The organism is Mediterraneibacter sp. 210702-DFI.3.120 (genome assembly GCF_020561005.1).
GTDB lineage: Bacteria > Bacillota > Clostridia > Lachnospirales > Lachnospiraceae > Mediterraneibacter > Mediterraneibacter faecis.
The window spans coordinates 173,015-230,086 of sequence record NZ_JAJCNG010000001.1 but is presented as its reverse complement, the minus strand read 5'-3'; the positions used below and the strand labels follow the sequence as shown (position 1 = coordinate 230,086).

Annotated in this window: 66 protein-coding genes and 1 tRNA gene (1 of these 67 running past the window's edge); 66 read left to right on the top strand and 1 reads right to left on the bottom strand. The window is 41.9% G+C overall.

Annotation, left to right across the window (positions count from 1 at the left end):
* Positions 1 to 321: 321 nt before the first annotated feature.
* The 14 genes from LI162_RS01180 to LI162_RS01115 all read left to right on the top strand — a co-directional run bounded on the left by LI162_RS01180 (position 322) and on the right by LI162_RS01115 (position 15,523).
* A complete protein-coding gene (locus LI162_RS01180; RefSeq protein ID WP_227155518.1) occupies positions 322 to 1,056 on the top strand; it encodes an NAD-dependent protein deacylase in 735 nt (244 codons plus the stop codon).
* Positions 1,057 to 1,115: 59 nt separating this feature from the next.
* Positions 1,116 to 1,340 (top strand): small, acid-soluble spore protein, alpha/beta type, encoded by a 225-nt coding sequence (locus LI162_RS01175; protein WP_055157607.1) that lies wholly within the window; start codon positions 1,116 to 1,118, stop codon positions 1,338 to 1,340.
* Between the two features lie 133 nt (positions 1,341 to 1,473).
* On the top strand, positions 1,474 to 2,157 hold the full coding sequence (locus LI162_RS01170; protein WP_020436407.1) for a WecB/TagA/CpsF family glycosyltransferase: 684 nt from the start codon (positions 1,474 to 1,476) through the stop codon (positions 2,155 to 2,157).
* Positions 2,158 to 2,392: 235 nt separating this feature from the next.
* Positions 2,393 to 3,484: a PucR family transcriptional regulator gene (locus tag LI162_RS01165; RefSeq protein ID WP_015528338.1), complete on the top strand. Its 1,092-nt coding sequence runs from the start codon at positions 2,393 to 2,395 to the stop codon at positions 3,482 to 3,484.
* Positions 3,485 to 3,520: 36 nt separating this feature from the next.
* The gene (gene ftsE / locus LI162_RS01160; protein WP_055146204.1) at positions 3,521 to 4,207 is read left to right on the top strand and encodes a cell division ATP-binding protein FtsE; all 687 of its coding nucleotides are present in this window, start codon (positions 3,521 to 3,523) and stop codon (positions 4,205 to 4,207) included.
* A complete protein-coding gene (gene ftsX / locus LI162_RS01155) occupies positions 4,197 to 5,150 on the top strand; it encodes a permease-like cell division protein FtsX (RefSeq protein WP_055146201.1) in 954 nt (317 codons plus the stop codon). The genes ftsE and ftsX overlap by 11 nt, the downstream gene beginning before the upstream one ends.
* A 12-nt stretch (positions 5,151 to 5,162) precedes the next feature.
* A complete protein-coding gene (locus tag LI162_RS01150; RefSeq protein ID WP_227155516.1) occupies positions 5,163 to 6,326 on the top strand; it encodes a murein hydrolase activator EnvC family protein in 1,164 nt (387 codons plus the stop codon).
* A 121-nt stretch (positions 6,327 to 6,447) separates the two neighbouring features.
* Positions 6,448 to 7,668 carry a S41 family peptidase gene (locus LI162_RS01145; RefSeq protein ID WP_227155514.1) on the top strand — a complete coding sequence of 407 codons (1,221 nt, stop codon included), beginning with the start codon at positions 6,448 to 6,450 and terminating at the stop codon, positions 7,666 to 7,668.
* A gap of 460 nt (positions 7,669 to 8,128) precedes the next feature.
* Positions 8,129 to 9,460 (top strand): aspartate--tRNA(Asn) ligase, encoded by a 1,332-nt coding sequence (gene aspS, locus LI162_RS01140; protein WP_020436411.1) that lies wholly within the window; start codon positions 8,129 to 8,131, stop codon positions 9,458 to 9,460.
* Between the two features lie 140 nt (positions 9,461 to 9,600).
* Positions 9,601 to 10,827, top strand: a complete 1,227-nt coding sequence (locus LI162_RS01135; RefSeq protein ID WP_227155512.1) for a hypothetical protein — start codon at positions 9,601 to 9,603, stop codon at positions 10,825 to 10,827.
* 76 nt (positions 10,828 to 10,903) lie between these two features.
* A complete protein-coding gene (gene gatC / locus LI162_RS01130; protein WP_055157609.1) occupies positions 10,904 to 11,197 on the top strand; it encodes an Asp-tRNA(Asn)/Glu-tRNA(Gln) amidotransferase subunit GatC in 294 nt (97 codons plus the stop codon).
* A 14-nt stretch (positions 11,198 to 11,211) separates the two neighbouring features.
* Positions 11,212 to 12,702 (top strand): Asp-tRNA(Asn)/Glu-tRNA(Gln) amidotransferase subunit GatA, encoded by a 1,491-nt coding sequence (gene gatA / locus LI162_RS01125; protein ID WP_020436414.1) that lies wholly within the window; start codon positions 11,212 to 11,214, stop codon positions 12,700 to 12,702.
* Positions 12,703 to 12,704: 2 nt separating this feature from the next.
* Positions 12,705 to 14,138 carry an Asp-tRNA(Asn)/Glu-tRNA(Gln) amidotransferase subunit GatB gene (gene gatB / locus LI162_RS01120; protein ID WP_227155505.1) on the top strand — a complete coding sequence of 478 codons (1,434 nt, stop codon included), beginning with the start codon at positions 12,705 to 12,707 and terminating at the stop codon, positions 14,136 to 14,138.
* 344 nt (positions 14,139 to 14,482) lie between these two features.
* Entirely contained in the window at positions 14,483 to 15,523 is a 1,041-nt protein-coding gene (locus tag LI162_RS01115) for a DnaJ C-terminal domain-containing protein (RefSeq protein ID WP_227155503.1), read from the top strand.
* Between the two features lie 188 nt (positions 15,524 to 15,711).
* On the opposite strand, the gene LI162_RS01110 is transcribed toward LI162_RS01115, so the two are convergent.
* Entirely contained in the window at positions 15,712 to 16,572 is an 861-nt protein-coding gene (locus tag LI162_RS01110; protein WP_227155501.1) for a class I SAM-dependent methyltransferase, read from the bottom strand.
* Between the two features lie 391 nt (positions 16,573 to 16,963).
* Here LI162_RS01110 and LI162_RS01105 point away from each other — a divergent pair, with 391 nt between their 5' ends.
* The 52 genes from LI162_RS01105 to LI162_RS00850 all read left to right on the top strand — a co-directional run.
* A complete protein-coding gene (locus tag LI162_RS01105) occupies positions 16,964 to 17,989 on the top strand; it encodes a methionine ABC transporter ATP-binding protein (RefSeq protein WP_227155499.1) in 1,026 nt (341 codons plus the stop codon).
* Positions 17,989 to 18,657: a methionine ABC transporter permease gene (locus LI162_RS01100; RefSeq protein WP_020436418.1), complete on the top strand. Its 669-nt coding sequence runs from the start codon at positions 17,989 to 17,991 to the stop codon at positions 18,655 to 18,657. Before LI162_RS01105 ends, LI162_RS01100 begins: the two co-directional genes overlap by 1 nt.
* A gap of 31 nt (positions 18,658 to 18,688) precedes the next feature.
* Positions 18,689 to 19,537: a MetQ/NlpA family ABC transporter substrate-binding protein gene (locus LI162_RS01095; RefSeq protein WP_227155497.1), complete on the top strand. Its 849-nt coding sequence runs from the start codon at positions 18,689 to 18,691 to the stop codon at positions 19,535 to 19,537.
* Between the two features lie 21 nt (positions 19,538 to 19,558).
* Positions 19,559 to 20,875: an amidohydrolase gene (locus tag LI162_RS01090; RefSeq protein WP_055146410.1), complete on the top strand. Its 1,317-nt coding sequence runs from the start codon at positions 19,559 to 19,561 to the stop codon at positions 20,873 to 20,875.
* A 116-nt stretch (positions 20,876 to 20,991) separates the two neighbouring features.
* The gene (locus LI162_RS01085) at positions 20,992 to 22,389 is read left to right on the top strand and encodes an alanine/glycine:cation symporter family protein (protein WP_015528322.1); all 1,398 of its coding nucleotides are present in this window, start codon (positions 20,992 to 20,994) and stop codon (positions 22,387 to 22,389) included.
* A gap of 172 nt (positions 22,390 to 22,561) precedes the next feature.
* Positions 22,562 to 24,136 (top strand): ABC transporter substrate-binding protein, encoded by a 1,575-nt coding sequence (locus LI162_RS01080; RefSeq protein WP_227155495.1) that lies wholly within the window; start codon positions 22,562 to 22,564, stop codon positions 24,134 to 24,136.
* On the top strand, positions 24,133 to 25,821 hold the full coding sequence (locus LI162_RS01075) for a dipeptide ABC transporter ATP-binding protein (protein ID WP_227155493.1): 1,689 nt from the start codon (positions 24,133 to 24,135) through the stop codon (positions 25,819 to 25,821). The genes LI162_RS01080 and LI162_RS01075 overlap by 4 nt, the downstream gene beginning before the upstream one ends.
* Entirely contained in the window at positions 25,802 to 26,788 is a 987-nt protein-coding gene (locus tag LI162_RS01070) for an ABC transporter permease (protein WP_227155575.1), read from the top strand. The genes LI162_RS01075 and LI162_RS01070 overlap by 20 nt, the downstream gene beginning before the upstream one ends.
* Before the next feature lie 67 nt (positions 26,789 to 26,855).
* Positions 26,856 to 27,683, top strand: coding sequence for an ABC transporter permease (locus LI162_RS01065; RefSeq protein ID WP_227155492.1), 828 nt, complete (start codon positions 26,856 to 26,858; stop codon positions 27,681 to 27,683).
* A gap of 107 nt (positions 27,684 to 27,790) precedes the next feature.
* Complete coding sequence (gene yedF, locus LI162_RS01060; RefSeq protein WP_155204149.1) at positions 27,791 to 28,402, top strand: sulfurtransferase-like selenium metabolism protein YedF; 612 nt, start codon at positions 27,791 to 27,793, stop codon at positions 28,400 to 28,402.
* 113 nt (positions 28,403 to 28,515) lie between these two features.
* Positions 28,516 to 29,586 carry a selenide, water dikinase SelD gene (selD, locus tag LI162_RS01055; protein ID WP_081019605.1) on the top strand — a complete coding sequence of 357 codons (1,071 nt, stop codon included), beginning with the start codon at positions 28,516 to 28,518 and terminating at the stop codon, positions 29,584 to 29,586.
* 93 nt (positions 29,587 to 29,679) lie between these two features.
* Positions 29,680 to 31,227, top strand: coding sequence for an L-seryl-tRNA(Sec) selenium transferase (gene selA / locus LI162_RS01050; RefSeq protein ID WP_227155490.1), 1,548 nt, complete (start codon positions 29,680 to 29,682; stop codon positions 31,225 to 31,227).
* Positions 31,228 to 31,263: 36 nt separating this feature from the next.
* A complete protein-coding gene (gene selB, locus LI162_RS01045; protein ID WP_227155488.1) occupies positions 31,264 to 33,210 on the top strand; it encodes a selenocysteine-specific translation elongation factor in 1,947 nt (648 codons plus the stop codon).
* Positions 33,211 to 33,221: 11 nt separating this feature from the next.
* Positions 33,222 to 34,157, top strand: coding sequence for a selenium metabolism-associated LysR family transcriptional regulator (locus LI162_RS01040; protein ID WP_054751530.1), 936 nt, complete (start codon positions 33,222 to 33,224; stop codon positions 34,155 to 34,157).
* 151 nt (positions 34,158 to 34,308) lie between these two features.
* Positions 34,309 to 35,436 carry an aminotransferase class V-fold PLP-dependent enzyme gene (locus tag LI162_RS01035; RefSeq protein ID WP_227155486.1) on the top strand — a complete coding sequence of 376 codons (1,128 nt, stop codon included), beginning with the start codon at positions 34,309 to 34,311 and terminating at the stop codon, positions 35,434 to 35,436.
* Between the two features lie 19 nt (positions 35,437 to 35,455).
* Positions 35,456 to 36,553 carry a YedE family putative selenium transporter gene (gene yedE / locus LI162_RS01030; protein ID WP_227155484.1) on the top strand — a complete coding sequence of 366 codons (1,098 nt, stop codon included), beginning with the start codon at positions 35,456 to 35,458 and terminating at the stop codon, positions 36,551 to 36,553.
* A 13-nt stretch (positions 36,554 to 36,566) separates the two neighbouring features.
* Positions 36,567 to 36,770 carry a sulfurtransferase TusA family protein gene (locus LI162_RS01025; RefSeq protein WP_117497832.1) on the top strand — a complete coding sequence of 68 codons (204 nt, stop codon included), beginning with the start codon at positions 36,567 to 36,569 and terminating at the stop codon, positions 36,768 to 36,770.
* Between the two features lie 143 nt (positions 36,771 to 36,913).
* Entirely contained in the window at positions 36,914 to 37,675 is a 762-nt protein-coding gene (locus LI162_RS01020) for a threonine/serine exporter family protein (RefSeq protein ID WP_227155482.1), read from the top strand.
* Positions 37,675 to 38,121, top strand: a complete 447-nt coding sequence (locus tag LI162_RS01015) for a threonine/serine exporter family protein (protein ID WP_020436431.1) — start codon at positions 37,675 to 37,677, stop codon at positions 38,119 to 38,121. Before LI162_RS01020 ends, LI162_RS01015 begins: the two co-directional genes overlap by 1 nt.
* Positions 38,122 to 38,358: a DUF3343 domain-containing protein gene (locus LI162_RS01010; RefSeq protein ID WP_015528306.1), complete on the top strand. Its 237-nt coding sequence runs from the start codon at positions 38,122 to 38,124 to the stop codon at positions 38,356 to 38,358.
* Between the two features lie 273 nt (positions 38,359 to 38,631).
* Positions 38,632 to 39,789 carry an FprA family A-type flavoprotein gene (locus tag LI162_RS01005; protein ID WP_227155480.1) on the top strand — a complete coding sequence of 386 codons (1,158 nt, stop codon included), beginning with the start codon at positions 38,632 to 38,634 and terminating at the stop codon, positions 39,787 to 39,789.
* A 254-nt stretch (positions 39,790 to 40,043) separates the two neighbouring features.
* A tRNA-Sec gene (locus LI162_RS01000) sits at positions 40,044 to 40,139 on the top strand.
* 18 nt (positions 40,140 to 40,157) lie between these two features.
* The gene (gene hydF / locus LI162_RS00995; protein ID WP_055157590.1) at positions 40,158 to 41,399 is read left to right on the top strand and encodes a [FeFe] hydrogenase H-cluster maturation GTPase HydF; all 1,242 of its coding nucleotides are present in this window, start codon (positions 40,158 to 40,160) and stop codon (positions 41,397 to 41,399) included.
* Between the two features lie 918 nt (positions 41,400 to 42,317).
* The gene (gene rpsJ / locus LI162_RS00990; protein ID WP_005612986.1) at positions 42,318 to 42,635 is read left to right on the top strand and encodes a 30S ribosomal protein S10; all 318 of its coding nucleotides are present in this window, start codon (positions 42,318 to 42,320) and stop codon (positions 42,633 to 42,635) included.
* Between the two features lie 86 nt (positions 42,636 to 42,721).
* Positions 42,722 to 43,405, top strand: coding sequence for a 50S ribosomal protein L3 (rplC, locus tag LI162_RS00985; protein ID WP_015528301.1), 684 nt, complete (start codon positions 42,722 to 42,724; stop codon positions 43,403 to 43,405).
* Positions 43,406 to 43,435: 30 nt separating this feature from the next.
* Entirely contained in the window at positions 43,436 to 44,056 is a 621-nt protein-coding gene (rplD, locus tag LI162_RS00980) for a 50S ribosomal protein L4 (protein ID WP_015528300.1), read from the top strand.
* A complete protein-coding gene (gene rplW / locus LI162_RS00975; RefSeq protein WP_005612991.1) occupies positions 44,056 to 44,355 on the top strand; it encodes a 50S ribosomal protein L23 in 300 nt (99 codons plus the stop codon). The genes rplD and rplW overlap by 1 nt, the downstream gene beginning before the upstream one ends.
* 68 nt (positions 44,356 to 44,423) lie before the next feature.
* Positions 44,424 to 45,266, top strand: a complete 843-nt coding sequence (rplB, locus tag LI162_RS00970) for a 50S ribosomal protein L2 (RefSeq protein ID WP_117824826.1) — start codon at positions 44,424 to 44,426, stop codon at positions 45,264 to 45,266.
* Positions 45,267 to 45,292: 26 nt separating this feature from the next.
* A complete protein-coding gene (gene rpsS / locus LI162_RS00965; RefSeq protein WP_015528298.1) occupies positions 45,293 to 45,574 on the top strand; it encodes a 30S ribosomal protein S19 in 282 nt (93 codons plus the stop codon).
* A gap of 31 nt (positions 45,575 to 45,605) precedes the next feature.
* Positions 45,606 to 45,992: a 50S ribosomal protein L22 gene (gene rplV / locus LI162_RS00960; protein WP_015528297.1), complete on the top strand. Its 387-nt coding sequence runs from the start codon at positions 45,606 to 45,608 to the stop codon at positions 45,990 to 45,992.
* A 9-nt stretch (positions 45,993 to 46,001) separates the two neighbouring features.
* A complete protein-coding gene (rpsC, locus tag LI162_RS00955) occupies positions 46,002 to 46,658 on the top strand; it encodes a 30S ribosomal protein S3 (protein WP_015528296.1) in 657 nt (218 codons plus the stop codon).
* Positions 46,658 to 47,095, top strand: a complete 438-nt coding sequence (rplP, locus tag LI162_RS00950; RefSeq protein ID WP_005612996.1) for a 50S ribosomal protein L16 — start codon at positions 46,658 to 46,660, stop codon at positions 47,093 to 47,095. The genes rpsC and rplP overlap by 1 nt, the downstream gene beginning before the upstream one ends.
* On the top strand, positions 47,085 to 47,288 hold the full coding sequence (rpmC, locus tag LI162_RS00945; RefSeq protein ID WP_054751544.1) for a 50S ribosomal protein L29: 204 nt from the start codon (positions 47,085 to 47,087) through the stop codon (positions 47,286 to 47,288). Before rplP ends, rpmC begins: the two co-directional genes overlap by 11 nt.
* Positions 47,289 to 47,305: 17 nt before the next feature.
* Complete coding sequence (gene rpsQ / locus LI162_RS00940; RefSeq protein WP_054751807.1) at positions 47,306 to 47,563, top strand: 30S ribosomal protein S17; 258 nt, start codon at positions 47,306 to 47,308, stop codon at positions 47,561 to 47,563.
* 23 nt (positions 47,564 to 47,586) lie between these two features.
* On the top strand, positions 47,587 to 47,955 hold the full coding sequence (rplN, locus tag LI162_RS00935) for a 50S ribosomal protein L14 (RefSeq protein WP_015528295.1): 369 nt from the start codon (positions 47,587 to 47,589) through the stop codon (positions 47,953 to 47,955).
* Positions 47,956 to 47,969: 14 nt separating this feature from the next.
* On the top strand, positions 47,970 to 48,281 hold the full coding sequence (rplX, locus tag LI162_RS00930; RefSeq protein WP_015528294.1) for a 50S ribosomal protein L24: 312 nt from the start codon (positions 47,970 to 47,972) through the stop codon (positions 48,279 to 48,281).
* A gap of 23 nt (positions 48,282 to 48,304) precedes the next feature.
* Positions 48,305 to 48,844: a 50S ribosomal protein L5 gene (gene rplE / locus LI162_RS00925; RefSeq protein WP_020435987.1), complete on the top strand. Its 540-nt coding sequence runs from the start codon at positions 48,305 to 48,307 to the stop codon at positions 48,842 to 48,844.
* Between the two features lie 15 nt (positions 48,845 to 48,859).
* On the top strand, positions 48,860 to 49,045 hold the full coding sequence (locus LI162_RS00920; RefSeq protein WP_005613006.1) for a type Z 30S ribosomal protein S14: 186 nt from the start codon (positions 48,860 to 48,862) through the stop codon (positions 49,043 to 49,045).
* 48 nt (positions 49,046 to 49,093) lie between these two features.
* Entirely contained in the window at positions 49,094 to 49,495 is a 402-nt protein-coding gene (gene rpsH / locus LI162_RS00915) for a 30S ribosomal protein S8 (RefSeq protein WP_015528293.1), read from the top strand.
* 274 nt (positions 49,496 to 49,769) lie between these two features.
* Positions 49,770 to 50,312 (top strand): 50S ribosomal protein L6, encoded by a 543-nt coding sequence (gene rplF / locus LI162_RS00910; RefSeq protein WP_054751546.1) that lies wholly within the window; start codon positions 49,770 to 49,772, stop codon positions 50,310 to 50,312.
* Between the two features lie 17 nt (positions 50,313 to 50,329).
* Complete coding sequence (gene rplR / locus LI162_RS00905; RefSeq protein ID WP_015528291.1) at positions 50,330 to 50,698, top strand: 50S ribosomal protein L18; 369 nt, start codon at positions 50,330 to 50,332, stop codon at positions 50,696 to 50,698.
* A 16-nt stretch (positions 50,699 to 50,714) separates the two neighbouring features.
* Positions 50,715 to 51,224, top strand: a complete 510-nt coding sequence (gene rpsE / locus LI162_RS00900; protein ID WP_015528290.1) for a 30S ribosomal protein S5 — start codon at positions 50,715 to 50,717, stop codon at positions 51,222 to 51,224.
* Positions 51,225 to 51,267: 43 nt separating this feature from the next.
* Positions 51,268 to 51,450: a 50S ribosomal protein L30 gene (gene rpmD, locus LI162_RS00895; protein WP_015528289.1), complete on the top strand. Its 183-nt coding sequence runs from the start codon at positions 51,268 to 51,270 to the stop codon at positions 51,448 to 51,450.
* A gap of 21 nt (positions 51,451 to 51,471) precedes the next feature.
* Positions 51,472 to 51,912: a 50S ribosomal protein L15 gene (gene rplO, locus LI162_RS00890; RefSeq protein ID WP_015528288.1), complete on the top strand. Its 441-nt coding sequence runs from the start codon at positions 51,472 to 51,474 to the stop codon at positions 51,910 to 51,912.
* The gene (gene secY / locus LI162_RS00885) at positions 51,912 to 53,234 is read left to right on the top strand and encodes a preprotein translocase subunit SecY (RefSeq protein WP_226866016.1); all 1,323 of its coding nucleotides are present in this window, start codon (positions 51,912 to 51,914) and stop codon (positions 53,232 to 53,234) included. The genes rplO and secY overlap by 1 nt, the downstream gene beginning before the upstream one ends.
* 106 nt (positions 53,235 to 53,340) lie before the next feature.
* On the top strand, positions 53,341 to 53,985 hold the full coding sequence (locus LI162_RS00880; RefSeq protein WP_015528286.1) for an adenylate kinase: 645 nt from the start codon (positions 53,341 to 53,343) through the stop codon (positions 53,983 to 53,985).
* Positions 53,986 to 54,016: 31 nt separating this feature from the next.
* Positions 54,017 to 54,235 (top strand): translation initiation factor IF-1, encoded by a 219-nt coding sequence (gene infA / locus LI162_RS00875; RefSeq protein WP_005613024.1) that lies wholly within the window; start codon positions 54,017 to 54,019, stop codon positions 54,233 to 54,235.
* A gap of 232 nt (positions 54,236 to 54,467) precedes the next feature.
* Positions 54,468 to 54,581, top strand: coding sequence for a 50S ribosomal protein L36 (gene rpmJ / locus LI162_RS00870; protein WP_020436478.1), 114 nt, complete (start codon positions 54,468 to 54,470; stop codon positions 54,579 to 54,581).
* A gap of 468 nt (positions 54,582 to 55,049) precedes the next feature.
* Positions 55,050 to 55,418, top strand: coding sequence for a 30S ribosomal protein S13 (gene rpsM, locus LI162_RS00865; RefSeq protein WP_015528285.1), 369 nt, complete (start codon positions 55,050 to 55,052; stop codon positions 55,416 to 55,418).
* 34 nt (positions 55,419 to 55,452) lie between these two features.
* A complete protein-coding gene (gene rpsK / locus LI162_RS00860; RefSeq protein ID WP_015528284.1) occupies positions 55,453 to 55,848 on the top strand; it encodes a 30S ribosomal protein S11 in 396 nt (131 codons plus the stop codon).
* 96 nt (positions 55,849 to 55,944) lie between these two features.
* Positions 55,945 to 56,538: a 30S ribosomal protein S4 gene (rpsD, locus tag LI162_RS00855; RefSeq protein ID WP_015528283.1), complete on the top strand. Its 594-nt coding sequence runs from the start codon at positions 55,945 to 55,947 to the stop codon at positions 56,536 to 56,538.
* A 126-nt stretch (positions 56,539 to 56,664) separates the two neighbouring features.
* Positions 56,665 to 57,072: the 5' end (the start) of a DNA-directed RNA polymerase subunit alpha gene (locus LI162_RS00850; RefSeq protein WP_054751551.1), read on the top strand. 552 nt of this gene lie beyond the right edge of the window; only the first 408 of its 960 coding nucleotides appear in the window; its start codon is at positions 56,665 to 56,667; its stop codon lies off the right edge, out of view.

Sequence of the window (57,072 nt, the reverse complement as noted above, 5' to 3'; positions counted from 1 at the left end):
TTTCCGGACGTACCGGGAACAGGTTTACTTAAGAAAAGACAGGGAGTCAGACACAGCTGAATGCAGGTGAAGGACGGACCTGTCTTTTTAATATATTAGGAAAGTGCTTTCCTAATATATTAAAAACGCTCCGCTAAGGATGCGCACTGCGGCGTACAAGGTAGGTGTCGCAAGCGACCGCCGCAGGCGCAAGAATGTGCCTTTGCACATTCTTTGTTCTATATTAGGAAAGTCCTTGTAAACATTTCACCGGTGCAGAAGGCAGTGTGCCTTAAGGTGACAGGAATCTGGCAAGTGTGGTTTGAGAAAGGAGTATGCAAGATGTACGAGAAAGAGATTGAGCAGCTGCAGGCAATGATTGATGAGAGTAACCGGATCGTGTTTTTCGGAGGAGCCGGTGTATCAACAGAAAGTAATATTCCGGATTTTCGAAGTGCAACAGGAATTTATCATCAGAAATATAAGTATTCACCGGAACAGGTGGTCAGTCATAGCTTTTTTATGAAATATCCGGAAGCATTCTATGAGTTTTATAAAGAGAAGATGATGATTTTGGATGCGAAGCCAAATGCTGCCCATCTGAAACTGGCAGAATTGGAGCAGGCCGGAAAATTGCAGGCTGTTGTGACACAGAATATTGATGGACTGCATCAGGCGGCAGGAAGCAGAAAAGTCTATGAACTTCATGGAAGCATCCACAGAAATTACTGTATGAAATGTGGGAAGTTCTATGATGCGGAATATGTGAAGAATTCAGAAGGAATTCCGAGATGCAGCTGCGGCGGGATGATTAAGCCGGACGTAGTACTTTATGAAGAGGGACTTGACCAGAAGACGATCCAAGGGGCAGTCGAAGCAATTTCATCAGCCGACATGCTGATCATCGGAGGTACTTCCCTTGTTGTTTATCCGGCAGCCGGTTTTATTGATTATTTTCACGGAAAACACATTGTTGTGATTAATAAATCAGAAACAGCCAGAACTGTCCGGGCAGAGCTTGTAATATCGGCTCCGATCGGAGAGGTTCTTGGTGCGATTCATGTAAGTGGCGAATAAAATTTCTTTTCCTGTAAATACTTCTGAAAAGGAGGATGCTGTATGCAGCAATAAGAAGTATGGGAAGAAAAAAGGAAAAGACAATCAATCTTACAGAACTTGAACCGGAAGAAAAACTGAAGTATGAGATAGCAGAAGAATTAGGCCTTTTAGATCGCGTGATGCAGGATGGGTGGAAGTCATTAACATCAAAAGAGACAGGACGAATTGGCGGAATGGTCACCGGAAGAAGACGAGAGATAAAAAAACAGACAAAAATTGCGGATAAAAATGATGAAAGATAAACAAAAGTAAAATTTTGAATGACACAGCTTTTGACAAATCAGGATAAATTTGGTAAAATAGACAGAATTGGGAGAAATTATTTTGCGTTAGAATTCGCAGAGCTTTTGGAAAGTGATAACTTTGGTGGCATAAATGACAGAAAAAATTTCAATATTTGATGTGGAGATTTCCTGCATCAAGGCAAAAGAAGCAATGATGCAGGCAATCGGATTCATGAAAGGCGATTCCGTCAATACCATTGAACTTGTATCGATGGAATCTCTGATGAAAGAACATGAAAATCCGGAGTGGAAAAAAAAGGTTTCAATGCAGGATCTTGTCCTTCCGGGAAGTGTAGAGATTCTTGAGGCAGCGAAAACGGATGATGCAAGATTGCTGCGTGAGACGGATAATAAATTATTCTTAAGAATGTTTTTGAAATATTTACAGAAGAACCATCATAAGATCTATCTTCTGGCAGCCAGTCAGGAGGAACTGGTAAAAGCAGAGGAAGCTCTTGCAAGGTATAATCAGGGAATCCGTGTGGTAGGAGATGCCGTGATCCATCTGGAAGACGGAGAGTTGACAGATGCAGACAGGATCCATGGAATAGTGAATGCAGTCAATGGCTCAGAGGCAGATTGTATTTTATCAGTCCTTCCATCGCCGGCGCAGGAAGATTTTATTGAACAGAACCGGGCATTGATCGACACAAGAGTCTGGATTGGCTGTGGATCAGTTCTGATGCGCAGCTTTGACGACAGAAAGATGACAAGCCGGATAAAGAGAATGTTAGTAAAGAAAGTATTTCGCTATAAAGTAGAGAAGCAGAATTAGTCTTTGTGAAGAATGCTAAAAGATAAAAATGTGAATATTTCATAGATTCGACTAAGAAATGCATAAAAAAGATGGATTTCCTCTTTCTTTTTTTGCTGTTTTGCCTTAATATAATATAAGGGTATGTGTACGGATAAATAATGCATACAAAAAAATTGTGGAATATGCACATGCGTGTTACTACTTACAGTTTGCTGTAATCAGCAATACATCGTACAGAGTGGAGGAAAAAAGGATGATTTCGAATCAGATACTTCAAAACACTATTGAAGGATTAAAGGGAATATCAAGGGTTGATTTCTGTGTACTCGACACAGAAGGCAAGGAACTTGCAGCAACATTTGATATGGCAAAAGATTGTGGGGAAGCGGTTCTTTCTTTTGTTGAATCCCCGGCAGACAGCCAGGTGATCCAGGGATGCCAGTTCTTTAAGATCTTTGACGAACAGCGTTTGGAATATGTTTTGCTTGCAGATGGCGAGACAGAAGATGTGTATATGCTCGGTAAGATTGCGGCATTTCAGATCCAGAGTCTGCTTGTAGCCTATAAGGAGCGTTTTGACAAAGATAACTTTATCAAAAATCTTCTTTTAGACAACCTTCTTTTGGTTGATATTTACAATCGTGCAAAGAAATTACATATTGACACAGAAGTAAAACGTGTTATCTTTATTATTGAAACATCGCACGAGAAAGACAGTGCTGCACTTGATAATGTGAGAAATCTTCTGGGAGGAAAGTCAAGAGACTTTATCACAGCTGTTGATGAGAAGAATATTATTGTTGTGAAAGAACTCTCAGATAAGGACGGCAATAAGGAACTTGAGAAGATGGCGAAAGAGATGCTGGATACGCTCCAGGCAGAGGGAGGCGACGAGCAGATCCATATTGCATACGGAACCATCGTAAGTGATATCAAGGAAGTATCCAAGTCATACAAAGAGGCGAAGCTTGCACTTGATGTAGGTAAGATTTTCTTTGATGAGAAGGATATCGTTGCTTATACAACACTTGGAATCGGTCGTCTGATCTATCAGCTGCCGCTGCCACTTTGTAAGATGTTTATCAAAGAGATTTTCGAAGCAAAATCTCCGGATGACTTTGATGAAGAGACATTGACAACGATCAATAAGTTCTTTGAGAACAGTCTTAATGTATCAGAGACATCCAGACAGCTCTATATCCACAGAAATACACTGGTATACAGACTGGATAAGCTTCAGAAGAGTACCGGTCTGGATCTGCGTGTGTTTGAGGATGCCATTACTTTCAAGATTGCCTTAATGGTAGTAAAGTATATGAAGTATATGGAGACATTAGAGTACTAGAACCGTAGGAGTATAGATAAGTTTTAGGAGGAACATATGATTGAATTAAGGAATGTGACGAAGGAGTATTCCAAAGGTCACGCAGCCTTGAATGGTGTTTCCGTGAAGATTGAACGCGGAGAGTTCGTATTCATCGTTGGTGACAGTGGATCAGGTAAGTCTACATTGATCAAATTGATCATGAAAGAGTTGAATCCGACCGAGGGTACAATTATCGTCAACGGCCAGAATTTGAACCGTATGAAACACAGAAACATTGCTAAATACAGAAGAGGACTTGGAGTTGTATTCCAGGATTTCCGTCTTCTGAAGGATCGTAATATTTATGAGAATATTGCATTCGCTTTGCGTGTGACTGAGACACCGACCCGTGTGATCAAGAAGAAGGTACCGGCAGCTCTGTCACTGGTAGGACTTGCACAGAAGTATAAGTCATTCCCAAAGGAACTCTCAGGTGGAGAGCAGCAGCGAGTAGCGATTGCAAGAGCAATTGTAAATGAACCTGCCATTCTGCTGGCGGACGAGCCGACAGGAAACCTTGACCCGACAAACTCATGGGAGATCATGAGTCTGTTAAAAGAGGCGAATGAGCGTGGAACAACAGTACTTGTTGTTACACATAACCAGGAGATCGTAAACGAGATGAACGAACGCGTCATTACTATGAAGCAGGGCGTAATCGTCAGTGATGAGAAAAAAGGTGGGTATATAGATGAGGATTAGTACATTTGGATACGTTGGAAAGCAGGGCGTTAAGAATATCTGGAGAAACAAGATGTTTTCACTCGCATCCATAGCGACGATGTCAGCATGTATTTTCCTGTTTGGATTGTTTTTCTCGATACTTGTTAACTTCCAGTATATTATTAAAAGTGCAGAAGAAGGTGTTGCAATCACCGTACTCTTTAATGATGACGCAACAGAGGAACAGAAGAAAGAGATCGGTGAGCAGCTTGAATCCCGTGATGATGTTTCGGAAGTGAAGTATGTGTCAGCAGATGATGCATGGGCAGAATTCCAGAAAGATTATTTTGGAGACAACCCGGAACTTGCAGAAGGTTTTAAGGATGATAACCCGCTGGCACATTCTGATAACTATGAAGTCTACATGAAGACGGTAAAAGGTAATAATAAGGATCTGATTGCGAAGAGTAAGTCTCTTTCAGCTACGCAGCAGGATCTGGTTAAATTTGCACAGAGTCTGGACGGAGTTAGACAGGTCAATAAGTCAGATGTTGTAGCGAACACACTTTCCAGTGTGAATATGCTTGTTGCATATGTTTCAATTGCGATTATCGCAATTCTTCTCGGAGTATCGATCTTCCTGATCAGTAATACGGTAACAACAGGTATTACAGTCAGAAAAGAAGAGATTGCAATCATGAAATATATCGGAGCGAAGGACTTTGTAGTAAGATCACCATTCGTAATCGAAGGTCTGATCATCGGATTATTCGGTGCAGTTATTCCGCTTGCTCTGTTATATTTCCTTTATGACAAGGCTGTAGTATATATTATGGAGAAGTTTAGCATTCTGAAGAATATCATTACATTCCTTCCGGTTGGAAATGTATATATCTATTTGTTGCCAATCGGGCTTGCAATGGGAATTGGAATTGGATTCCTCGGAAGTTACTTCACTGTTCGTAAGCACTTAAGAGTGTAATAGGAGATACCTATGAAAAGACGGATGAGAAAGGTGACAGCACTGGTTCTGTCAGTCGGAATGATGCTGTCAATGACAATTACTTCCGGTGCTGTGACAATTGATGAAGCGCAGAAAAAAGCAGATGAGCTGCAATCACAGAAGAGTGCAGCTCAGGCTGAAAAAGATACACTTGCTGCGAAACTTAATTCCATAATTGACCAGATGAACAAGACACAGGAAGAATTAAGTGCCAAGGAAACTGAAATTTCAACAGCTGAGGAAGAGCTTGTACAGGCGAAGGTTGATGAGGATGATCAGTATAACAGCATGAAGAAGAGAATCAAATTCATGTATGAGGGTGGTAATACCAAGTTCCTTGAGATACTGATGTCCAGCAGCAATATTGGTGATCTGCTCAATAAAGCGGAGTATGTATCAAAGCTTTCTTCCTATGACAGAGATATGCTTGTTGCTTTTCAGGAAACGGTGAAAGCTGTAGAAGAAAAGGAAGCAAAGCTTAAAGATGAGTATGAGAAACTGAATACATTACAGACAAGCTTGGTAAGTCAGCAGACGGAAGCACAGAATCTGATCAGCAGTAAGGAAGCACAGATTGCGGAGATTCAGAATCAGATTACAGATAATGCGAACCTTCTTGCAGACCTCAAGGCGAAAGCAGAAGCAGCAAAACGTCTTCAGGAAGAGCAGGCAGCGGCGGCTGCTGCTGCTGCGGCAAAGAAGAACAATAGCGGAAGCAGTAGTAACGGAAGCAGTAGTTCCAGACCGGCTTCCAGCGGAAACGTGGTGAGCGGAAGTGGATATTTTACACATCCATGTCCGGGAATGACGTACCAGTCCAGTTATTTTGGAGAGGTTCGATCTTTCGATTCAAGACCACATAAAGGAAATGATTATGCCGCACCGACAGGAACACCTACATATGCAGCAGCAGCCGGAACAGTCATTACGGCAGGCTGGAGCAACAGTGCAGGAAACTGGGTTGTTATAAGCCATGGAAATGGATTGGTGACAAAGTATATGCATCACAGCTCAATTTGTGTGAGTGCCGGTCAGAGAGTAGCAAAAGGACAACAGATTGGATATGTTGGTTCTACAGGATATTCAACCGGAGCACATCTACATTTCCAGGTGGAGCTTAACGGAACACCAGTGAATCCAAATAATTATATGTAAGACAAAGGGATTCAAAATCTTCCTTTCATGTTTACATGAAAGTGATTCAAAGAATAAAGGGGGACAAAGTGGAAGATTCTGCTTTGTCCTTTTCTTTAAATAACAGCGAAAGGGACAGACAATGGAACAGAAAAAGAAAAAGGGATATGGAGCCGGGATTGTTACCGGAATTCTTGCAACAGTTCTTGTCAGCCTGCTTCTCCTTGGGGGATTCAGGGTCATTACGAACACAGCCGGCAGTTATGCATCTGGTAAAGTGACAGAAAAAGAGGTATCAAAAAAACTGAATAAGCTGAATGCTTTGATTGATAAATATTATCTGTATGAAGATGAAATTGATACAGATAAGCTGGCAGAAGGAATTTATTCCGGATATACGAGTGCACTGGGAGATAAGTACACTGTTTATTATGATGAAGATGAGACGAAAGCTCTGATGGAATCAACAAGCGGAACATTTTCAGGTGTGGGTGCAACGCTGACAAAAGATGCGGATACGGGCTATGCCACAATTGTAAATGTCTATGAAGACTCTCCGGCAGAGAAAGCAGGACTGAAAGCAGGAGATATTCTGGAGAAAATCGATGACCACGAGGTTGGTGATGAGCAGCTTGACACGGTGGTGTCCTGGATTAAAGGAGAAAAGGGAACAGAGGTAAAGATTACAGTTCTCAGAGACGGAGAAGAGCTGGAACTGACTGCCACACGAGATACGATCGAAGTGAAGACAGTTTCGTATGAGATGAAGGAGAACCAGATTGGCTATATCAGAGTGTCTGAGTTTGATACAGTAACTTATGACCAGTTTAAAGAAGCGTTGGACGATCTTGAAAAGCAGGGAATGCAGGGTCTTATTGTTGACCTGAGAAACAACCCGGGCGGAAGTCTTGATACAGTTACAAATATGCTGCGTCTGCTTCTTCCGGAAGGTACAATTGTATCAACAAAGGACAAGAATGGAAAGACAGACGAAATCACTTGTGACGGAACTCATGAATTTAAGAAACCAATGGCAGTTCTTGTAAACCAGTACAGTGCCAGCGCATCTGAAATCTTCAGCGGTGCAGTACAGGATTATGGAACAGCGAAGATTGTCGGAGTTACAACGTATGGAAAAGGTGTTGTGCAGCAATTGATGGATCTGGGAGATGGAACCTGTCTGAAAGTGACGATTGCAGAGTATTATACTCCAAATGGAAGAAGCATCAATGGGAAAGGTGTTGAGCCGGATGTCGAGGTGGAGTATCAGTATGACGAAGAGAATCCCAAAGCGGATAACCAGCTGGATCAGGCATTAAGCACAGTACAGGAAGAAATTGTTGAAAGTACACAAAACCGATAGGTTGAAAAAGCCTCATTCTGATAAAATGTTAAAATGTGTGACAATTCAGATAAAAACTCTTGAAAATCAAAAAATGATGTGCTAATATTGGAAACAAGTTTTAGCAGACTAAAGTGCTGAACCAGAAAAAGGCTAAGAACAAGACTCTGATTCACAGAAACTGACAGGAAGTTGGCGTCACCGACTGAGAGCGCCGGACAGCGGAGCGGATTAAGGGAACACTTGGGAGCTGGCTGTCTGAACAGATGAAGTAGGGCAGCACGTGGAGCATACGTTACATGCAAAGAGTGGAATCTGGCTTACACAGGGATAAGATTTGAAATGTGAAGACTGAGATTCAATGCGGGTGGTACCGCGGATATTATGATTGTAATTTCCGTCCCGGGATACTGATGTATCCCGGGACTTTTTGTATAGAAAAGTTCTTCTCGGGATGCTGGAATCTGAAAGGAGAAGAATTATGGAATTTGTAACAGGTGTAAAAAAGAAGGAAACATTGGAACTGAGTGAACTTCTCGAAGAGGGAAGAATTGGAACTGAAGTGAAAGTAAATGGTGCGATCCATACGATCCGTGATATGGGAACAATTGCATTCATTATTCTCAGAAAAAGAGAAGGACTTGTTCAGTGTGTATATGAAGAAGATATTTCCAAATTTGACTTGAAAGATGTGAAGGAAGCAGATACAGTAGAGGTAACAGGTGTGCTTGTAGAGTCTGCGAAAGCTCCGAATGGGATTGAGATTCGCCTTGGTGAATTGAAGATCTTAAGTGAGCCGGCAGAGCCAATGCCGCTTCCGATTGCAAAGTGGAAGCTGAACACATCTCTGGAAGCAAAATTAAACTACAGACCGATTTCTCTGAGAAATATCAGAGAGCGTGCGAAGTTCAGAATTCAGGAAGGAATCGTAAGAGGGTTCCGTGATTTCCTTTATAAAGAAGGATTTACAGAGATCCATACTCCGAAAATCGGTGCCAAGAGTGCAGAGGGCGGTGCGAACCTTTTCCGTCTGGAGTATTTCCACAGACCGGCGATCCTTCAGCAAAGCCCACAGTTCTATAAGCAGATGATGGTCGGAGTATTCGACAGAGTCTTTGAGACAGCGCCAGTATTCCGTGCAGAGAAACACAACACAAAGCGTCATCTGAATGAGTACACAAGCCTTGATTTCGAGATGGGATATATTGATGGATTTGAAGATATCATGGCAATGGAAACGGGATTTCTTCAGTATACGATGGAGCTGTTGAAGAAAGAGTATGCAAGAGAACTTCAGATTCTGAATATCGAAGTACCGAAGACAGATAATATTCCGGCAGTAAGATTCGACGAGATCAAACGACTGGTATCCGAGAAGTATGACAGAAAGATCAAGAACCCATTTGACCTGGAACCAGAGGAAGAGACATTGATCAGCCGTTATGCGAAGGAAGAATGGGATGCAGATTTTGTATTCGTTACTCATTATCCATCAAAGAAACGTCCATTCTATGCAATGGATGATCCGGAGGATCCGACTTACACGCTCAGTTTTGACCTGCTTTTCAGAGGAATGGAGATCACAACCGGCGGACAGCGTATTCATGATTATCATGAACTTCTTGCGAAGATGGAGAAGCGAGGTATGACAGATGAAGGCATGGAGCAGTATTTAAGTGCATTTAAGCATGGAATGCCACCACACGGAGGTCTTGGAATAGGTATGGAACGTCTGACAATGAAGATGATGAACGAAGACAATGTAAGAGAAACAACATTATTCCCAAGAGACTTAAGTCGTCTGGAACCATAAGAAGAGAATACAAAAAACGGGTCAATCCCCCTGGATTGAACGAAAAAACTGTTGGATGTGAAGGTCTGAACTTAGAAAGAGAACTGCCCACAGGATGTTGTGGTCAGAAACTTAAGGAGTAGAAACGAGGGAGGATCTTTATGTTTAAGAAAAAAGAATGTTATCTTTGCGGAGGTAAATTAATTAATGGCCGTTGCAGTTCCTGCGGGCTGGATAACACAAAGCTAGACAAAAAGAATTACAGGCTGAATGAGAGCAGTTTTGACCGCAAGAAAAAAATGACATATTCCCAGAAACGACAGAATGACACTGGAGAGACAAAAAACCGGGAGAAAAAGAAGGATGCGGGACATCTCTGTGAGAGTCATAACGGACGGAAAAGAACGCAGACAGAATATCAGCAAAAAGAAAATCCGAGGATTGAAATCCCACAGACAGGGCAGATGCAGCCAGGTGGGCCGACGGTATTTAATCCGGCAAGGAAGGCTCATACAGGATCTTATGAGGAACAGAAAAAAGCAAGGAAAATCAGTGGAATTCTTGCGGGAATTATCGTGGCAATCGTATCATTTACAAGCATTGCAGGTTCAGTTGGTGATTTCATTTCCTCATTTGGGGATGATTTCCATTCCTCAGATTATGACTGGAATGATGATGGCAGCGAAGTGGAGTCTGAGTATGATCCATATATGAATACAACGAGAGAACTTTCTGAAACAGGAGCAACTTATGACTGTGTATTAGGATATGGGGAGTATGAAATCGGAGCACAGATCCCGGAAGGGACTTATGAAGTGGAGCTTGTCTCAGGAGAAGGCTCCATGCAGCAGGATGATCCTGAGAATTCGATTTATTACTATTCTTATTTTAGTGAAGATGAGTCAGATACGGATGCAGGAGATTATCTGGACGATGTGAGATTGTATACAGGAGGTCATCTGAAGATTGATACAGGACTGGTTGTCCAGTTTCATTCTGAGAATGCACAGACGGAACAGATGCAGCTGGAAGAAAATCCGCTGACGGAGCAGGTAACATTGAAAGCCGGAAACACTTATACGGCGGGAACAGATTTCCCGGCAGGATGGTATGATGTGACCGAGGCATCAGGAGTCGACTGGGCGGAGCTTCATTACAAGATTTATCTTGGTGATCTTTATGATAAGGAAAATGAAAATCTCAATTATGAAAACTATGGACTCTGGTTTTATGATACAGATGGGTCAGAATCTTATAGAAATGCAGTTTTCCCGGAAGGGACGGAGCTGGAAGTGGATGATGGGGATTTAATCCTGACGCCGTCCGGCTCAGTAAAAAACCAGAACTATGACAGTTTCTATGATATGTACCGCTACAGGTCGCAATAAGATGAGAAATTTATGATACTGATTTTGGAAATTGTCAGGATTAGCAAAGACAGAGTAGAAAGAAAGGATGATTAAATTGGCAAATAAAATATCCGATGAAACAATCGAGTATGTAGGAATCCTTGCAAAGCTGGAACTTTCAGAGGAAGAGAAAGAAGCAGCGAAAAAAGACATGGAGCAGATGCTGGATTATATAGATACATTAAATGAACTTGATACAGCAGGAATCGAACCGATGTCTCACGTATTTCCGGTACAGAATGTGTTCCGTGAAGATGTGGTGACAAATGGCGATAACAAAGAAGCGACACTTGCGAATGCACCACTTCGTAAAGAGGACAGTTTTGAAGTGCCGAAGACAATTGGTTAAGGGAGTGAGAGCAGATGGATTTATTAAAACTTACAGCCCTTGAACTGGGCGAGAAGATCAAAGCAAAAGAAGTAACTGTACGAGAAGCAGTCGATGCAGTGATTGGACAGATCAAAGAAGCGGAGTCAGAGATTCACAGCTTTGTGACGATAGATGAAGAAGGTGCTTATGCACAGGCAGAGGAAATTCAGAAGAAAATAGATGTGGGCGAACTGACAGGTCCACTTGCAGGAGTTCCGGTTGCGGTAAAGGATAATATGTGTATCGAGGGACAGCTTACCACATGTAGTTCAAAGATTCTTTCCAACTTCAAACCGACCTATACGGCAGAGGCAGTTGAGAACCTCAGAAAAGCAGGAGCGGTTATCATTGGTAAGACAAACATGGATGAATTTGCCATGGGAAGTACAACAGAGACGTCTTATTACGGACCGACACGCAATCCGCACAACACAGCGCATGTTCCGGGAGGTTCTTCCGGTGGTTCCTGTGCGGCAGTGGCAGCGTCCGAATGTTATTATGCACTTGGATCTGATACCGGCGGATCCATTCGTCAGCCGAGTTCTTTCTGTGGAGTTGTCGGACTAAAACCAACTTATGGAACCGTTTCCCGATATGGACTTATCGCATATGGATCTTCTTTAGATCAGATTGGACCGGTAGCGAAAGATGTATCGGATTGTGCGGCAATTCTTGAAGCAATTGCATCCCATGATCCGAAGGACAGCACTTCCATGGATCGTGATGATTGTGATTTCACAGAAGCACTTGTCGATGATGTGAAAGGACTCCGTATTGGAATCCCAAGAGACTATATGGGAGAAGGTCTGGATCCTGAAGTAAATGATGCTGTGATGAAGGCAGCAAAAGTACTCGAAGAAAAGGGTGCGATTGTTGAGGCGTTTGATCTGCGACTTGTAAAATATGCAATCCCTGCTTATTATACGATCGCAGATGCAGAGGCAAGTTCTAACCTGGAACGTTTTGATGGTGTGAAATATGGTTATCGTACGAAAGATTACGATGGACTTCATAACATGTACAAGAAAACACGTTCAGAAGGATTTGGTCCTGAAGTAAAGAGAAGAATCATGCTTGGATCTTTTGTCTTAAGTTCAGGATATTATGATGCTTACTATCTGAAGGCACTTAGAACAAAAGCTTTAATCAAGAAAGAGTTTGACCGTGCATTCCGTAATTATGACATCATTCTCGGACCGGCAGCACCGACAACTGCTCCGGAGCTTGGAAAGAGCTTAAGTGATCCGATGAAGATGTATTTGGGAGATATTTATACAATCTCAGTCAATCTTGCAGGTCTTCCGGGAATGAGCGTTCCGGTTGGAAAAGACAGCAAAGGACTTCCAATCGGTATGCAGCTGATCGGAAATGTATTTGAAGAAAAAACTTTGATCCGTGCAGCATATACCTATGAGTGTGCGACAAAGAAGATGCATGAAACACCGGCATCTGTCGGTCTTATGTCAGAAAAGGAGGTGCGTTAACAATGGCAAAGCAGTATGAGACAGTCATTGGACTGGAAGTGCATATTGAGCTGGCTACAAAGACAAAGATCTTCTGTGGATGCAGCACAGAATTCGGTGGCGCACCGAATACACATACTTGTCCGGTATGTACCGGTATGCCGGGATCGCTTCCGGTGTTGAATAAACAGGTTGTAGAATATGCTATGGCGATTGGTCTTGCAACAAACTGTAAGATTACACAGGTATGCAAATTTGACCGTAAAAATTATTTCTATCCGGATAACCCGCAGAACTATCAGATTTCCCAGCTGTATCTCCCGATTGCCAGAGATGGATATGTAGAGATCGAGAGTGGTTCGGGAAAGAAGAAAGTAAGAATCCACGAGATGCATATGGAAGAAGATGCAGGTAAGCTGGTTCATGATGAGTGGGATGATACTTCACTTGTCGATTATAACCGAAGTGGTGTGCCACTTGTAGAGATCGTATCTGAACCGGATATGCGTTCCGCGGAGGAAGTTATTGCTTATCTTGAAAAACTGCGTATGATCGTGCAGTATTTAGGAGCATCTGATTGTAAGCTTCAGGAAGGTTCTATGCGTGCAGATGTCAACCTGTCTGTCCGTGAAGTCGGATCCGATCAGTTTGGTACAAGAACAGAGATGAAGAACCTGAACTCATTTAAGGCAATCGCACATGCAATTGAAGGCGAGCGTCAGAGACAGATTGAGTTGATCGAAGAAGGAAAACAGGTTGTACAGGAGACAAGACGCTGGGATGACAACAAAGAGCATTCTTATGCAATGCGTTCCAAAGAGGATGCACAGGATTATCGTTATTTCCCGGAACCGGACCTTGTTCCGATCGTGATCAGTGATGAATGGATCGAGAAAATCAAATCTCAGCAGCCGGAACTTCGTACGGAGAAGCTGGAGCGTTACAAGGAACAGTTTGATATTCCGCAGTATGACGCAGAGATCATCACAGGTTCTAAGAAAATGGCCGATCTTTTTGAGGCAACAACAGCAATCTGTGAGAAACCGAAGAAAGTTGCAAACTGGCTGATCGGAGAGACCTTCCGTCTGATGAAAGACAATGGAATGGAGCCGGAAGATTTAACATTCTCTCCGGAGAACCTGGCAAAATTAATTGATCTTGCGGATGCAGGAACCATTAACAGTTCTGTGGCAAAAGATGTATTCAAGCAGATTTTCCAGGAGGATATAGATCCTGAGAAATATGTCGAAGAACACGGGCTTAAGATGGTGAACGATGAAGATGCACTCCGTGAGACAGCTGCTAAAGTGATCGCAGACAACCCACAGGCAGTCGCAGACTTCAAAGGCGGTAAAGAGAAAGCGATCGGAGCACTGTTTGGACAGACAATGCGCGCCATGAAAGGGAAAGCAAATCCTGGAATGGTAAATCAGGTGCTGCGAGAGTTGTTGAAATAAAAATTGATTTGTCTGTTAAGATTCCTGTAAATGGAACAGATACATTTATTGACTAAGAGCCAGAGCAGTTACCGTGAGTGGTGTCTGTCTGGCTCTTACTAACATACGGAACAAAGTGTATTCGGAACGCTCCTGCCTTACATGTGTCCTCAACAATAAAGAGACAAAAGCACTTGGTTATTCAAACGAGAAGTGATAGTTCAATAGTGACGGAGCCAACCAGACAAATCTAATTTGTTGTATTGACAGTTTGAAAAATGTCTGCTATATTACAAGTAGAACACAGAGAAATAATAAACTATATATGTTCAAAACAACAAGAGATTCGGAAGGATGTGGAAAGAATGAAACGAGATTATTATGAAGTGCTTGGACTGTCAAAGGGCGCAGAGGATAAAGAAATAAAGAGAGCATATCGTAAGCTGGCGAAGAAGTATCATCCGGACACGAATCCTGGGGATAAAGAAGCGGAGAAGAAATTCAAAGAAGTGACGGAGGCATACTCTGTACTGAGTGATCCGGAGAAGAAGAAACTGTATGACCAGTTCGGTCATGCTGCATTTGATCAGAGCGGTGCTGCAGGTTCCGGATATGGAAATGCCGGTACAGGTGGCTTTGGAGGATTCGGTGGAAACGGCGGATTCAAAGGCGGTACTTACCGTAGTTATGGTGGACCGGGAAGTGGATATCAGGAGTATCATTTCGAAGGTGGCGACATGGATGACATGTTTGGTGACATTTTCGGAAATATGTTCCATGGAGGAAGTACTTCAGGACGCAGTAGAAGGACATCAGGATTTACCGGAGGATTTGGAGGTGAAAGCTTTAAATCAAAAGGTTCTGATATCAAGGCAGGTATCACTGTAGGATTTGACGAGGCTGCATTTGGTGGAGATAAGGTTATTACCCTGAGTAATCCGGAGAATCCGGGACAACCGGGACAGTCACTGAAGGTTCATATTCCGGCAGGTATTGATAACGGAAAGTCAATCCGCTTAAGAGGAAAGGGAATGCCGGGAACCGGTGGTGGTGAAGCCGGAGATCTTCTGTTGAAAGTAACAGTTGCTCCGAAACCTGGATATGAGCGGAAAGGTATGGATGTATATACAACCGTATCTGTTCCATATACAACAGCTGTATTCGGAGGAGAGACACTGGTACACACCTTGTACGGAGATGTTATGTGCAAGATCAAAGAGGGAACACAGTCAGGTTCCAAGATCCGTCTGAGAGGCAAGGGAATCGTTTCGATGAAAGATTCATCCGTTCACGGAGATCAGTATGTAACCATTCAGATCGAAGTGCCAAGAAACTTAAGTCCGCAGGCAAGACAGAAATTAAAAGAGTTTGAAGAAATCTGTCAGGGGAGTTCAAGAACAGCATAAATAAATGAAAAGACCAGAGGCTTGTTTTACAAATTGAAACAAGAACCTCTGGTCTTTTCTGCTGTTTAGAATATTGCTGTAGCTGTTTAGAAGTTACTGTGAGCAGTAACGTTTTGCACAGGTACAATTTATAGCCACTGACTCAGAAATTTGAAGCCAGTAACAAACGAATTATAATTGGGATTTTGCTAGTCACGTTCCCAACGACCGGAAGCACCACATGGAAGAACCAATCCTGAATCTGTAACAGGAAGTCCGATCTCCTGAGAATCTACATGTCCGTTCCAAGGTTTTAATTCAGTTGAGATCATGTAGGTAAGTACGGCAGGAGCAAGTCCTGTTGTATAAGAATTCACAAGGAAGAACAGTGCATCCTTGGAAAGAATCTTTGTACAAAGCTTGATGAGTGGATGGATCATATCTTCAATCTTCCAGATCTCGCCTTTTGGTCCACGCCCATATGACGGCGGATCCATAATGATTGCATCATAAGTGTTGCCACGGCGGATCTCGCGCTCAACGAACTTCACACAGTCATCGACAAGCCAGCGGATCGGTGCATCTCCCAGACCGGAAGAAACCGCATTCTCCTTTGCCCATGTCACCATACCCTTAGATGCATCTACATGAGTAACCTGCGCTCCGGCAGCTGCCGCTGCAAGTGTAGCACCTCCGGTATAAGCAAAAAGGTTCAGCACCTTGACCGGATGTCCAGCATTCTTAATCTTCTCAGAGAACCAGTCCCAGTTAGTTGCCTGCTCTGGGAAGAGTCCTGTGTGCTTGAAACTAAATGGTTTTAAATTAAATGTGAGAGAACCGTAATGGATCTGCCACTGCTGTGGGAGACTAAAAAACTCCCATTCACCGCCACCCTTTTTGCTACGGTGATAATGTCCGTTCATCTCTTTCCAACCGCGGTTCTTCTTAGGCGTATCCCAGATGACCTGCGGGTCCGGACGGACAAGAAGATAATTTCCCCAACGCTCAAGCTTTTCGCCACCTGAGCAGTCAAGAATTTCGTAGTCTTTCCAATTATCTGCAATCCACATGAATTAGTTAATCCTTTCTACAAAAAATACTTGTAATCATACAGAGACAATCTCAAAAAACGATACATTTTTGAAATTGTTTCGTTTTATATCGTCTATAACATTTCTATTATAATAGAAAGTCCTATGGTAATGCAATGAAAATTTTCAGATTCAGAAATCAAGTGTTGCCAGCCGGTATTGTTCACACGATGTGTGAACAGCATTCTTATAGTGGGACTGGTTAAAATGCACTAATAACCTACTAAACAGATAGGAATATAAAAGCAAAACGCCGAAAACATATAAAACCTATTGACGTAGTAGGTTAATAAGGTGTATCATACGCCTATCGAATCTGAGATGCGAAAAAGTAACAGTGTTACATCAAATGATAGATGGAGTGATGAGTATGATAAAAGTAGAACATGCAAACAAAACATTTTCCGGGAAATACGGTACGGTACATGCGTTGCAGGATGTCAGCATTCATGTACAGAAAGGTGACATCTACGGAATTATCGGATTTTCCGGAGCAGGTAAATCAACTTTGATCCGGTTGGTAAATGGATTAGAGACACCGGATACGGGAAATGTTATAGTCCAGGGAGAAAATCTTGGGAATCTGAAAAAAACGCAGCTTCGCAAGCTTAGAAGAAAAATCGGAATGGTTTTTCAGCAATTTAATCTTCTTGAATCAAAAACAGTGTATCACAACATTGCATTGCCATTGATTCTTGAAAAGGCACCAAAGGAAGAGATTGATAAGAAAGTAAAAGAAGTACTCCGGTTTGTAGAACTGGAAGATAAGAAAGATGTTTATGTAAGCCAGCTTTCGGGAGGACAGAAACAGAGAGTGGGAATCGCAAGGGCACTGACAACAACACCGGACATCCTGCTCTGTGACGAGGCAACAAGTGCACTGGATCCACAAACTACAGAATCCATTCTGAAACTGCTTAAGAAGATCAACCGGGAGATGGGAGTTACAATCCTTCTGATCACACATCAGATGCAGGTCGTTCAGATGATCTGTAATAAAGTAGCAGTTATGGAGAACGGACAAGTAGTAGAGTCCGGAAGTGTGCTTGATGTATTCGGAAAGCCACAGGCACCTGTTACAAGAAGATTTGTTCAGACTGTAGTAAATGATCAGATTCCGGAAAGCATTCTAAGTCTTGTGAAAGAACAGAAAGAACATTTCCGGGTAGAGAGGCTTAAGTTTATCGGAAGCAGTGTAAAACGACCTGTGATTTCAGATATCTGTCATGTGGATGGAATTGTAGTAAATATTCTGGGAGCGACCGTGCAGGAATTGCAGGAGAATGTAATGTGTGTGTTCATTTTGCAGCTGATCGGAATGGAAGAGAAAATATTAGAAGCTGAGAAACAGATTGATGAGAATGGAGTAATCAGAGAAAGAGTGGAGGCGATTTAATGGAACAAGAGTATTTTGGAGTATCACTGGAAAAGTTACTGACCAGTGGTGGACAGACATTATATATGGTTGCATGGTCACTGATTATTGGAACAATCATAGGAATTATTTTGGCACTGATCCTTGTACTTTGCCGTAAGGGAGGACTGATAGAGAATCTGATCCTTTACAATATTGTAAGTATCTATATTAATATAGTAAGAAGTATTCCATTTGTAATCTTACTGGTAGCGATCATGCCGTTGACAAGGGCAATTGTTGGAACGACCATCGGAAGTACAGCATCACTTGTCCCGCTTGTTATTTATATCAGTCCATATCTTGCACGCTTGATGGAAAATAGCTTACTGGAGATTAATCCGGGTATTCTAGAAGCGGCTGAAGCAATGGGGGCATCTACCTGGCAGACGATTCGGTATTTTCTGCTTCCGGAAACACTTGGGTCTATCGTACTCGCATTGACAACAGGTACGATCGGGTTGCTTGGAGCATCAGCGATGGCTGGATATGTAGGCGGAGGAGGTGTCGGAGACCTGGCACTGACTTATGGATATCAGAGGATGAATACACCATTGATGATTTTTACTGTAGTTGTACTGGTTGTATTTGTACAGATCCTTCAGCTTGCAGGAAATACAATTTCAAGAAAACTCAGACAACATAGATAATTGATTAAGAAAGAACGAGGAGGATTATATTATGAAAATCAAGAAAATTATTGCAGGATTATTAGTAGCGACAACAGCATTCAGCCTGGCAGCATGCGGAAATTCAGGTTCAGGAGATACGAAGAAAAGTGACGCGGATACATCAGAGAAAAAGGAAATCGTCTATGGAAAATCCCAGGGACCATATACAGAACTTTTCGAAGATGCAATTGTTCCAATTCTTGAGAAAGAAGGATATACACTGAAAGCTGTTGACCTTTCAGACCTTCAGACAGCAGATGTTGCACTGAATGATGGAGATGTAGATGTCAATGTAGAACAGCATACAGCATACATGGACAATTTCAATCAGAGTTATAACGCAGATCTGGTTGCAATCAGTCCGATTCCAACTGTTCCGGCAGGAGTTTATTCAGAAAAATACGATTCTGTAGATGAAATCCCGGATGGTGCGAAGGTTGCAGTCCCAAATGATGCGTCCAACACAGCACGCTGCTATCTGATGCTTCAGAAAATCGGCTGGATCAATCTTGACGAGAATGCTGATCCATCCACAGTTACACAGGATGATATTGTAGAGAACCCACATAATATTGAATTTACAGAAATGAACAGCATGACAATTCCGGCAGCAGAATCTGATTTTGATTATATTGCAATCACAGGAAGTGTTGTATATAATGCAGGCATTGATGCTTCTACAGCACTGGCCAATGAAGATATTTCAGATTATCTTGTACTTCAGGTTGTTGTAAAAGAAGAGAACAAAGATGCAGATTGGGCACAGGCAATCGTGGACGCATACCACTCAGATGAATTCAAACAGTATATGAAAGAAAACAATGATGGATTATGGTGGATCCCGGAGGAGCTTCAATAATTAAGAAAGGCAGTGATGAAAATGGATCAGACAGAAAAATTAATCCTAGAAGCAATAGATCGGCACAGAGATGAGATCATTGAATTTGCCAGAGATATATACGATCATGGAGAACTTGGATATAAAGAATTCAATACAGCAAAAAAATTCATAAAGAAGATGAAAGAATTAGGTCTGCGCACAGAAACCGGACTTGCAATTACAGGAACAAAAGCGTATTTAAATGAAGAAAAGAAAGATACAGCAAGCCTTGCACTTCTTGGAGAGCTTGATGCACTTAGGATTCCGGAGCATGCTCATGCGAATCCAGAGACAGATGCGGCACATTGCTGCGGACATCATGCACAGATGGCTGGAATCTTTGGTGCGGCACTGGCTCTTACAGTTCCGGAGATCGCGGAAAAACTGGATGGACAGGTGGTGTTTTTTGCAACACCGGCGGAAGAGTATGGTGAAATTGGATTCAAAAATGAGCTGCGCGCACAGGGAAAAATAAAATATGGCGGTGGAAAATGTGAGCTGCTTCGTATCGGCGCATTTGATGATATTGATCTTTGTATTACACATCACATTGCACCGGGGGATGACATCATAGTAGGAAGTGGAACCGGAAATGGATTTGTATCTAAAGTGATCCGTTGTTTAGGTAAGGCAGCCCATGCGGCAGGAACACCGGAACAAGGTGTAAATGCTCTGTCGGCGGCGTCACTTGGTCTGCAGGCACTCGGTCTGAATCGAGAGACATTCCGTGATGAGGATTGTGTCCGTGTCCATCCGATCATTACAAAGGGTGGCAACCTGGTAAATGTAGTGCCTGATGAAGTTGTAGTAGAGACATTGGTAAGAGCTAAAACAATCGAGGCATTTACAGATGCAGCGAAGAAAACAGACCGATCCTTTCACGCAGGAGCTACTGCAATGGGAGCGAAGGTTGAAATCACAACACTTCCGGGATATCTTCCGACACTTGCGGAAGAAGCACTCCCAGAATTAAAAAGAGCAGCAGAACTTTCTGCACCGGAAACAAATGTGATTGAGGCCTCGGGACATACGGGAGGATCAACAGATGTCGGTGATGTCCAGCACTTAATGCCTGTATATACATTTAATACAGGTGGTGTAAAGGGTGGACTCCATCAGGTAGAATTTGAAGTGACGGATGAGGAAGAAGCTTATATTGTCACTGCGAAGATGTTTGCACTTGGAGCCTATGGACTTTTGAAAGAAAAAGCAGCAAGAAGCAGAGAGCTTGTTAAAAATTATAAGCCGGTATTTGAAAATTCAGCAAAATATGCGGAGTTTATGGATCAGTTTGATTCGAAAGAAGTATTGGAATAATTCTATACATTTCCCCACTTTTATGGTATAATTTAAAAGTTATTTTAATGATTTATCGATTTAATGTGATGAACAGTCAACGTAATAATATCATAAGAGAAAGGAATTAGAGAAGTATGTTATCTACGATAGAATCAGTAAATAGTGCTGTGAATAACTTTATCTGGGGCGTTCCGGCTATGATCTGCATTATTGGAGTCGGGCTTTACTTAAGTATCCGGACCGGCTTCCTTCAGATCAGAAAATTTCCGTATGCGATGAAAGTGACGATCGGAAGAATGCTCCGCAAAAGAGATGCATCTGACGGTGCACTGACTCCGTTCCAGGCAGTTTGTACCGCATTGGCGGCGACGGTCGGAACCGGAAATATCGCTGGAGTCGCAGGAGCAATCGCAATCGGAGGGCCGGGCGCAGTGTTCTGGATGTGGATCTCAGCACTTCTTGGAATGTGTACAAAGTTTTCAGAAGTTACTCTTGCAGTTCATTTCCATGAGACGAATGCGGAAGGAGATCGTGTCGGTGGACCGATGTATTATATCAAAAATGGTCTGAAAAAGCATTGGCACTGGCTGGCTTATCTGTTCGCTGCATTCGGAGTTCTGACTGTATTCGGAACGGGAAATGCAACACAGGTGAATACAATTACAACAGCAATCGATTCTGCACTTTTTAATTATGGAATCATAGAAAAGGATTCTGTGGGAACATTAAATCTGATTATCGGAATTGTACTTGCTATCCTGATCGGCATGATCCTTCTTGGAGGAATTAAGAGAATTGGACAGGTTACAGAAAAGCTTGTTCCATTTATGGCAGCAATTTATGTAATTTTGGCACTTGGCGTTGTTGTTCTGAATTTCCAGAACATTCCGAGCGTATTTGGATCCATTTTCGAAGGCGCATTTTCACCGGCATCTGTGACCGGAGGCGCCGTGGGATCTTTCTTTATGAGTATGAAGAAAGGTGTTTCCAGAGGAATCTTCTCTAATGAGGCAGGACTTGGTACAGGTTCTATCGCGCATGCATGTGCTGATACAAAAAAACCTGTGAAACAGGGATTTTTCGGAATCTTCGAAGTATTTGTTGATACCATTGTAATCTGTACATTGACAGCACTCGTTATTCTGTGTAGCGGTGTTCCGGTTGGATATGGAGAGGCAGCAGGAGCAGAACTTACTATTCTTGGATTTACATCCACTTATGGAAACTGGGTATCTATCTTTACAGCGGTTGCAATGTGCTGCTTCGCATTTTCTACGATTATCGGATGGGGATTATATGGAACAAGATGTGTGGAATTTCTTCTTGGTACAAAAGCGAATAAGCCATTCATGGTACTCTATGCACTCGTTGCAATTGTAGGTGCTACAATGGAACTTGGATTGATGTGGAATATCGCAGAGACATTTAATGGTCTGATGGCAATCCCGAACCTGATTGCAGTATTCTTATTGTCAGGTGTAGTTGTAAAGCTTGTGAAAGAATACTTTGCGGGTGAAGGAAAAGAAAGTTAAAAATAAAACTAGATATAGAAGATTTAAAGCTCTGGTGTTTTTTGGAATCACCGGAGTTTTTTTAATCGAGCAATAAAAACATCTTATATCCCCCCACCTGGCTTGTGGGTTTATTCTGTTTCTTATACAATAAATTGCATTGAAAGAAAATAGACAGCATGAGGAGAAAACGATGAAACGAAGAAAACTATCACAGGTGATCGTGGTAACCTTAGCAGTCTGCACGTTGGCAGGTTGTGTACTTACAGGCTGTGGAAGCAAATCAGACAATGCAAATAAAGAGACTACACAAAGCGGGTCTACATTAATCTATGGAAGTAATGATTACACAAGGATCAATCCGGCTATTGATGAGCATGGAGAGATTAATCTGCTTCTGTTTGACGGTCTGACAGCACATGATGAGAATAATGAGGTGGTACCGGGACTGGCAGAATCATGGGAGCTGGATGACGCGACAAATACTTATACATTCCATCTTAGGGATGATGTAAATTGGCATGATGGAGAGAAATTTACAGCAGATGATGTTGAGTTTACGATCAAAGCAATCATGGATCCGGATAATGAATCAGAGATTGCTTCTAATTACGAGGATGTTACAGCAATCAATGTGATCGATGATAAGACGATTTCTTTTACACTTCGGGATAAGAATGTGGCATTTCTCGACTATATGACAATTGGTATCCTTCCGAAACACTTACTGGAAGGCAAGGATATGCAGACAGATGAATATTTCCATAATCCAATCGGAACGGGTCCGTATAAGATTCAGGAGTGGGATGAAGGACAGAGTATTACACTTGTAAAGAATGAGGATTATTATAAAGGAGCTCCGAAGATTGATACAATCGTGTTTAAGATTGTACCGGAAGATAATGCAAAGGCACTTCAGTTAAAATCCGGTGAGATCAATCTGGCAAAGGTGACACCGAAGGATGCACAGAATTTCACAGATGATGATACTTTTACAGTATATGATATGAAGACAGCAGATTACAGAGGTATCCTTTATAACTTTAATAATGAGTTCTGGCAGAGGAACAAAGATGCAATTCCGGCAATCAGCTATGCAATCGATCGTCAGAAGATGGTAGACAGTGTTCTTCTTGGAGAAGGAATTGTAGCTTATGGTCCGCTTCAGAGAAATAAATATAATAATGAAGATGTAGAGAAATACTCTTATGATCCGGCAAAAGCAAAAGAAGTGTTAGAAGCGGCTGGCTGGACATTGGGAGATGACGGAATCTATGAGAGAAACGGAGAGAAGCTTTCTTTTACAATCAATGTGATGGAAGGTGATCAGGTGCGCGCAGATCTTGCGGCTATCGCATGTCAGCAGCTGAAAGAAGTTGGAGTTGATGCAAAAGCACAGGTTCAGTCAGAAATCGACTGGGCAAATCAGGAAGCATTTTTGATCGGATGGGGAAGCCCGTTTGATGCTGATGACCATACATATAAAGTGTTTGGTACAGATAAAGGAAGTAATTACAGTGGATATTCCAATGAACAGGTAGACACTTATCTGACACAGGCAAGACAGACAAGTGATGAGAATGAGCGTAAAGAAGCATATGCAAAGTTTCAGGTTGCACTTGCAGAAGATCCGGCATATACATTCTTCTGTTATTGCGATGTAGATTATGTGACGAATAAGAAGATCCAGGGAATTACAAAGGATACAGTTCTTGGCCATCATGGTGTTGGAATTTTCTGGAATGTAGAGGATTGGACAATCGAATGAAAATAGAAGAAATACTGGCAGTGAAGCATTTGTCAGTTGAATTTCAAACTTCAGATGGAAAGAAACAAGTAGTAAAGGACGTCTCCTTGTCGTTAAGACAAGGGGAGGTCCTTGCTCTTGTTGGAGAGTCAGGATGTGGAAAGACTGTACTGTGCCGATCAATTTTGAAATTACTGCCAAAGAGTGCCTCTGTGACAGGCGAAGCCATTCAATATAAAGATCAGAACCTGATTGGATATAATGAAAAAGAGATGCAGCAGATCCGAGGACATGGAATCGCGATGGTCTTTCAGGATCCACAGAGTACGTTAAACCCGACGATGACAGTTGGAAGTCAGATGGAAGAGGCTATTTTGCTGCATGAAAAAGCTTTAAATCAGAAGAAAAGAGAGAAAGATTTCGAGAAAAATAAGAAGAAATCAGCAAAAGAGCGGGCAATCGAACTGATAAAGCTCGTTGGGATCAAAGACGCAGAGCAGCGTTATGATCTGTATCCGTATCATTTTTCAGGTGGAATGCGTCAGAGATGTGTGCTTGCAATAGCACTTGCCTCAAATCCAAAGCTTTTAATTGCGGATGAACCGACGACAGCTTTGGATGTGACGATCCAGGCAGAGATTCTGAAACTGTTGAAAAAATTACAGAAAGAATTGAATTTAAGTATTCTGTTTATCACACATGATCTCGGAGTTGTTGCTCAGATCGCAGACCGGGTTGCTGTAATGCAGGATGGAAATATCGTGGAATTGGAAGAAGCAAAACAGCTTTTCACAGCTCCAAAACATTCTTATACAAAGAAATTGCTTCATGATCATCCTTATTATATGCATAGAAATGAATCAAAATTAATAAGTGGATCAGAATTGCATGAAAAACTGGTAGAAATCTCACATTTGTCCTACTTCTATCCTTTAGATAGAAAAAGGGTGTTTCAAGCGGTGAAAGATGTGTCCTTTGAGATACGAAGAGACGAGATTTTTGGACTGGTAGGTGAGTCAGGCTCTGGAAAGTCAACGGTTGGAAAATGTCTGATGGGGATTCTAAGTCCGAAAGCAGAAACATTTTCTTATAATGGGATAAATCTTCTTGATAAAAAAGCAAAAAAGAAAAATGCGAGAAGACTGCAAAAAGAGCGGCAGATGATCTTTCAGGATTCAACATCTTCCTTAAACCAGAAAATGAAGGTAGAGAGAATCCTGGCGGAACCACTGGAAATCCATAAAATATTTTCTGACAGGAAAGAACAGCATGATTTTTTATGTGAAATGATGGAAGAAGTGGAATTGCAGGAAGAACAGCTTCACGTGTGGCCACCGGAGTTGTCAGGCGGACAAAGACAGAGAGTTGCAATCGCAAGAGCATTTGCAATGAAGCCGAAGCTCTTGATCGCAGATGAACCAATCGCTTCGTTGGATGTAACTACACAGGCACAGATGGTGAAGCTGTTTCGGCATTTACAAAGAGAACATGACTGTGCAATCCTTTTTATTGCGCATGATCTTTCAATGGTGCGTCTGTTGTGCGACCGTGTCGGAGTGATGAAGGATGGAAAACTTGTGGAGATAGGAGAAACCGAGCAGGTGTTTGAACATCCGCAGCATTTATATACGAAGAAACTTCTGGAGGCGATTCCGATTCCGGAGATTTCAGGAGAGGAGCAGAGTGATGAAGAAACAATGGCTTAGAAAAATCGGACTGATCTTGCTATCTGTTTTTGTGCTCTCACTTCTTGTGTTTGTAATGTCGCGGTTGGCACCCGGGGATCCGCTGGTTTCTTATTATGGAGAACGTGCGGAGAGAATGTCGGTGGAAGAACATGAGCATGCAATGGAACGACTTGGATTAAACGAACCCATCCCTGTTCAGTATGTGAAATGGCTTGGAAATGCTCTTCAGGGGGAGTTTGGAATCTCTTATAAATATAAACAAGATGTTCTTACAGTAATCGAGGGACGTTTAGTCAATACATTATTGCTTGGCGGAATTGGTTTTATCCTGACATTTGGACTGGCACTTTTGCTTGGAATTTTCTGTGTGTATTATGAAAATCAGCTTCCAGACCGGATTTTGCGTAAGGTGGGAACAATCACAAGCTGTATTCCGGAATTCTGGTTGTCACTTATATTGATTTTGATTTTTAGTGTGAATCTAAAGCTCCTTCCGGGAAGTGGGGCATATGATCTTGGCCAATCGGCAAATCTGTTGAGCAGATTGATGCATCTGATTCTTCCGCTGACAGTTGTTGTGCTGAGCCACCTTTGGTATTATGCGTATTTGATCCGTAACCGATTGTTGGAAGAAACTAGAAAAGACTATGTTTTACTGGCAAAGGCAAAAGGAATGTCACGAAAAAGAGTATTGTTCTTTCACTGTGTGAAAAATATTATGCCATCGTTCATCAGTCTGATGGCAATTTCACTTCAGCATGTGATCGAAGGGACGTATATCGTGGAAATGGTATTTTCCTATCCGGGAATCGGAACGCTTTCTTTTGAAAGTGCAAAATATCATGACTATAATATGCTGATGGTGCTTTGCGTATTTACCGGTATTTTTGTTATTGCAGGAAATGTGATCGGACAGTCTGTCAGTGAATGGATCGATCCAAGAATGAAAGAACTTAAAATGACAGGAAAGGCAAGTCAAATATAAGGTGGAGAAGATGAGAAAAGCTGAGAAGAATAATAGTTCATCCGAAAATAGAATAAGGACATTCAAAATGAATGATTTTGGAAAAAACAAGTCTTCTGTAATTGCCGGAAGTATTCTTGCAGTCATCATATTTGCCTGTGTTTTCTGTCGTTTCTTTATGACGAAAGACCCTACATACATGGATCTGGAGAACTGCAACATTTCACCGAATAAAGAGTTCTTTTTTGGAACGGATACGATGGGAAGAGATATTTTTTCAATGATTTTATACGGTGGTAGAATCTCGTTGTTTATCGGGTTGATATCCACCGTGTTATCGACTACGATTGCGGTGATCTACGGATCCTTCAGTGGAATCGCACCGGAGTGGATTGATGAACTGATGATGCGTTTTACAGAAATTTTATTGAGTATTCCTTCCATTCTGTTAATTATCTTTCTTCAGGCACTGGCAGGAAAGAACTCAGTTGTTGCAATCACCGTAGTGATTGGGTTTACCAGTTGGATGAATATTGCAAAAATGGTACGCACTGAGGTACGACAGCTCCGTGAGAGTGAATATCTGATTGCTGCAAAATGTATGGGTGGAAGTTTCTGGCATATTTTACGTGTGCATTTGCTGCCGAATTTTGTTTCATCGATTATGTTTATGGTCGTGATGAACATCAGAAGTGCAATCATAGCAGAGTCAACATTGAGCTTTCTTGGGATTGGTCTTCCGATGGAAATCATTTCCTGGGGGAGTATGCTCTCGCTTTCTGAAAAGGCATTGATGACAAACTCCTGGTGGATCATTCTGATTCCGGGAATCGTGCTTGTAATCACATTACTGTGTATTACGGAACTGGGAGAAGCTTTGCGTAAAAATGTGAATCAGAAAGAAGGCAATTTATAGAAAATTTCTATAGAAAAGTTTGATAACCCATAGTAAAAATGTTATACTGAAAAACAGAAGCCTGGAGGTTAAAATACCTGAACGAATAGGTAAAGGAGAGCGATAGAATGGTAACAGTAAATGCTATGGGAGACAAATGCCCACTTCCGGTAATTAAGACAAAGAAAGCATTAGATGCTTTGACAGCTCCGGAGACAATAGAAGTTCTCGTTGATAATGAGACAGCAGTGGCTAATGTGACAAAGATGGCACAGAGTACAGGCGCAACAGTAACACAGGAGAAGCTTGGAGAGGATGAATATAAAGTGACAATCCAGGCGCTTGCAGGAGAAGGAACTCAGACAGCACCGGCGGGTGCGGTTTGCGATTGTGTTCCGACAGGGGATACGGTAGTTGTGATTTCTTCTGACAAGATGGGAAGTGGAAATGATGAGCTCGGAAAAGTGCTGATCAAAGGTTGCATCTTTGCAATCACACAGCTTGATGAGCTTCCAAAGAAGATGATCTTCTACAACGGTGGCGCTAAGATCACATGTGAAGGATCTGACTCTCTGGAGGATCTGAAGAATCTGGAAAGCCAGGGCGTTGAGATTGTGACTTGCGGAACATGTCTGGATTATTATGGAATGAAAGACAAGCTTGCAGTAGGAACAGTTACAAATATGTATGACATTGTCGAGTCTATGAATAATGCAGGTAAGATTGTGAAACCTTGTTAGAAACATAGGAACAGTTACAGTAATTTGAAAATGTGATGGAAAAGCTGCTGCAACAGCTTTTTCGTATACCGAGGGAATTATTTTGAAAAAATATTCGAAAGGAAGTGGGCGAAATGAGTAAGGGACTCAAAGAGATTCATCTGACACAGATGACAAAGACAGCTGGTTGAGCGGCCAAAATCGGTCCTGAGACCCTTGCCCAGGTTCTGGGTAAGCTGCCTAAATTTTCCGATGAGCGTCTGCTTGTCGGTGTTGAGACATCAGATGATGCCGCAATTTATAAAATATCGGATGAGACTGCCATGATACAGACACTGGATTTCTTCACACCGGTTGTGGACGATCCGTATCTGTTCGGACAGATTGCAGCGGCGAACTCCTTAAGCGATGTATATGCAATGGGAGGAGAGCCGAAGGTTGCATTGAATATTGTATGTTTTCCAAATTGTCTGGATCCGGAGATCTTAGGGGAGATCTTGCGAGGCGGAGCAGACAAGGTGTTAGAAGCAGGAGCCGTTCTGGTCGGAGGTCATTCGGTGCAGGATGATGAACCGAAATACGGACTCTCGGTAACAGGCTTCGTTCACCCGGATAAGATTTATAAGAATTACGGGTGTCAGCCGGGAGATGTGCTGGTTCTGACCAAACAGCTTGGAAGTGGTATTGTGAATACAACAGTGAAAGCACAGATGGCTTCCGAAGCAGCCGCAGATGAAGCTGCGAAAGTAATGGCTTCATTGAATCAGAGAGCGAAAAGAGCAATTGAGAAACACACGATCCACGCATGTACAGATGTGACGGGATTTGGATTGCTAGGACATTGTACAGAGATGGCTGAGGCAAGTGACATGACTCTGGAATTATATCCGGAGCAGATTGAATATATGACAGAAGCGATTGCATATGCAAGGATGGGACTCGTTCCGGCAGGAGCATATAAGAACCGGGAGTTTGCAGCAGAAGGACTGGATGCAGGAGATATAGAAGAGGTCTATTTAGATCTGATCAGCGATCCGCAGACTTCAGGAGGACTTCTTGTCAGTGTCCCAAGAGAAGAATTAGATTGTCTGTTAGCAGACTTTGAGGCAGTGGGAATGGAAACGAAAGTTTCAGTTGTAGGCTGCGTCAAAGAGCGGCAGGAAAAACTCATCCAACTAAAAAAAGGAAAAATGGAAATGCTGTAAGAGATTTCTTGTTACTGTTCACAGTGCTCTGTGAGCAGTAACGGTTTCTTGCGGCATTTCGCTGTAGAAAGAGAAAATAAGGAGCAGCAGTAGTTGGAACAGTTAGATCAGAATAAGAAAAGAGAAAATTTACAGAAAGAAAAGAATCAGATCTTCCGCCTGCTTCCGCGAGTAGATGACTTGATGAAGAAAGAAAATGTTCAGAGACTGGCAGAGAAAGAAGGATATGAGCGTGTTCTCGGAGCAGTCAGAGATTCTGTGGAGAATCTGAGAAATGAAATCTCACAAGGAATCAAAAAGGGAATCAGTGAGCATGAAGCAAAAGAAATGATTCAGAAATTTCTGTATGAGATAGAATCAAGTTCAAAGAAATCAGAAGTGAACCATCTTTTGGAACAAGAACAGAAAAAGGAGATCCAACCAGTTTATAACGGAACAGGAGTAATCCTTCATACAGGGCTTGGACGTGCAACGCTTAGTTATGAGATTGCGGAAAAACTGAAAGCAGTTGCAGAGAATTATTCCAGTCTGGAATATGATTTACAGACTGGAAAACGTGGAAACAGGACCGGATATGCAGAAGAATTGCTTTGTCAGATCACGGGAGCAGAAGCGGCAATTGTTGTGAATAACAATGCCGGAGCTGTACTTCTTGCCCTGAGTGCATTGACAAAAGGAGGAGAAGTGATTGTCTCCAGAGGAGAACTTGTTGAAATCGGCGGGAAATTCCGTATTCCGGAAGTTCTTGAATTAAGCGGTGCTATTTTGAAAGAAGTCGGGACAACCAATCGTACAAGGATAGAAGATTATAGAGCAGCAGTCAGTGAAAAGACGAAAGCATTTTTGAAAGTCCACACAAGTAATTACAGAATTGTCGGGTTTACAGAATCGGTAAGTGCAGAAGAATTGTATGAATTAAGTACTGGTCTGATAGAGTGTACGCAGGAATTGACGCCTGAAAATTTCGAGAATCATACGGAACGAAGCGGAATTCCAGTGATTGAAGATCTGGGCAGTGGTGTACTTATAAATCTGGAGGAATATGGTTTATCCAAAGAACCAACCGTACAGGAAGAAGTAAAGGCCGGTGCAGATGTTGTTTGTTTTAGTGGTGATAAACTATTTGGTGGAGCACAGGCCGGAGTCCTTGTAGGAAAGAAAAAATATATTGATCAGATGCGTAATCATCCATTGCTTCGGGCTCTTCGAGCAGATAAATTTACAATGACAGCAATAGAAGAAGTGTTGAAATGTTATCTGGATCAGAAAGAAGCGGTTCAAAAGATTCCAACACTGAGAATGCTGACAAGACCTGTGGAGGAAATAAAAGAGAAAGCAATGGTTTGTGCTGATAGATGGAATCAAGAGGGAGCGTCCGTTCAGATTCAAGTGGAAAAATGTATTTCTAAGGCTGGTGGCGGTGCACTTCCCGAAACAGAGATTCCAAGTTATGGAGTAGCATTGGAATCAACTGAGATCACCGTTGAAGAAATAGAAAGCAGGATGAGAAATCTTTTAGTTCCGGTAATTGGAAGAATAAAGGAAGGGCGTTTCCTTTTGGATATGAGAACTTTCTCGGAAGAAGGAATCGAATATCTGGCGACACAGATCAGACATGTTATGGAAAGAAAGCATAACTAAGAAAGAAAAACAGCATTAAGAAAGGGACTGCATTAGATGGAAAGACATGTGATCATCGGAACTGCCGGACATATCGATCATGGTAAGACGACACTGATCAAGGCATTAACGGGAAGAGATACAGACCGTCTGAAAGAAGAGAAAGCACGTGGAATCACAATTGATCTAGGGTTTACATGGATGGATTTGACAGACGGAGAGCGTGTCGGAATCATTGATGTTCCCGGGCATGAGAAATTTATCTCTAATATGACTGCAGGTGTGGTAGGAATGGACCTTGTTCTTCTTGTAATTGCAGCAGATGAGGGGATTATGCCACAGACAAGGGAACATCTGGCAATTTTACGCCTTCTGGGTGTTGAGAATATCCTTGTTGTTTTGAATAAATGTGACCTTGTGGATGAGGAATGGCTGGAGATGGTAGAACAGCAGATCTGTGAAGAAATGCAACAGTTGCTTACAGTAGGTCAGAGAAATGATCAGGTAGAAGATAAGCTGGAATATAATGTGGACATTGTACGTGTTTCAGCAAAATCAGGAGCTGGAATAGAAGAATTAAGAAGTCAAATCCTGAAATGTGTAAAAAAGCAGAAAGAAATGTGGAAAATCCCTGCATTTCCAAGACTTCCTGTGGACAGAGTATTTTCAATTAAAGGAAGCGGAACAGTTGTGACGGGAACACTTCTTGACGGGAAAATTCATTCGGGAGATCGGGTGATGATCTATCCACAACAAACTTCGTGCAGAGTTCGTGGAGTTCAGGTGCATGAGCAGGAGGCAGAAGCTTGTGAAGCAGGTCAGCGAAGCGCACTGAACCTGGTTCAGACAGACCGAAGACAGAGCAGTGATGGGAAGTTTGTGTATCGAGGAAATGTGATCGCACCGGAAGGAAGTATGAAAGTCAGCCGCTATGTGAATGCAAAACTGACACTTCTTCCACAAAGTAAAAGAAGTATTGAACATCAGACTCGATTACATTTTTATAGCGGAACAACAGAAGTTCTGTGCAGAGCAGTTCCGTTGTCCTGTGAGAAAATTGAGCCGGGGGAATCAGCCTATGTCCAATTAAGGTTAGAAGAACCTGCTGCGTTTTGTCCAGGGGACAGGTTTATTGTCCGATTTTATTCACCACTCGAGACAATCGGTGGAGGAATTATCCTTGAAATGGGAGAAAAAAAAGAGCGAAAATATCATGATGGGGTTTTACAAAGACTGGAACTGTTGGAAAACAATCTTTGGAATCAAGAAAATAAGTGTTCAAAGGAAATCCCAGACCAAGAAAAGAGCCTGCAGGAACAGATTTCTTTAGAAAAGAGAATTATGGATGAATTGGAAAGCTGGTTGTCTGCTCATCCATATCGAAGAGGAATGCCAAAGACAGTTCTTTTCAATCAGATCAGCAAAGGGAAAAAGGAACAGAATCGGGAAATTCAGAAATGTCTTATACTATTGGAGGAACATGGAAATGTCGGTTGTATAAGGTTGCAACAGGAAAATTCTAGTATAGAGCTGATTTCTCCGGAGGGATATAAAGTAAAAGAGACGGAAGAAGTTTCTAAATTAAGAGAAATCTTTGCCAGTCAATCAGATGAGAATAAAGTTTTCTTTTTGAACAAAGTGGAATTGGAAACATTTTTTGAGTCAGCAAGAAAAACGAAAAAGAAAAGTGGAATACAAAGTCAGGATGAATTGATGGAAATTCTGAATTATATGCAGGAAGAAAACGAAATTACAGAGGTTTGTGAGAGTGTTTATACAACAACAGCGATTACGTTTAAAATTAGAACAGAAGTAAGCCGTATGTTATCTGTATCTAAAGTGATTACACTGAGTCAGGTGAAAGAAGTATTTCAGACAAGCAGAAAAAATGCCAGATTGATTTTTGAATATACAGATCGAATCGGATTTACAGCAAAAGAAGGTGCACAGACAGAACGCTCCGCAGGAAATAAATTGCAAAGAGAACAAATCAGAGGAAAGTAAGGGGAGAGTGAATGAACTTAAAACAACTGGAAGCGTTTGTGAAAGTAGCAGAAACAAAAAGTTTTTCGGAAGCGGCAAAGCAGTTATTCCTTACGCAGCCAACTATCAGTGCACATGTGTCTGCATTAGAAAAAGAACTGAATACCTGTTTTCTTATAAGAAATACAAGAGGAGTTGAGCTGTCAGAGAGTGGAAAAGAGCTTTATGCTTATGCGGTACAAATGCTTGAAATCGAAAAGACAATAAAAGGACGGTTTGGAAAAGAAATAAAACCGGAGGGAAATGTACTTCGTATTGGTGCTTCAACCGTACCGGCGCAATATATTCTTCCAAATGTAATGTCTACATTTCATGCAGAATATCCTGGTGAAAAATTGAAGCTTTTTGAGACAGACAGTAAAGGAGTTATCGATATGATTCTTTCCCATCATATTGATATTGGATTTACAGGAACCGTGATTGAGAAAGGAAACTGTAAATATCTTCCATTTTATGAAGACGAATTAGTTGTGCTTACTCCGGCAAATGAGAAATTTGTTGAAAAGCTTTGTGGTGGACAAATATTGGCGGATTGGATCATGGACGAGCCGGTGATCTTAAGAGAAGAAGGATCCGGAACAAAGAAAGAAGCAGAAAAAATGCTGGCAGAACAAGGGATTGATATGAAGAAACTGAAGCTTGCAGCATTGATGGAGAATCAGGAGACAATCAAAAGATCTGTAAGTAAAGGGATGGGAGTTACGATTTTGTCTAAACTTGCGGCAGAAGAGGAATTGAAAAATGGAACACTTCTGGCTTTTCCACTGGGCAGTCAAGGTGGAAAGAGAATGATCAACCTTGTCTATGATGCAGAATATCCGTTGCTTCCGGCAGCAGAGCGTTTTATAAAGATGATAAAGAGAATGTATTTGAAGAAAGAAAATACAGGGATAGGTGAATGCAAATAACACACCCTATTTATAGAAAAAGCCTATAAATAGGGCAGATCCATTACGGATTCCTATTAGACGGAAACAGAAAAGAGAAGTATACTATAACTAGTGATTTGTATCTGAAAAGTAAACGATATAAACACATACAGAAAGGAAGAGAAGCCCTATGATCTACATGGATAATGCGGCAACTACATTGCAGAAACCGGAAGAAGTAAAAGAGGCGATTCTCTATGCTCTCGAGCATATGGGAAATGCAGGGAGAGGCGGAACAGAAGCTGCACTCGATGCTTCGAGAAGTATCTATGCAGTAAGGGAAAAGCTTGCAGATTTTTTCAATGCAGAAAGTCCGACAAGAATTGCATTTACTGCAAATTCTACAGAGAGTCTTAATATTGCATTAAAAGGTTTATTTCAACCGGGCGATCATGTGATCACAACAGTGCTGGAACATAATTCAGTATTGCGTCCGCTGTATTGGTGTCAGGAACAGGGAGTAGAGCTTACAATTCTAAACTGTGACGAAAAGGGAAATCTGTCATATGAAGAGATGGAGAATGCAGTGCGGGAAAAGACAAAAGCAATTGTGTGTACGCATGCTTCGAATCTGACAGGAAATATGATCAATCTGAAACGGGTAGGACAGATTGCATCGAAAAAGCATATTTTGTTTGTTGTGGATGCTTCTCAGACAGCAGGTGTTTATCCAATTGATGTGCAGGAACTTGGGGTTGATGTATTGTGCTTCACAGGACATAAAGGTCTGCTTGGACCGCAGGGAACCGGAGGGCTTTATGTTAGGGAAGGTGTGGAAATTCGTCCGCTTCTGTGTGGAGGAAGTGGCGTGGATACTTATAACATGCATCATCCGTCCCAGATGCCGACGGCACTTGAGGCCGGAACTCTTAATGGGCATGGGATTGCAGGACTTGGCGCAGCGATTGATTATCTGAACCGTACAGGAATTGATGTGATCCGTGAGAAAGAACTTCATCTGATGCGCAGGTTTTATGATGGGATTTCTCAGATCCCGGATGTGAAGGTCTATGGAGATTTTACAGCAGAGGAAAGAGCTCCGATCGTGACTTTCAATCTGGGAGATTATGACTCTTCTGAAGTCAGTGATGAATTAAATGAAGTTTATGGGATTGCGACCAGACCGGGAGCACATTGTGCACCACTGATGCACAAAGCACTCGGTACAGTAGAACAGGGAGCTGTCCGATTCAGTTTTTCTCATTACAATACAGAAGAAGAGGTCGATTTTGCAATTCGTGCAATAAAAGAGTTGTAGAGAAAGAGAGGAAAAGGAAATGAATTTGTTTGATTCAAAGAAGAAACTGGGAATCGCCGGTGTTGTAATGGGTCTGGTGGCAGCAACACTTGCTTATTTTGGTAACCCAGCGAACATGGCAATCTGTATTGCGTGTTTTGTACGTGATACAGCAGGAGCACTTGGACTTCATTCCGCAGAACCGGTACAGTATGCAAGACCGGAAATCATCGGAATCGTCCTCGGTGCATTTATTATTTCAATTGCGACAAAAGAATATCGTGCAACAGCAGGATCTTCCACAATCGTACGTTTTGTACTCGGAATGATTCTTGTGATCGGAGCACTTGTATTCCTTGGATGTCCGCTTCGTATGGTGATACGTATGTCAGCCGGAGATCTGAATGCATGGGTAGCACTGATCGGATTTGCTCTTGGTGTTGCTACAGGCGTGTTTGCACTGAAGAAAGGTTTCAGCCTTGGACGTGCACATGTGACAAATAAAGTGAGCGGAAGTGTACTTCCACTTCTTATGATCGGAGTACTTGTACTTGCACTTGGAACAAATCTTTTAAAGAGTAGTACAGCAGGTCCGGGAAGTATGCATGCACCAATCATTATTTCTCTGATCGGTGGACTTCTCTTTGGAGCATTTGCTCAGAAATCAAGAATGTGTTTCGCAGGAAGTATCCGTGATATCATTCTTATGAAGAACTTTGACCTGATCACAATCATTGTAGGATTCTTCGCAGTTATGCTTGTATACAATGTTGCAACAGGACATTTTGTTCTTGCATTCAATACACCTGGAGTGATTGCTCACTCCCAGCACCTGTGGAGTATTCTTGGAATGTATGCAGTAGGATTTGCAGCAGTTCTCGCAGGAGGATGCCCGCTGCGTCAGCTTGTACTTGCAGGTCAGGGTTCATCTGATGCAGGTGTAACAGTGATCGGTATGTTCGCAGGTGGAGCACTTGCACACAACCTCGGTCTGGCAGCAAGTGGAACAGCACTGAATGCTGAGACAGGTGAGATCGTAGCCGGAGCTGTTCCGCCAGCAGGTAAGATCGCAGCAATTATTTGTATTATTGTATGTTTTGTAATCGCATTTACAAACAAGAGAAGCGAAGCAAAATAAGGAGAAAATAGTTATGAGAGAAGTAGATGCAAGAGGATTATCTTGTCCAGAACCATTGATGCTGACAGCAGAAGCGATTAAAAGTGACAGTAGTCCGGTAAAGGTTCTTGTGACAGAACCACATCAGAAAACAAATGTGGAGAAATTTGCAAAGGATCACGGAAAGAAAACAACAGTAGAAGAAATCGAAGATGGATTTGCTGTTGTGATCGAGTAAAATGAAATAGTAAAAAGCCCTGCTCCCTTTACTGAATGTGAATTTGGTAAAGGGAGCATTTTAGTAATGAAAAATGTTTTCTATTTGTCTGGTTTCGGTTATAATAAGAGAGTTGAGAAAAAGGAAAGTGTGAGGATAACAGCATGTATATTTCAACAAAATATCTGCATGTATTTCTTGATATCGGAGATGCGCTGCTTTCAAGCGGGGCGGAGATATTTCGTGTAGAAGATACATTGAACCGTATGGGATATGCATGCGGTGCAACACAGATGAATGTGTTCGTGATCACATCGAGTATTGTTATTACAATGGAATTTCCAGAAGAAAATGTACGAACTCAGACAAGGAGAATCCGAAAGACCGGAGGAAATGATTTCGAGAAGCTGGAGAAATTGAACAATCTGAGCAGACAGTTTTGCCAGAATCCTATGTCTCCTGAAGAACTCAGGGAAGTCTTCAATCAGATTGACAAAGTTGTTCCGACACAGACAGGAAAACTCGCAGGGAGTATTCTGGCAGCTTTTAGTTTTGCGCTTTTCTATGGAGGAAATCTTTGGGATGCATTACTGGCCGGATTAGCAGGCATCTTAATCTGGGGGGCACAGAGACATATAAGAAAGTATTGCATGAATGAAGTGACGTTTCAATTTGTGGCATCATTTCTTACGGGATGTTTTATTTGTGTTATGGCGAGGCTTTTTCCGGCTCTGCACGTGGATAAGATTATGATTGGTGATATTATGTTATTGATCCCGGGATTGATGGCAACCAATGCAATTCGTGATATATTGATTGGAGATACGATATCTGGGGTTATGCGTTTTATAGAGGCAATGCTTCTTGCAGCAGTGCTTGCACTTGGATTTATCGGAGCAATATTTCTGATTGGGAGGATTGGTTGATGACGTATATTGTTCAATTATTTACAGGTGCAGCAGGTTCGGTTGCATTTGGCATATTGTTTCATATGAAGAAGAAACACCTTCCATTGGCGGCACTTGGCGGTTTTCTGGGCTGGCTGTTATTTATCATCTGCAGAGGATTCTGGGGAGGTGTGTTCTTCCCGACATTGGCAGCAGCTTTTGGAATCGACTTATATGCGGAGATACTTGCGCGTAGTTGCAGGAGTACTTCGACTTCATTTTTTGTAACATCGGTGATTCCACTGATTCCAGGAAGCACGCTTTATTATTGTATGAGAAGTGTTGTTGAAGGAAATTTACATCAGGCATGGAATTATGGACGAGATACATTTTTATATGCATTGGGGATTGCGGCAGGTATGAGTATTGCCTGGGCAATCTGTGATTTTTTAAGAAAGATAAGAGGAAAACAGGAGATCTCATAAATGAGAAAGAAAGAATTAAAACTTGTGGTGACATTTCACACAACTGCGGATGCGATGGCGATGGAAAAAGCGTGCAAGGCAGAGGAGGTACCGGGCAGACTGATTCCGGTGCCAAGAGTAATCTCGGCCGGTTGTGGACTTGCCTGGGCGGCACCGCTTGAGGCGGTAGAACAGATCAAGCATGTAATGCAGGAAAAGGGGATTGAGAGAGAAGAACTTCATGAGTGCATGGTCTAATCTTTGGATTCAAGGCAAAATGCGCATAATCTGTGTTGAACAGTGGAGCGATAGATATGGAAGTGAAAAGTAATCATGTTTCCAAAAAAGAAACGAGAATATGAGAATGAACGTTGATTCTGAGGGCGGTTTGCGCTATACTCTATTCAGTAATAAAAGAAAAAAGGTTACTGTTCACACGAGAGTGTACAGTAACGAAAAAAGTGCTGCTCACAGATCAGTGGGAGCGGTAATGAAAAGACTGCTGATAGTTCGGCAGAGAAGGAGCATAATATGAGAATTACAGATGACATTTTATATGTAGGTGTAAATGATCACAACATTGATTTATTCGAGGGTCAGTATATCGTGCCGAATGGCATGGCTTACAATTCCTATGTGATCAATGATGAGAAAATTGCGGTTATGGATACAGTGGATGCAGCTTTTGGCGATGAGTGGCTGAAGAATATTGCAGATGTATTGAATGGAGCAACACCTGATTACCTGATCATTCAGCACATGGAGCCGGATCATTCAGCAAATATTCAGAAATTTCTGGAAGTATATCCGAATATAAAGGTGGTTGGAAATGCAAAGACATTTACAATGATCGGAAACTTCTTCCGTGACCTGAAACTTGCAGACGAGAACAAGCTGGAAGTGAAGAATAAAGATACACTGACACTTGGAAAACATGAGCTTACATTTGTATTTGCACCGATGGTACATTGGCCGGAGGTAATGGTAACATACGATAGCAAGGATAAGGTTCTTTTCTCTGCGGATGGATTCGGTAAGTTCGGAGCGCTTGATGTAGAGGAAGACTGGGATTGCGAAGCACGCCGTTACTATATCGGAATTGTTGGAAAATACGGAGCACAGGTTCAGAATCTTTTGAAGGTTGCAGCAACACTGGATATTCAGACAATCTGCCCGCTGCATGGACCGGTTCTTACAGAGAATCTGGAGCACTACATTGGACAGTATAATACATGGTCTTCTTATGGAACAGAATCTGAAGGTGTTATGATCGCGTACACATCTGTTTATGGAAATACAAAGAAGGCAGTTGAACTTCTTGCTGAGAAGCTGAAAGAAAAAGGATGCCCTAAGGTCGTAGTAACAGACCTTGCCCGTGAGGATATGGCAGAGGCTGTAGAAGATGCGTTCCGTTACGGTAAGATCGTTCTTGCTTCAACAACTTATAACGGAGATGTATTCCCGCTCATGAAGACATTTATCGAGCACTTGACAGAGCGTAACTATCAGAATAAGACAATTGGTCTGATTGAGAACGGATCCTGGGCTTCTATGGCTGGTAAAGTGATGAGAGGCATGTTTGAGAAGAGCAAGAATATCACATGGCTTGAGACTTCAGTAAAGATTATGTCTTCTATGGATGAGCAGAATAAAGCGGACATCGAGAAGATGGCAGAGGAACTGATGTAAGCAATTGTGATTTACAGGAAAGAAAGATTCTGTTAGGATAGAATCAGATGGCGGAGCGGATGACCAGATATCAGCTGGCGTTTGCTCCGTTTCTTAATAAATATATCAGCTGGGAGTCAATCCCCCAGCTGATATAGCCTCCGGCAGGATTGCAGAGGTGCGCAGTAGAAGTATGTCATGCAATTGCATGACGCGCACCTCGCAGCAAGAATGCCTAGGCATTCTTGAACAATGATGAATTGTCTAAGCATTATGGAGGCAGAAGAGTAACTGGTGTGCTTCCTGGTCTTCAAAACCAGTGTGGGGCGTGGTACGTCCCGGGTGGGTTCGATTCCCACATGTCTCCGCCAAAAGAAAGGAAAAAGAATATGGGTATGAATCAGACGCCGGTGTCCGAACGAGTGCACATCGGCTTTTTTGGTAAGCGCAATGCTGGAAAATCAAGCGTGATGAATGCGGTAACAGGACAGGATCTTGCGGTAGTTTCTGATGTGAAAGGAACAACAACGGATCCGGTTTATAAGACAATGGAACTTCTTCCGTTGGGTCCTGTTGTGATGATGGATACTCCTGGAATTGATGATGAAGGTGAACTGGGTGAACTTCGTGTGAAGAAGAGCTATCAGGTGTTGAATAAGACAGACATTGCTGTTGTTGTGATTGATGGAACGTGTGGCGTCAGTGAAGAAGATCTCAAGATAACAGAGCGGATTCAGAAAAAGAACATACCTTATATAATAGTACTGAATAAATGTGAACGGTTTACACAAGAAGATGAGAGATTGCGGGTACAGGAAAATACCGCAAGTTATTTGAAAACAGAGAAAGAGAAGATTCTTCTTGTAAGTGCAGCGGATAAAAGCGGAATTTATGAGCTGAAGGAAGAACTTGGAGCATTGAAAGGAAAGGAAGAGGAAGAACGAAAGATTGTTGGAGATCTTCTTGAACCGTCCGATTTTGTAGTACTTGTTGTGCCGATTGACAGTGCGGCACCAAAGGGACGCCTGATTTTGCCACAGCAGCAGACGATTCGTGACATTTTGGATGCAGATGCATCCGCTATTGTTGTAAAAGAAACAGAACTTGCAGGAACATTAGCTTCACTTGGAAAAAAGCCGAAGATGGTTATTACAGACAGTCAGGTGTTTGGTAGAGTGTCAAAAGATACACCAAAGGATATCTTATTAACTTCCTTTTCGATTCTATTTGCAAGATATAAAGGGAATCTGGAAACAATGGTACACGGAGTAAAGGCACTGGATATTCTGGAAGACGGTGATAAAGTACTGATCAGTGAAGGGTGCACACATCACAGACAGTGTGATGATATTGGTACGGTGAAGATTCCACGCTGGCTGAAAGAGTATACAGGAAAAGAACTTATAATAGAGACTTCTTCAGGAACAGAATTCCCAGATGACCTTGGTTCATACAAAATGATCATTCATTGTGGAGGGTGTATGCTGAATGAACGCGAAATGAAATACAGGATCAGTTGCGCACAGGATCAGGGAATCCCGATTGCAAACTATGGAATGGTGATCGCATATATTCATGGAATATTGAAAAGGAGTCTGAGTCCATTTCCGGAGATAGAAAAACTCTTATAAAAGTAAAGAATGCGTTACTGGTCGCACATCGTGTGAACAGTAACAAGAATGCATTATAACGGAAATGACGCCGCTTTGCTGGATCTGCAACTCCAGCAGGCGGCGTCATTTCTATGGTATGTAATTGAGAGGATCCTTTAGTTACCAGACAGAAACATCTGCACACGAAACTGGGGAATTCCTACAAAGAGGCTGTGCGCTGACGGTACTGCTGCGGCAGGGATGTTCTTGGGGAAAACATCCGGCGTTAGCGTACTGCATGATAACTGAAGTATCTGACCTGTAAAAACGAATAAAAAAAGACAGTTTCTCCTAGGTAAATAGGAAAACCGCCTTTGGTCTTACAAGTCGAGATAATAATATCATTCGAACAGAGTGATGTCAAGCATTTGAGAAGAAAAATTATGAGAATCTTAATTGGGATCCGGTTTAAACACATCATGTATTGAATAAAAAGGGGGAAATAATGATATAAAACGAGTTTCTTCTATATATAATAGGGAATGAAACGGAAAATATAATAGGAAGTGAATCAATCAATAATTAAACATATATACATGAGAAAACACAAGAATAAAGAAGAAAAAGATTGTACTTGAAAAAAAACAAAAAAAGTACTTGCAATTTTGCGCTCTCTCGGATATACTAAGAGAGCTGTGACATGATAGCAATGAAGCGCGAGGTTGCTGCCCGGCAAATGAATAAGCTGGTGCAGGTTTTCCGTGGAGCGAATGTCAAGTTAGGAAACTGGCGACAAGTCACTGTACGAATCAAAAACTGATTACTATTTGCCCCAATGGGATAACCAGGGTAGGAGTATGAAACAACGTGTGAGTTTCTCACGACACACACGGGAGAGTGTACAGTCACCGCTTGTCGTACTGATGTGAAAAGTACGAAAAGGAGGCGACTTTTTTTATGGCAAGTCAAGTAATGAGAATCACATTGAAGGCGTATGATCATCAGCTTGTTGATGCATCCGCAAAGAAAATCATCGAAACTGTAAAAAAGAACGGGTCACAGGTGAGTGGACCGGTACCACTTCCGACTAAGAAGGAAGTTGTAACAATTCTGAGAGCTGTACACAAGTACAAAGATTCCAGAGAGCAGTTCGAGCAGAGAACTCACAAAAGACTGATCGATATCATCACACCAACACAGAAAACTGTTGATGCACTTTCTAGATTAGAAATGCCAGCTGGTGTATTTATCGACATCAAGATGAAGTCCAAATAATAAGGACATCTTAATTTTAAACAGTATTCCTAAAATTTAGGATGAGCGCGAAAGCGTTCCGCTGTAAATCACAGGAGGTAATTATAATGAAGAAAGCTATCTTAGCTACAAAAGTTGGAATGACTCAGATCTTCAATGAAGAAGACGGAGTTCTGATTCCGGTAACGGTTCTGCAGGCTGGTCCTTGTGTAGTAACACAGGTTAAAACAGTTGAGAATGACGGTTACAGCGCAGTACAGGTTGGATATGTTGACAAGAAAGAAAAGATTGTCACAAAAGACAACAGTGGAAAGAAGTCCATCGCTCACAGAAACGGTGTGACAAAAGCTGAAAAAGGTCATTTTGACAAAGCAGGCGTATCCGGAAAGAGATATGTAAAAGAATTCAGATTTGAGAACGCTGAAGAGTATACACTTGCTCAGGAAATTAAAGCTGATATCTTTGCAGCAGGAGACAAGATTGATGCAACTGCTGTTTCAAAAGGTAAAGGTTTCCAGGGCGCAATCAAGCGTCACAACCAGAGCAGAGGACCTATGACTCACGGTTCCAAGTTCCATCGTCATGCTGGTTCTAACGGTTCAGCATCTGATCCAAGTAAGGTATTCAAAGGTAAGAAGATGCCAGGACAGATGGGTAACAAGAAGATCACTGTTCAGAATCTTGAAGTAGTAAGAGTTGATGCAGAGAACAATCTCATCCTCGTTAAAGGTTCTGTACCGGGACCAAAGAAATGCCTGGTAACAATCAAAGAGACAGTGAAGGCAAACTAGTCTGACAGCTAAGAAAGGAGGAACATACAGATGGCAAAAGTATCTGTTTACAATATCGAAGGTAAAGAAGTTGATACAATCGAACTGAACGATGCTGTATTCGGTGTTGAAGTTAATGAGCACCTCGTACACATGGCAGTTGTAAATCAGCTTGCAAACAATCGTCAGGGAACACAGAAAGCCAAGACACGTTCTGAAGTTTCCGGTGGCGGAAGAAAACCATGGAGACAGAAAGGAACAGGTCACGCAAGACAGGGATCAACAAGATCACCACAGTGGACAGGCGGTGGAGTTGTATTCGCTCCAGTTCCGAGAGACTATTCCTTCAAAATGAATAAGAAAGAGAAGAGAGCAGCTCTTAAGTCTGCACTTACTTCCAGAGTAGAAGAGAACAAATTCATCGTTGTTGATGAACTTAATTTCGACGAAATCAAAACAAAGAAATTCCAGGCAGTACTGAACAACCTGAACGTTAACAAAGCGCTGGTAGTTCTTGAAGATGGAAACAAGAATGTTGAGATTTCCGCAAAGAATATCCCGGATGTTAAAACAGCACATACAAACACAATCAACGTATATGACATCCTGAAATACAACACAGTAATCGCTACGAAAGCTGTTGTTGCAGCAATCGAGGAGGTGTACGCATAATGGCAAACATTCAGTATTATGATGTAATCCTTAAACCAGTTGTAACTGAGAAGAGCATGGAGCTTATGGCTGACAAGAAATATACATTCCTTGTACACACAGAGGCTACAAAATCTCAGATCAAAGAAGCTGTTGAAAAAATGTTCAACGGTACAAAAGTAAAAAGCGTCAACACAATGAACCTTGATGGTAAGAACAAAAGACGTGGAATGACTTTCGGAAAGACAGCTAAGACAAAGAAAGCTGTAGTAGCACTGACAGAAGACAGCGCTGATATTGAAATCTTTGAAGGTCTGTAAAAAATAAGACATTATACGGTGCAAACCCGTGAAACAAATAATCAGAGCAAACGAAAGGAGAGACAGTAATGGGAATCAAAACATATAACCCATATACACCTTCCAGAAGACAGATGACAGGTTCTGATTTCTCAGAGATCACAAAGACAACTCCAGAGAAATCCCTCCTCGAATCCAAGAAGAGAAAAGCTGGCCGTAACGCACAGGGTAAAATCACAGTAAGACATCGTGGCGGCGGAGCTAAGAAGAAATATAGAATTATCGACTTTAAGAGAAAGAAAGACGGAATTCCGGCAACAGTTGTTGGAATCGAGTATGATCCAAATAGAAGTGCTAACATCGCACTGATCTGCTACGCAGATGGTGAGAAAGCATACATCCTTGCTCCAGAAGGACTTACAGACGGCATGACAGTTATGAACGGTGCTGACGCTGAGGTTAGAGTAGGAAACTGCCTTCCACTTTCAGAGATTCCGGTTGGTACACAGATCCACAACATCGAGCTGTACCCGGGAAAAGGTGGACAGCTGGTTCGTTCCGCTGGTAACAGCGCACAGCTGATGGCGAAAGAAGGAAAGTACGCTACACTGAGACTTCCTTCAGGAGAAATGAGAATGGTTCCGATCATTTGCCGCGCATCTATCGGTGTTGTAGGAAACGGTGATCACAACCTGATCAATGTTGGTAAAGCAGGACGTAAGCGTCACATGGGAATCAGACCTACAGTTCGTGGTTCCGTAATGAACCCTAACGACCATCCACACGGAGGTGGAGAAGGTAAGACAAGTATCGGACGTCCAGGACCGTGTACTCCATGGGGTAAACCGGCACTTGGTCTTAAGACTCGTAAGAAGAACAAATCTTCTAACAAGCTGATTGTAAGAAGAAGAGATGGTAAAGCGATTAAATAATCAGATTCACAAGGAGGTTAGAACCTATGGCTCGCTCACTTAAAAAAGGACCATTTGCAGACGAAAGCTTACTTAAAAAAGTAGACGCTATGAACGCTGCAGGTGATAAAACAGTTATAAAGACATGGTCACGCCGTTCTACAATCTTCCCATCATTTGTAGGTCATACATTTGCCGTACATGATGGAAGAAGACATGTGCCTGTATATGTTACAGAGGATATGGTAGGCCACAAGCTCGGTGAGTTCGTTGCAACAAGAACTTACAGAGGACACGGAAAAGACGAGAAGAAGTCAAAAGTTAGATAATTTTCATATATTTTGAAAGGAGGGTTCATCCATGGCAAAAGGACATAGATCCCAAATCAAAAGAGAAAGAAACGAGCAGAGAGATACAAGACCTTCAGCTAAGATTTCTTACGCAAGAGTATCTGTTCAGAAGGCATGTTTCGTTCTTGATGCCATCAGAGGCAAGGATGTACAGACAGCACTTGGTATTTTAGCATACAATCCAAGATATGCTTCAAGCGTTATAGAGAAGTTACTGAAATCAGCAATCGCAAATGCTGAGAATAACAACGGTATGAGCGTTGAGAACCTCTACATCGAGGAATGCTACGCAAACAAAGGACCGACAATGAAGAGAATCAAACCTAGAGCACAGGGTAGAGCTTACAGAATCGAGAAGAGAATGAGCCACATCACAATCGTGCTCAATGAGAGATAGGAGGACAATATGGGACAGAAAGTTAATCCTCATGGCCTGAGAGTTGGCGTTATCAAAGACTGGGATTCCAAATGGTACGCAGAAAAAGATTTCGCTGACAATCTGGTTGAAGACCACGAGATCAGAAAGTTTTTAAAGAAGAGATTATACAGCGCTGGAATCTCTAAGATTGAAATCGAAAGAGCATCCGATCGCGTTAAGATCATCGTTTATACAGCTAAGCCTGGTGTCGTAATCGGCAAGGGTGGTTCCGAGATCGAAAAGGTGAAAGCAGAGCTTGCACAGTTCACAGATAAGAAGCTCATCGTTGACATCAAAGAAGTTAAGAGACCGGACAAAGATGCACAGCTTGTAGCTGAGAACATTGCTCAGCAGCTTGAGAACCGTATCTCCTTCAGACGTGCTATGAAATCATGCATGTCCAGAACTATGAAGGCTGGAGCACTCGGAGTTAAGACTTCCGTATCCGGACGTCTTGGCGGTGCTGATATGGCTCGTACAGAGTTCTACAGCGAGGGAACAATTCCGCTGCAGACACTTCGTGCTGACATCGATTATGGATTCGCAGAAGCTGATACAACTTACGGAAAAGTCGGTGTAAAGGTTTGGATTTACAAAGGCGAAGTTCTTCCGACTAAAGCAGATAAGGAAGGGAGAGATAGATAATGTTAATGCCAAAAAGAGTAAAACGTCGTAAACAGTTCCGTGGTACTATGAAAGGTAAGGCTCTTAGAGGTAATAAGATTTCTTACGGTGAATATGGTATCGTAGCTATGGAACCATGCTGGATTCGTTCTAACCAGATCGAGGCAGCCCGTGTTGCTATGACACGTTACATCAAGCGTGGTGGTAAGGTTTGGATCAAAATCTTCCCAGACAAGCCGATCACAGCAAAACCGGCTGAGACTCGTATGGGTAGTGGAAAAGGTACTGTTGAGTATTGGGCAGCAGTAGTTAAACCAGGCCGTGTTATGTTTGAGATTGCAGGAGTACCAGAGGAAACAGCTAGAGAGGCACTTCGACTTGCAATGCATAAATTACCTTGCAAATGCAAAATCGTTTCTCGCGCAGACTTAGAAGGCGGTGATAACAGTGAAAATTAATACATTTGTAAACGAGTTAAAAGGAAAATCCGTAGAGGAATTAAATGAAGAATTAGTAGCTGCTAAGAAGGAACTCTTTAATCTGAGATTCCAGAACGCAACAAATCAGTTGGATAATACAAGCAGAATCAAAGAAGTAAGAAAGAATATCGCTCGTATCCAGACTCTGATTACAGAGGCTAAAAGAGCATAGTGAAAGGAGCAGCAACCGTGGAAGAGAGAAATTTAAGAAAAACCCGTACGGGTAAGGTTGTCAGCGACAAGATGGACAAAACGATTGTTGTTGCTGTTGAAGACCATGTAAAACATCCACTTTACAACAAGATCGTAAAGAGAACTTACAAACTCAAAGCTCATGACGAGAACAACGAGTGTAAAGTTGGAGATACAGTAAAAGTTATGGAAACAAGACCGCTGTCCAAGGACAAGAGATGGAGACTTGTGGAAATCATGGAGAAAGCGAAATAATTATTTGAAGGAGGTTTACCTGCATGATACAGCAAGAAAGCAGACTTAAAGTAGCAGACAACACAGGTGCGAAAGAGTTACTGTGTATCCGTGTTCTTGGCGGTTCTACAAGAAGATACGCCAACATCGGAGATGTGATCGTTGCAACTGTTAAAGATGCAACACCAGGCGGCGTTGTTAAAAAAGGTGATGTCGTTAAAGCTGTTGTTGTCCGTTCTGTAAAAGGCGCTCGTCGTAAAGACGGTTCCTATATCAGATTCGATGAAAATGCTGCTGTTATTATAAAAGACGATTTGAACCCACGTGGAACACGTATTTTTGGACCAGTAGCAAGAGAGCTTAGAGAGAAACACTTTATGAAGATCGTTTCTCTGGCTCCGGAAGTACTGTAAGGAGGTGCCTGAGAATGTCAACTATGAAAATTAAAAAAGGTGATATGGTTAAGGTTATCGCCGGAAAAGATAAAGATAAAGAAGGCAAAGTTATTGCCGTAGATAAAAAAGACGGAAGAGTCCTGGTTGAAGGCGTCAATATGCTGACAAAGCACACAAAGCCAAGCATGGCAAACCAGAACGGCGGAATCGTACATCAGGAAGGTTACATTGATGCGTCAAACGTTATGTTACTTCATAACGGAAAAGCAACAAGAGTAGGCTTCAAGATGGATGGAGACAAAAAAGTTCGTTTTGCTAAGGCAACAGGCGAAGTTATTGATTAATTCAAGGAAGGAGGTCCAGGACTTTGAGTAGACTGAAAGAGCAGTATCAGAATGAGATCGTTGATGCAATGATCAAAAAATTTGGATATAAAAACATCATGGAAGTGCCGAAACTTGACAAGGTTGTAATTAACATGGGTGTCGGTGAGGCAAAAGACAATGCTAAACTTTTGGAGTCAGCTATTGCAGACATGGAGAAAATCGCAGGACAGAAAGCGGTTGTAACAAGAGCAAAGAATTCTGTAGCTAACTTCAAGATCAGAGAGGGTATGCCGATCGGATGTAAAGTTACTTTAAGAGGAGAGAAAATGTACGAGTTCGTTGATCGTCTGATCAACCTCTCACTTCCTCGTGTACGTGACTTCAGAGGAGTAAACCCGAACGCATTTGACGGAAGAGGTAACTATGCACTTGGAATCAAGGAGCAGCTTATCTTCCCGGAAATCGAGTACGATAAGATTGACAAAGTCAGAGGTATGGATGTAATTTTTGTTACAACAGCCAAGACTGATGAAGAAGCACGTGAATTATTGACACAGTTCAATATGCCATTCGCAAAGTAAAAAGGAGAGAAATTCATGGCTAAAACATCAATGAAAATCAAACAGCAGCGTGCACCAAAGTTCTCCACAAGAGAATACAGCCGTTGCAGAATTTGTGGTCGTCCGCATGCATATTTAAGAAAATACGGTATCTGCCGTATCTGCTTCCGCGAACTGGCTTATAAAGGACAGATCCCGGGTGTTAAAAAAGCAAGCTGGTAAGACGAAAGCAACTATATACTGTGAAATAACATAGGAGGAATCACACACATGACTATGAGCGATCCAATTGCAGATATGCTTACAAGAATCCGTAATGCAAACACTGCAAAACATGATACAGTAGATGTACCGGCATCAAAGATGAAACTTGCTATCGCAAACATTCTTGTTGATGAAGGATATATCGCAAAATATGACCTTGTAGAAGATGGAGCTTTCAAGACAATTCACATCACACTGAAATACGGTGCTGACAAGAACGAGAAAGTTATTTCCGGACTGAAGAGAATCTCCAAACCGGGACTTCGTGTTTACGCTAATACAGAGGATATCCCGAAGGTACTTGGCGGACTCGGAACAGCAATCATCTCTACAAACAAAGGTGTAGTAACAGACAAAGAAGCTAGAAAACTCGGCGTAGGCGGAGAGGTTCTTTGCTTCGTTTGGTAAGCCGAAAGCAACTTAGTGAGAACGAGGCGTAGCCGAAGTTTGAGCTTAGTGCGAGGTTGTTCTTTGAACTTAGCGAGGTTCTTTCGAGCTTAGTGAAAAGAACTTCCTTAAATCTGCTCATCTATCGAGTTGAGTGGATGATTCATTATAAAAGGTACGTTCTTTGAGCTAGCGAGACTACTTGCCTAGCGAAAAGAACTTCCTTATAAATGTAACTGAAAACAGAGAAGCCAACGCAGCTTCTCCGAGAATCTAAGTTAAGGAGGATAATGGTATGTCACGTATAGGAAGACTGCCTGTAGCAATTCCTGCAGGAGTAACTGTAGAAGTTGCTGAGAACAATGTAGTGACTGTAAAAGGTCCTAAGGGAACTCTTACAAAAGAGCTTCCAGTAGAAATGGAAATCAAAGTTGAAGGCGAAGAAGTAATCGTTACAAGACCGAGCGACTTAAAGAAAATGAAATCTCTTCATGGTCTGACAAGAACACTGATCAACAACATGGTTGTAGGTGTAACAGACGGATATGAGAAAGTTCTTGAGGTTAACGGTGTAGGTTACAGAGCTGCTAAATCAGGAAATAAACTGACACTGAACCTTGGTTATTCCCATCCAGTTGAGATGATCGATCCAGAAGGAATCGAGACTGTACTTGAGGGACAGAACAAGATCACTGTTAAAGGTATCGATAAAGAAAAAGTTGGACAGTTTGCGGCTGAGATCAGAGATAAGAGAAGACCGGAGCCATATAAGGGCAAGGGAATCAAGTATGCTGATGAAGTAATCAGACGTAAAGTCGGTAAGACTGGTAAGAAATAAATAAGGAGAGTGTGAAAATGGTTAGTAAGAAATCTAGAAGCGAAGTTCGTAGAAAAAAACACATGAAATTACGCAACCGTTTCAGCGGAACAGCGCAGAGACCGCGTTTAGCTGTATTCAGAAGTAATAATCATATGTATGCACAGATCATCGACGATACTGTTGGAAATACTCTTGTTTCCGCTTCCACTCTTCAGAAAGAAGTGAAAGCAGAGCTCGAGAAGACTAACGACGTTGAAGCAGCAGCATACCTTGGAAAAGTAATTGCCGAGAGAGCAAAAGCTAAAGGTATTGATGAAGTTGTATTTGATAGAGGCGGATTCATTTACCAGGGTAAAATCAAGGCATTAGCAGACGCAGCAAGAGAAGCTGGTCTGAATTTCTAAGGAAGGGAGAACACAGATGAGACAGGAACGTATTGATGCTAGTCAGATGGAATTAGTAGAAAAAGTGGTATCAATCAAGCGTGTAACCAAAGTTGTTAAAGGTGGTCGTAACTTCCGTTTCACAGCTTTAGTAGTTGTTGGTGATGGAAATGGCCATGTTGGTGCAGGTTTAGGAAAAGCTACTGAAATTCCGGAAGCTATTCGTAAAGGTAAAGAGGACGCTATGAAGAAAATGATCAGCGTATCTCTTGATGAAAACTCAAGTGTAACACACGATGTGATTGGTAAATTCGGAAGCGCTTCCGTACTTCTTAAGAAGGCTCCGGAAGGTACTGGTGTTATCGCCGGAGGACCGGCGCGTGCCGTAATTGAGGCGGCTGGAGTTAAGAACATCCGTACAAAATCTTTAGGATCCAACAACAAACAGAATGTTGTACTTGCTACAATCGAAGGACTTAAAGCAGTTAAGACTCCGGAAGATGTTGCAAGACTTCGTGGCAAATCAATTGAGGAGATCTTAGGCTAATCAACCGAGAAGCCCGATCAAGCGCATAGGAGGTAAGATTGAAATGGCAAATTTAAAAGTTACATTAGTAAAGTCTACAATCGGCGCCGTACCAAAGCATAGAAAAACAGTTGAGGCTCTTGGACTTAAGAAACTCAACAAAACAGTTGTATTGCCAGATAATGCAGCTACCAGAGGTATGGTACAGCAGGTTAGACATTTAGTTAAAGTTGAAGAAGAGGCTTAATTAAGATAAGGAGGTAATGTCATGGACTTATCAAACTTAAGACCGGCAGACGGTTCAAAACAGAGTGATAATTTCAGAAGAGGCCGTGGTCATGGTTCAGGAAACGGTAAGACAGCCGGAAAGGGCCACAAAGGACAGAAGGCTCGTTCAGGAGCTACAAGACCTGGTTTCGAAGGCGGTCAGATGCCTTTATACAGAAGAATTCCTAAGAGAGGTTTCACATGCAGAAACTCTAAGACAATCGTAGGAATCAACCTTAGCGCACTTGAAGTATTCGAGGATGGCGCTACAGTATCCGTTGAGACATTGATCGAAAGCGGTATTGTTAAGAATCCAAAAGACGGAGTAAAAATTCTTGGAAATGGAGAGTTAACTAAGAAGCTTACAGTTCAGGCTAATGCATTCAGTGCAAAAGCAGCTGAGAAGATTGAAGCTCTTGGTGGAAAAGCAGAGGTGATCTAATGCTTAAATCCTTGCGTAAAGCATTAAGTATTGAGGATATCAGAAATAGACTTCTCTATACATTGGCAATGCTTATCGTTGTTAGGTTAGGATCACAGTTGCCCACTCCGGGAGTAGATCCGACATTTATTCAGAATTTTTTTGCACAGCAGACCGGTGACGCATTTAACTTTTTTGAGGCGTTCACCGGCGGCTCATTTACAAGAATGTCAGTATTTGCCCTGAGTATCACTCCATATATCACATCATCTATTATCATGCAGCTTCTGACAATAGCGATTCCAAAGCTTGAAGAGATGCAGAAAGATGGTGAAGATGGAAGAAAGAAAATCGCAGCGATTACAAGATATGTGACAGTTGGTCTTGCACTGATTGAATCTATCGCAATGGCTGTAGGATTTGGACGTCAGGGACTTCTGGAAGAATATAATTTCGTAAATTGTGCAATCGTTGTATGTACGCTTACAGCTGGTAGTGCATTTCTTATGTGGATCGGTGAGCGTATTACTGAAAAGGGAGTTGGAAACGGTATTTCTATCGTACTTCTGATCAACATTGTTTCCCGTGTTCCGGATGATTTCGTGACACTGTATACACAGTTCATGAAAGGCAAAACAATTGCAAAGGCAGGACTTGCCGGTGTTATTATCCTTGCAGTTCTTCTGGTTGTGGTTGTGTTTGTTATCATTCTTCAGGACGGAGAAAGAAGAATTGCAGTTCAGTATTCCAAAAAAGTACAGGGAAGAAAAATGTATGGCGGTCAGTCAACATATATTCCGTTGAAGGTGAATACAGCCGGAGTAATCCCGGTTATCTTCTCTTCTTCACTGATGCAGACACCAATCGTGATTGCACAGTTCCTTGGAAAAGGAAATGGAACTGGAATTGGAAGTAAGATCCTTGCAGGTTTAAACTCCAATAACTGGTGTGATCCAGAGAATCCGATTTATTCAGTCGGACTTGTGGTTTACATTTTACTTACAATATTCTTTGCATATTTCTATACATCGATTACTTTCAATCCGATGGAGATTGCAAATAATATGAAAAAGAGCGGTGGATTTATCCCTGGAATTCGTCCGGGCAAACCAACAGTTGACTACCTTACAAAGATTTTGAATTATATCATCTTTGTTGGTGCGTGTGGTTTGATCATCGTACAGGTGATTCCATATTTCTTCAATGGTGTTTTCGGTGCAAACGTTTCCTTTGGTGGAACATCACTTATCATTATTGTAGGTGTTGTACTTGAGACAATTAAGAAGATTGAATCACAGATGCTTGTAAGAAATTACACAGGATTTTTAAATAATAAGAGATAACAGTTATTGATATTGTTTTCTATTAAATGTCTTTTAGCTCGCTTTGTTCTGTCCTCAATTGCAGGACGAACAGAGCGGGTTAAACTTGTATAAGGAGGATAAAGATATGAAACTCATCATGTTAGGAGCCCCAGGAGCCGGAAAAGGAACACAGGCAAAGAAGATTGCTGAGAAGTATTCTATTCCGCATATTTCTACTGGAGATATCTTTAGAGCAAACATCAAGAACGGAACAGAACTTGGTAAGAAAGCAAAAACTTTCATGGATCAGGGTCTTCTGGTTCCGGATGAGCTGGTTGTTGATCTTGTTGTAGACAGAGTAAACCAGGAAGATTGTAAGAATGGATATGTACTTGATGGATTCCCGCGTACAATTCCACAGGCAGAGGCACTTGATCGTGCACTTGCTGAGATGGGACAGAAGATTGATTATGCGATCAATGTTGAAGTTCCAGATGAGAATATTGTAAACCGTATGTCTGGAAGAAGAGCTTGTGTTGATTGTGGTGCTACTTATCATATCGTATATGCTCCGACTGCAAAAGAAGGCATCTGCGACAAGTGTGGCGGAGAGCTTATCTTGAGAGACGATGATAAACCAGAGACCGTACTTAAGAGACTTGGTGTTTATCATGAGCAGACACAGCCGCTGATCGATTATTATACAGAAGCAGGAGTACTCAGAGAAGTTGATGGTACAATCGATATCAACGATGTATTTGCTGCAATCGTTCAGATCCTTGGAGAGTAAGTTTTGTTGATTTCATTCAGGAGGATTAAAAATGTCAAAAACTGACGTGATTGAAATTGAAGGAGTTGTAGTTGAGAAACTTCCTAACGCAATGTTCAAAGTAGAACTTGAGAATGGCCATATTGTACTGGCACATATCAGCGGTAAGCTGCGTATGAACTTCATCAAGATTCTGCCGGGAGATAAGGTTACACTTGAGATGTCACCTTATGACCTGAGCAAAGGAAGAATTGTCTGGAGAGACAAGTAAGAATTCTACACATCAAATAACGGGAATGCTGTTGTTTACAACGTTCCGTATCTGAAAAGATAAAAAGATATTATTTTCTGAAAAGTATTTTTAGAAAATAATATCTTTTTTAATTTAGGTCTTGACTTTACCATATGTTTTGTGGTAAAGTATGAAATGGTCATTTTTGGAGAGGTGTGTCCAAAAATACCGGAATATATAGGCAGAGCAAAGTAGGGAAGGAGGATTTGACATGAAGGTTAGATCATCAGTTAAACCAATTTGTGAAAAATGCAAAATTATTAGAAGAAAAGGTAGTATCAGAGTAATCTGTGAGAACCCGAAACACAAACAGCGCCAGGGCTAAGGCATTGAACACTTGATGAGGTATTATCGAACCTAGTCGAGTGATGCTACTGATGTTTTGTGCAATTATCAAGCGGCTGACAGCATGACACGCCAGGAGGTGTGTGGAGCTGTTTAATATACAGTAAGGATACATCGCATCTGTCCGCAGGTACCGACAGAGCGTGTAGTCTGGGCATCTGACAGACGTTTGTCATCTTTATATGAAAGAGGGAAGATGCTATTGTATATTGCTTATAATACCCGGCATTTGCATTGGCGGATGAGAGTATGATCCGTGCCGGGAAAGGGTATGTAGTTTCCGTACATACCTGGGCTGGGATATCGGAAGGATACATTCCGGTAGGATGCAGCAGTAAATGAGTTACACCAGACTTCATTTATAAAAAGAAGAGACTCATTTCGCATTCGCAGCCTCAATTAGGGACAATTAACAAGAAAACCAGAAAAGAAAATGGAGGAAAGACACATGGCTCGTATTGCAGGTGTAGACTTACCAAGAGACAAACGTGTAGAAATCGGTCTTACTTATATCTACGGAATCGGTAGAACAAGTGCAGAACGTATCTTAAAGGATGCAGGAGTTAATCCTGATACTCGTGTAAGAGATCTTACAAGTGAAGAAGTAAAGAAAATCAGCGCAGTGATCGATGAGACTCAGGTTGTAGAAGGTGATCTCAGAAGAGAAATCCAGCTCAACATCAAGAGACTTAAAGAGATCGGATGCTACCGTGGAATCCGTCATAGAAAAGGACTTCCGGTACGTGGACAGAAAACTAAGACTAATGCAAGAACATGCAAAGGTCCTAAGAGAACTGTAGCAAATAAGAAGAAATAATATCGTATAAAATAAAGAAAGTAGGTTAGTTTAAATGGCTAAGAGAGTTGCGAAAAAAGTAACAAAAAAACGTGTCAAGAAAAACGTTGAACGCGGACAGGCACATATTCAGTCATCATTCAACAATACAATTGTTACACTGACTGACGCTCAGGGAAATGCTCTTTCATGGGCAAGTGCAGGCGGTCTGGGATTTAGAGGTTCAAGAAAATCTACTCCATATGCAGCACAGATGGCAGCTGAGACAGCAGCTAAAGCAGCATTAGTACATGGTCTTAAGACAGTAGATGTATTCGTAAAAGGACCGGGATCAGGAAGAGAAGCAGCAATCCGTGCACTTCAGGCATGCGGAATTGATGTAGTAAGCATCAAGGACGTAACACCGGTACCGCACAACGGATGTCGTCCACCGAAACGCAGAAGAGTGTAATTATACTCTGCTGTATAAGAAAAGCAGTTATTTAATAGTAAATGTTGACGCAGCGGCATGAGTACCGCTGGCATGTATAATATTAGGAGGATAGAAATGGCAGTAAATAGAGTTCCTGTTCTTAAAAGATGCCGTTCATTAGGAATGGATCCGATTTACCTCGGAATCAATAAGAAATCTAACAGACAGTTAAAAAGAGCAAACAGAAAGATGAGCGAGTATGGTCTTCAGCTTCGCGAGAAACAGAAAGCAAAATTCATCTACGGTGTTCTTGAAAAACCTTTCAGAAACTACTATGCAAAGGCAAAACAGCAGGAAGGAATGACAGGTGAAAACCTTATGATCATCCTTGAGTCAAGACTTGACAACGTTGTTTTCCGTCTTGGACTTGCTAGAACAAGAAAAGAAGCTAGACAGATCGTTGATCATAAGCACGTTCTTGTAAACGGCAAACAGGTTAACATCCCATCTTACCTTGTAAAGGCTGGAGATGTTATTGAAATCAAAGAGAACAAAAAAGGTTCACAGAGATACAAAGAGATTCTTGAAGCTACAGCTGGAAACATGGTACCAGAGTGGCTTGAGGCAGACGCTGAGAATCTTAGAGGTACAGTAAAAGAGCTTCCTAACAGAGAAGCAATCGATGTACCGGTTGACGAGATGCTTATCGTCGAGCTGTATTCTAAATAATAATTACGATTTGAAAGGATTGCGCAGGCATTTATGCAGGGCAATCCTAACTAATCTGAACAAGTTGTTTAGATACAGTTTTGTACCCCCTCAACATATATTAAGCCCATAAGGAGGGTCTGTGTAGTGTTTGATTTTAATAAACCGAATATTGAAATTACAGATGTTTCAGATGACAAGAAATACGGAAGATTTGTCGTAGAACCGCTGGAGAGAGGATACGGAACTACGCTTGGTAACGCGCTGAGAAGAATCATGCTTTCTTCCCTGCCGGGAGCAGCAATCAGTTCTGTGAAAATCGACGGTGTACTGCACGAGTTCAGTTCCATCCCGGGTGTTAAAGAAGATGTGACAGAGATCATCATGAACCTGAAATCTCTGGCTATCAAGAACACATCTGAGTCTGATGAAGTGAAGACAGCTTATATCGAGTTCGAAGGAGAAGGCGTTGTAACAGGTGCTGATATCCAGTGTGACTCTGATATTGAGATTGTAAACCCGGAGCAGGTAATTGCTACATTAAGCGGTGGCAAA

Bases quoted from the DNA above. Each gene is read 5' to 3' on its own strand.
- LI162_RS01180 (WP_227155518.1), top strand. From the start codon at position 322: ATGTACGAGAAAGAGATTGAGCAGCTGCAGGCAATGATTGATGAGAGT.
- LI162_RS01175 (WP_055157607.1), top strand. From the start codon at position 1,116: ATGGGAAGAAAAAAGGAAAAGACAATCAATCTTACAGAACTTGAACCG.
- LI162_RS01170 (WP_020436407.1), top strand. From the start codon at position 1,474: ATGACAGAAAAAATTTCAATATTTGATGTGGAGATTTCCTGCATCAAG.
- LI162_RS01165 (WP_015528338.1), top strand. From the start codon at position 2,393: ATGATTTCGAATCAGATACTTCAAAACACTATTGAAGGATTAAAGGGA.
- ftsE (WP_055146204.1), top strand. From the start codon at position 3,521: ATGATTGAATTAAGGAATGTGACGAAGGAGTATTCCAAAGGTCACGCA.
- ftsX (WP_055146201.1), top strand. From the start codon at position 4,197: ATGAGGATTAGTACATTTGGATACGTTGGAAAGCAGGGCGTTAAGAAT.
- LI162_RS01150 (WP_227155516.1), top strand. From the start codon at position 5,163: ATGAAAAGACGGATGAGAAAGGTGACAGCACTGGTTCTGTCAGTCGGA.
- LI162_RS01145 (WP_227155514.1), top strand. From the start codon at position 6,448: ATGGAACAGAAAAAGAAAAAGGGATATGGAGCCGGGATTGTTACCGGA.
- aspS (WP_020436411.1), top strand. From the start codon at position 8,129: ATGGAATTTGTAACAGGTGTAAAAAAGAAGGAAACATTGGAACTGAGT.
- LI162_RS01135 (WP_227155512.1), top strand. From the start codon at position 9,601: ATGTTTAAGAAAAAAGAATGTTATCTTTGCGGAGGTAAATTAATTAAT.
- gatA (WP_020436414.1), top strand. From the start codon at position 11,212: ATGGATTTATTAAAACTTACAGCCCTTGAACTGGGCGAGAAGATCAAA.
- gatB (WP_227155505.1), top strand. From the start codon at position 12,705: ATGGCAAAGCAGTATGAGACAGTCATTGGACTGGAAGTGCATATTGAG.
- LI162_RS01115 (WP_227155503.1), top strand. From the start codon at position 14,483: ATGAAACGAGATTATTATGAAGTGCTTGGACTGTCAAAGGGCGCAGAG.
- LI162_RS01110 (WP_227155501.1), bottom strand. From the start codon at position 16,572: ATGTGGATTGCAGATAATTGGAAAGACTACGAAATTCTTGACTGCTCA.
- LI162_RS01105 (WP_227155499.1), top strand. From the start codon at position 16,964: ATGATAAAAGTAGAACATGCAAACAAAACATTTTCCGGGAAATACGGT.
- LI162_RS01100 (WP_020436418.1), top strand. From the start codon at position 17,989: ATGGAACAAGAGTATTTTGGAGTATCACTGGAAAAGTTACTGACCAGT.
- LI162_RS01095 (WP_227155497.1), top strand. From the start codon at position 18,689: ATGAAAATCAAGAAAATTATTGCAGGATTATTAGTAGCGACAACAGCA.
- LI162_RS01090 (WP_055146410.1), top strand. From the start codon at position 19,559: ATGGATCAGACAGAAAAATTAATCCTAGAAGCAATAGATCGGCACAGA.
- LI162_RS01085 (WP_015528322.1), top strand. From the start codon at position 20,992: ATGTTATCTACGATAGAATCAGTAAATAGTGCTGTGAATAACTTTATC.
- LI162_RS01080 (WP_227155495.1), top strand. From the start codon at position 22,562: ATGAAACGAAGAAAACTATCACAGGTGATCGTGGTAACCTTAGCAGTC.
- LI162_RS01075 (WP_227155493.1), top strand. From the start codon at position 24,133: ATGAAAATAGAAGAAATACTGGCAGTGAAGCATTTGTCAGTTGAATTT.
- LI162_RS01070 (WP_227155575.1), top strand. From the start codon at position 25,802: ATGAAGAAACAATGGCTTAGAAAAATCGGACTGATCTTGCTATCTGTT.
- LI162_RS01065 (WP_227155492.1), top strand. From the start codon at position 26,856: ATGAATGATTTTGGAAAAAACAAGTCTTCTGTAATTGCCGGAAGTATT.
- yedF (WP_155204149.1), top strand. From the start codon at position 27,791: ATGGTAACAGTAAATGCTATGGGAGACAAATGCCCACTTCCGGTAATT.
- selB (WP_227155488.1), top strand. From the start codon at position 31,264: ATGGAAAGACATGTGATCATCGGAACTGCCGGACATATCGATCATGGT.
- LI162_RS01040 (WP_054751530.1), top strand. From the start codon at position 33,222: ATGAACTTAAAACAACTGGAAGCGTTTGTGAAAGTAGCAGAAACAAAA.
- LI162_RS01035 (WP_227155486.1), top strand. From the start codon at position 34,309: ATGATCTACATGGATAATGCGGCAACTACATTGCAGAAACCGGAAGAA.
- yedE (WP_227155484.1), top strand. From the start codon at position 35,456: ATGAATTTGTTTGATTCAAAGAAGAAACTGGGAATCGCCGGTGTTGTA.
- LI162_RS01025 (WP_117497832.1), top strand. From the start codon at position 36,567: ATGAGAGAAGTAGATGCAAGAGGATTATCTTGTCCAGAACCATTGATG.
- LI162_RS01020 (WP_227155482.1), top strand. From the start codon at position 36,914: ATGTATATTTCAACAAAATATCTGCATGTATTTCTTGATATCGGAGAT.
- LI162_RS01015 (WP_020436431.1), top strand. From the start codon at position 37,675: ATGACGTATATTGTTCAATTATTTACAGGTGCAGCAGGTTCGGTTGCA.
- LI162_RS01010 (WP_015528306.1), top strand. From the start codon at position 38,122: ATGAGAAAGAAAGAATTAAAACTTGTGGTGACATTTCACACAACTGCG.
- LI162_RS01005 (WP_227155480.1), top strand. From the start codon at position 38,632: ATGAGAATTACAGATGACATTTTATATGTAGGTGTAAATGATCACAAC.
- hydF (WP_055157590.1), top strand. From the start codon at position 40,158: ATGGGTATGAATCAGACGCCGGTGTCCGAACGAGTGCACATCGGCTTT.
- rpsJ (WP_005612986.1), top strand. From the start codon at position 42,318: ATGGCAAGTCAAGTAATGAGAATCACATTGAAGGCGTATGATCATCAG.
- rplC (WP_015528301.1), top strand. From the start codon at position 42,722: ATGAAGAAAGCTATCTTAGCTACAAAAGTTGGAATGACTCAGATCTTC.
- rplD (WP_015528300.1), top strand. From the start codon at position 43,436: ATGGCAAAAGTATCTGTTTACAATATCGAAGGTAAAGAAGTTGATACA.
- rplW (WP_005612991.1), top strand. From the start codon at position 44,056: ATGGCAAACATTCAGTATTATGATGTAATCCTTAAACCAGTTGTAACT.
- rplB (WP_117824826.1), top strand. From the start codon at position 44,424: ATGGGAATCAAAACATATAACCCATATACACCTTCCAGAAGACAGATG.
- rpsS (WP_015528298.1), top strand. From the start codon at position 45,293: ATGGCTCGCTCACTTAAAAAAGGACCATTTGCAGACGAAAGCTTACTT.
- rplV (WP_015528297.1), top strand. From the start codon at position 45,606: ATGGCAAAAGGACATAGATCCCAAATCAAAAGAGAAAGAAACGAGCAG.
- rpsC (WP_015528296.1), top strand. From the start codon at position 46,002: ATGGGACAGAAAGTTAATCCTCATGGCCTGAGAGTTGGCGTTATCAAA.
- rplP (WP_005612996.1), top strand. From the start codon at position 46,658: ATGTTAATGCCAAAAAGAGTAAAACGTCGTAAACAGTTCCGTGGTACT.
- rplN (WP_015528295.1), top strand. From the start codon at position 47,587: ATGATACAGCAAGAAAGCAGACTTAAAGTAGCAGACAACACAGGTGCG.
- rplX (WP_015528294.1), top strand. From the start codon at position 47,970: ATGTCAACTATGAAAATTAAAAAAGGTGATATGGTTAAGGTTATCGCC.
- LI162_RS00920 (WP_005613006.1), top strand. From the start codon at position 48,860: ATGGCTAAAACATCAATGAAAATCAAACAGCAGCGTGCACCAAAGTTC.
- rpsH (WP_015528293.1), top strand. From the start codon at position 49,094: ATGACTATGAGCGATCCAATTGCAGATATGCTTACAAGAATCCGTAAT.
- rplF (WP_054751546.1), top strand. From the start codon at position 49,770: ATGTCACGTATAGGAAGACTGCCTGTAGCAATTCCTGCAGGAGTAACT.
- rplR (WP_015528291.1), top strand. From the start codon at position 50,330: ATGGTTAGTAAGAAATCTAGAAGCGAAGTTCGTAGAAAAAAACACATG.
- rpsE (WP_015528290.1), top strand. From the start codon at position 50,715: ATGAGACAGGAACGTATTGATGCTAGTCAGATGGAATTAGTAGAAAAA.
- rpmD (WP_015528289.1), top strand. From the start codon at position 51,268: ATGGCAAATTTAAAAGTTACATTAGTAAAGTCTACAATCGGCGCCGTA.
- rplO (WP_015528288.1), top strand. From the start codon at position 51,472: ATGGACTTATCAAACTTAAGACCGGCAGACGGTTCAAAACAGAGTGAT.
- secY (WP_226866016.1), top strand. From the start codon at position 51,912: ATGCTTAAATCCTTGCGTAAAGCATTAAGTATTGAGGATATCAGAAAT.
- LI162_RS00880 (WP_015528286.1), top strand. From the start codon at position 53,341: ATGAAACTCATCATGTTAGGAGCCCCAGGAGCCGGAAAAGGAACACAG.
- infA (WP_005613024.1), top strand. From the start codon at position 54,017: ATGTCAAAAACTGACGTGATTGAAATTGAAGGAGTTGTAGTTGAGAAA.
- rpmJ (WP_020436478.1), top strand. From the start codon at position 54,468: ATGAAGGTTAGATCATCAGTTAAACCAATTTGTGAAAAATGCAAAATT.
- rpsM (WP_015528285.1), top strand. From the start codon at position 55,050: ATGGCTCGTATTGCAGGTGTAGACTTACCAAGAGACAAACGTGTAGAA.
- rpsK (WP_015528284.1), top strand. From the start codon at position 55,453: ATGGCTAAGAGAGTTGCGAAAAAAGTAACAAAAAAACGTGTCAAGAAA.
- rpsD (WP_015528283.1), top strand. From the start codon at position 55,945: ATGGCAGTAAATAGAGTTCCTGTTCTTAAAAGATGCCGTTCATTAGGA.